Here is a 57,671-nt window from a genome sequence, read left to right as displayed (position 1 = left end):
ATTTTTATACAGTCTTTATCCTAATGGGGATTGGTGGGTTGATCCATAGTTTAGTCGATTACAATATTGCTTATTTTGTAGCCGGAACATTGAGCAAATACTTTGATATTCCAGTTTTCACTAAAGCTAAGCAAGTAAGTCAGAAGACACCTTCAACGAAATCAATCAAGAAAATGGCTTGAAAAAAGTACCATTATCAATCAGTTTTTCCTCTTTAACTAGAGATAACTCCTTTAAAATGAATAAGCCGAAAGTGCTGTGTATGAACACAGCACTTTCGGCTTATTTGTTATAGTTCTAGCTTTTGGCATAGTTTCTGCTAAAATTTACATCAAAAGCTGATTTTTTAATTTTTATGGCAATCCGATCACTTCTTCAGTTGATTTGTCAAAGAAATGTCCTTTGCTGATATTGAATGCTAAGTCGACCATTTCCCCTGGTTTATGGAAGTCACGTGCATCGACTTTTGAAATAAATTCAGTTGTACCTGTTCGGGTATAAAGCATGGTTTCTGCACCTAACAATTCTGATACAACAACTTCTGAATGAACAACTGCTTCGGGTTGTGCTTCTAACACCACTTGTTCACTGTGGATATCTTCAGGGCGAATACCAAAAACAACTTCTTTCCCTTCATAGCCTTTTTCAACTAAGACTTTGTTTTTTCCTTCAGGGATTTTTAATTTTAAGCCATGACCGTCACTGATTACTCCATTGTTTAAAGTAACGTTGAAGAAGTTCATTGCGGGTGAACCGATAAAGCCTGCGACGAACATATTGACTGGTGTGTCATACACTTCTTTTGGCGTACCGATCTGTTGGATAAAGCCATCTTTCATGATAACGATACGATCTGCCATCGTCATTGCTTCTGTTTGGTCGTGGGTTACATAGATGGTTGTTGTTTCTAAACGTTGATGGAGTTTGGCGATCTCAGCACGCATCGCTACCCGTAATTTTGCATCTAAGTTTGATAATGGTTCATCCATCAAGAAAACTTTTGCATCACGAACGATGGCACGTCCTAAAGCAACCCGTTGACGTTGGCCACCTGAGAGAGCAGCAGGTTTACGTTTCAAATATTCAGTAAGCCCTAAAATCTCAGCAGCATTTTCTACCCGTTTTTTGATGTCTGCTTTGTCATACTTTCTCAACTTCAACCCAAAAGCCATATTGTCAAATACAGTCATGTGTGGGTATAACGCATAGTTCTGGAATACCATAGCGATATCACGATCTTTTGGTGCTACATCATTCATCACTTTACCGCCGATGCTTAATTCTCCTTCCGAGATATCTTCTAGCCCAGCAATCATTCTTAATGTAGTTGATTTTCCACAACCAGAAGGTCCAACAAAGACAATAAATTCACGATCATCGATTGCTAAGTTAAAATCCGTTACGGAATAATTTTCTGCGTTGTCATATTGTTTGTATACATGTTTCAGTGCCATTTCTACCATGATTCATTCCACGCTTTCTGTTTAGTTTTAATGTTGAATTAAGTATAGATGAAAGCGTTATCTACGCTCAATGGCAACTTGAACAAGAATTGATTGTCTTTTTGGGCAATATGCTACACCTTGAGGTAAAATAGAGAGTAGGAATAAGATGTTGAGAGAGGAAAGGATGATCAATATGAAAATTGCTTTAATAGCTCATGACCGCAAAAAGCCCTTGATGATCAAGTTGACAACCGCCTATAAGGCAATCCTGGAAAAACATGAATTATTCGCAACTGGGACAACAGGTGGTAAAATCACCGAAGCAACTGGCTTAAAAGTCCATCGCTTTAAATCCGGTCCTTTAGGTGGTGACCAACAAATTGGTGCAATGATCTCAGAAGATCAATTAGACCTCGTGATTTTTCTGCGAGATCCGTTGGCTGCACAGCCTCATGAACCGGATGTGACTGCACTGATCCGCTTATCGGATGTTTACGAAATTCCTTTAGCAACTAATATTGGAACAGCAGAAGTACTGTTGCGAGGACTAGAAGCTGGCTTTCTGGATTTCCGTACTGTAGTTCATGAGTTAGAAAATCGACCGTTGTCTCTGGAATAAAATTCGTTATTTGCTATTGATCGTCCATTTATGTTCGTTGAATGTGTGATTTTTCACGAACATGAATTACTTTTTATTCGGGAATGTATGTTTTTTTATTTACAGTCGTGTGTGATCTATGCTATAGTTTTGCTGGGAATGACTTCCCAAAAATAAACAGAGTAGAAAATAAAGCGTTAAGTGCTGAGAGGATGGGATGTTGCCTCTTTGACGAAGGACAAGTTGTTCGCGGTTTTATTTTCGCATTCGCTGCATGTAGGATGTAGCAGCTCTTAAAGGAGATGCTAAGAAATGAAGAAAAATCGGTTAGACGCACGCATGATCGCTATCATGGGATTGTTGATTGCTTTGATGGTCACTTTATCCCGTTTGGTATCGATCGAAACCCCTTTTGTGAAGATCAGTGTCACATTTATTCCACAAATGATCATGGGGATTTTATTTGGCCCGTTTTGGTCTGGAATTGGGGGTGTATTAGCTGACTTAGTAGGAATGGCGTTATTTTCAAAAACAGCTTTCTTCATTGGTTTTACTTTGAATGCCTTTATTGAAGGAGCAATTTATGGTTTCTTTTTTTATCGAAAAGAGATTACTTGGAAAAATTCGCTATTAGCTACACTTTCGGTCACGCTGATCATTAATTTGCTATTGACTCCTTTGTGGCTAGCGATGATGTATCATGTTCCATTATTTAGTTGGATCGTCTGGGCACCAAGGTTATTAAAAACAGTCGTTTGGATTCCTATTCAAACCATTGCGATGTATTACGTCGGACGTAGTATTCCATACAAAAAGATTTTAAGAAGTATGACTCTTCACGCAAAATAGTCAACTCAGAAAACAAAGAAGCAACCTTCCCATCCCAGAAGGTTGCTTCTTTTGCTTATTTATTGTAAGAAAGGAGACGTTTATTTCTATAAAATAGTGAACAACGATTGAAAGAGATGATATATGGCCATACCACCTAGAATACTACTGATGATGGTCAAAAGGATTGTGACACTTTTAGAGGGCTTTGTTAATGAAAGATAGTAATAGGCAAGCCCAATTTGAAGATTGAAGTAGAAAATAGCACTTCCAGATCTAAAATTAGGGAAAAGTGTCATAATAATATTTATACACAGTGATATCTTTAACAATTCTTTGTACCAATTCTTTTTAGCCATTTAGGATAAACTCCTTGATTGCTTTTTCATTTTTTAGGCCAATTATTCGATCAATAACTTTCCCATCCACAATTTTTATTATGGCCGGGACAGAATTAATTTCTAAGCTGTCAGCCATTATTTCCAACTTATCCTCATTCTCTTTACGAGCGTTATCTGTATTATAATATCCCATAGATTGGTGCTGGTTGTTTAGTACTTTTCGCAAAATAGGCTCAAATTCTTTACATTGGGGGCATGTAGGTCTCCCTACATAAACAAATAAAGTATCCTTTCCATTCATTATTTTTTCTAAAGAAATACTATCCACTTCATATAAACCTTCTTTAGATGTTGCCATTTGAGTATAGACATATAAAATAGTAGGTAAACTAAAAATAATTAAAATGAAACACATCAATTTTTTTGGATTAATATTTATCATAAACACAACCAGTTTATAATTTAAAACATGCGACTACTCCACCGATGGCACCACCAGCAAGAGCGACAAAACCTGTTATACAAGCAGCACATACTAATGGAACTGCAAGACAAGCAGCAGCACATGTAGGGGCAATGATGTTAGCAACTGCACGGCTTATTCCTAAAACAATTGCTAGACAGGCTGCTTTTTCAGCCATTCCACGGGCTTGCTTCAAATGAAGAAACTCACTTTGAACTTCTTGTAACTGTTTTTTCAATTCATTATTTGGTATAAATTTATCTTCAAGAATTTGGTGAGTCATTTCTTCGCCATTGGAAAATGTTCTAATCTCGAAAGTATCTTCTTCTGATTGAGTGATCAAAGATTCTTGGACTCCCTTAATGTTGTACATCATATCAAAGATTACCGTAACACTGCTGAATAGATTATAGTGTTCATTTGTGATTGGTACAGTCAATGAATAATAATCTTTATTTTCTCCATTTTCACTTATAATTTGTAACGCTGTAGCATTGTCCAATGTTAAATATTTTTCTGAAACATGTAATTGAATAGTAGAGTCAAGTTTAGATGAAAATACATCCATTAGTTTGTTTTTTTCTTTCGAGCTAATTTCTTTTGCTGTTTCAGACAAAATGACCATATTTTTAACGATTGATGTAGCTTCTTTCGAATTTATACCAGGGACCGTCACTGGATTACTTTCAAAATAGGTACTAATCGTTTGTGTCACTGGCACATAGTCAGTCTCTTGAATCATCTCTGCATTGACAATCATAGAAAAGTTAGGAATGATAAAGGAAGCTAGAGTTATAACAGCAATAAGACTTATAATGAATTTGTTTTTTAACATATTTTTTTAATTCCTTTCGATGATCCAGTTTAAGTAAAAAATAGTTACTCTTAGTCGTGTGAATTCTTACATAACATTTCTTTTTTGTACTTTGCAGTAAAAATAAGCACTTTATAACAATTTAGTGAATAAAACATAATCACCAAATAACTATATTCACAAATCTCCTGATATTTTCTCCTTTACTATTATTTAAAGCGCTTTTATTGCTTCTATCCATAGTATAGAATGAAAACGAGTAAATTATTTTATATGGTATCAATAGTCACATTGAATTTAAAAAAGGAAGTGAACGACGAATGGAAATTCATGAATTACTACGTAAATTTCGAAAGGAAAGGGGGTTATCTCAAAAAGAGTTAGCACATAAAATAACTTCTAGAGAATCTTTAGTAAAATACGAAAGTGGTAAAAATCAGATTCCATTGATTCCTTTATTAGCTTTTTTAAAAAAGATGAACATTGAGTTAGACGAATGTTTATTTTATTTAAATAAAATAAACGGAAATCATCCAAGACAAAAGTTAAATCAGCTACTTAGTCAATTGGAAGATGTCAAGTTACCAATTGACGACCGATTAAGAAATTTAGAATTAGATATCAAAAAAACAAAAAGCATTGTTGATAAGCGGAATTATCTAATAGCTAAAGGCTATCAATGGCATTTACTACCGAATGATGAAAGAAAGTTTACCCTACATGATAAGGTTTATATCAAAGCGATCATGAACCATCTAGAAAAAGTAGCAGAATATGGTCGTTTTGAAATAGTCACATTTACTTCACTGGCTTTTCTTTTTACAACAGAATTTATTCAAATGCAAGCTTCGAAAGTAGAAAGAATGGGTGATAACGAAAATTTTCTCTCTTCACTTTGCACGTTGTATCATGTTCTCTTTCTTTTAATGCTAGAAAGAAAAGAAAGCGGCTATTCAAAAGAATATCTAGAAAAATTAAAGATGGTTCGAGGTAGACTAGTGACACCACAAAAAACAGAGGTACACGAAAGGTTTGACGATTTGCTACTGAATAGCTTGGTCGAGCGTACAGCTAATCCTAAGCAATTAACAGATTTTTTTATGGGGATAAGGTTAATTGGTGCAACTCAACTTGAAGAGGAGTTTCTTTTAGCTTTAAAAAAATATGAGAGACTTTATGGTCTTTCTCTTTTACCTTCAATTATAGAATAAAAACCGTTGGTAGTAAGGAAGTTTTGGGCAGCTAAGCTATTTAAAGATGAGCTAGGGATGAAATGTTTTGCTTTTGTTTTTTTATGAAGAAGTATAGTTTTGATAACCATTTACATATAAAGTGAGTCATGTCGCAAAGACGTTGTTCATGTTTTAGGAGTGAATGAATAGGTTCTTTTAATGCTTTTCTCTAATAAAATAATAACTGTCCCACAAAAGTTAGTGAAAAACTAGCTCTTGAGGGACAGTTACACTGATTTATTACAACTACTTTTTGATTCAGTTAACTATTTTTAGTAAACTGCGCTTGATATAGTTGATGGTAGTACCCGTCTTTTTGTAGTAATTCATCGTGGGTACCCATCTCAACGATGGCGCCTTGCTCCATGACTAAGATTTGATCGGCATTTTTGATTGTCGATAAACGGTGGGCAATCACAAAGCTCGTTTTGCCTTCCATCATTGTTAAAAAGGCATCTTGAATTTTCTTTTCCGTCAAAGTATCGACTGAACTAGTTGCTTCATCTAGGATCAACATAGGAGGATTGCTGATCATTGTACGGGCGATCGTTAACAATTGTCTTTGTCCGTCAGAGATTTTCAGTCCTTGTCCGCCGATTTTTGTTGCTAACTTTTCAGGCAAGCGTTCCACAAATTCATACATATACGAAGCTTTGAGTGCTTGATTGATTTCTTCATCACTAGCATCTGGATTGCCATACTGTAGATTTTCTTTTAACGTACTGTCAAAGAGCCAAGTATCTTGTAAAACCATTCCAAAGCTTTTTCGCAAGCTATCTCTTTGGATATCTCGAATATCATACCCGTCGATCGTAATAGTTCCACCTGTCGCATCATAAAAACGCATCAACAGGTTAACTAACGTGGATTTACCAGCACCAGTCTTACCTACAATCGCAATCGTTTGCCCTGGTTTAGCAACGAAACTGAAATTTTCGATCAATCGTTGACTTGGTTCATAAGAAAAGGATACATGATTGAACGCTACTTCACCTTTGATTGTTGCTGGATTCAACGCATAAGCATTAGGTTCATCTGGCGTTTCTTCGGGTTGATCGATGAGTTCAAAGGCACGTTCTAATCCAGAAAAAGCGGTTTGGATCTGTGTCGTGATTCCAGAAAGTTCAATAAACGGTTTAGAAAACTGACTAGAATAGATCGTAAAACTAGAGATCACACCGACTGTAATGGCTGAGCCACTTCTTAATGCTAGTAAACCACCAACTAATCCAATCGAAAGATAAGCTAAGTGATCCACAAAACGAGAAGACGGATTCGTCAAAGAAGAAGAAAATTGGGCACGTTGTCCTTTTTGATAAAGATCAGTGTTCAATGCTTGGAATTGTCGTTGATTCATTTCTTCTTGTTGAAAGGCTTTGACGATTTTTTGATTCCCAATCCGTTCGGTAACAAAGCCAGAGATATTCCCGATAATCTTTTGTTGATTGTCAAAGTCGTTTTGTGATGCACGGGCAACGATCCAACTCACAAGAAAAATGATCGGTGTGGAGCAAATCACGACGAGTGTCAATAAAGGACTAAGGCGTAACATAAATATAAAAGACAAGACGATGATAGCCACGCCGGCAAACATTTGGTTAAACGCCGCAGAGATCGCAATGGAAATATTATCCATATCGTTGGTAAAACGACTAACGATATTCCCGTGTGAATTTTGATCATAGTAACGAAGCGGTAATTTATTCAAACGTGCAAAGGCATCTTTTCTTAATTTTGCTACGGAAAGATAAGCCAAGCGATTACTTAAGACTTGGATCAGCCATTGACTGATCACGTTGATCAATACGATCCCGCCAAATAATAATAAGAGGTGGAACAATTGAGCAAATCGAACTTGACCTGCGCCGATCATTTGGTCAATACTTTGACCAATCTGTAAAGTCATTACCACAGTAGCGATCCCGTTGATGATCCCTAAAAGGATCGCAAACCAGATATCTTTTGAATAGGCTGTAAGGTAAGGAACGAATCGTTTGAGGGTTTTCCAGGATAATTTTTTTGTTTTCATCTTATTCTTCCTCCTGTGATGCGACGATTTCGCGATACTCAACGGAATCCTTCAATAAATCTTCATGTTTCCCTTGCGCAACGATCTTTCCTTGATCCATCACGAGGATCTTATGTGCTTCTTGAATCGAGCGGATTCGTTGAGAAATAATAATGACTGTCGTATCTAGTGAGGTTTGTAATGCTTTTCTTAAGTTAAGATCGGTTTGATAATCTAACGCGCTTAAAGAATCATCTAAAATCAATAATTCAGGTTTGGCAATTAACGCACGTGCAATCGTTAGCCGTTGTTTTTGACCGCCAGAAAAGTTTTTTCCGTTTTCCATTACCTTTGTTTCTAATCCTTTAGGAAGTTGTCGAACAAAATCTTCTGCTTGAGCAATTCTAAGAGCTTCCCAACATTCTTCATCTGTGGCATCTTCTTTTCCCCATTGAAGGTTTTCACGGATAGTTCCAGTGAATAAAACAGCGGTTTGAGGAACTTGTGAGATTTGGCTTCTTAAAGGATCAAGTTTCCATGAGCGAACATCCACGTCATCAAAAGCAACGGAACCTGCGTTGACGTCATAGAAACGTGGAATCAATTGAGTTAAAGTTGTTTTTCCGCTACCGGTTGGTCCAATGATCCCCAAAACCGTGTTTCGTTTCAAAGCAAAAGTAATGTCTTGTAAAGATAATCCTGACTTTTCAGTATAACGAAAGTCGACATGTTCAAATTGAACGATGTTTTCGGATTGGAAATTCGGTGTCAAGGCATCTTCTGCATCTGTCAGTGTAATGTCAGTTTCTAGGACTTCTTTGACCCGATTACCTGAAGCTTCGGCCCGGGTAAAGATAACGACCAGGTTAGATACGACGATCAATGCCAGTAACATTTGATTCATGTAATTGATCAACGCAAGGACTTGACCTTGTTGCAAATGTCCGATATTGACTTTGATCCCACCAACAGTCAACAAACAAATAATACCGATATTCATGATCAATGTGGTAGCCGGTGATAAGAGAGCTGAGATGTTTGAAACACGTAAATAGTTTTTAGCTAATTCATCGGTGTCCTCATCAAAAGTATCAATTTCTGTTTTTGTGCGGAAGAATGCCCGAATTACACGAACACCGCTTAGATTTTGACTAACCGTTTCATTTAAACGATCCAGTTTTTCTTGGACTTTTTGGTACAGTGGAATTGTTTTTTTGATGATAAAGTATAAAATGATTGAAAAAATCGGTAGGATAGCTAAGAAAAACAAGCCGATTTCCCAGTCAATCACAAAGGCCATGACGACTGAACCGATACTTAGAAATGGCGCACGGATCAATAAACGGATTACCATGGCTAATGCTAATTGGAGTTGGTTGATGTCGTTCGTCATTCGAGTGATCAATGTATCTGTACCAAAATGATTTAATTCACTATGTGAAAAGGAATTGATTTTCTTGATTAGTTGATTTCTAAGCTCAGTACCAAATCCTTGTGAAGCTATTGAAGCATAATATTGACAAATGATCGCACAAATCAATCCAACAACTGACATCACGACCATCCAGATCCCCATTTGGATGATCACACCACGATCATTCATCTTTAGACCGTTATCAATCAATGAGGCCATCAATAATGGCAAAATCAATTCAAAGACAGCTTCTAAGAATTTAAAAACGGGACCCAGAATGATTTGTTTACGGTAATCTCTTGCATAACGCAATAACTGAATCATATGATTCCTCCTAAAATATATTTACCATTAGCTAAGAAAAAGCCAAATAAATTTTCTCGAATTTCTTTCTTAGCTACTTAAACGGTAGGCACGGATTTAAGAGAAAGGGGAGTCAGTTGCAAGAAATTTCTGTCTATTTTACATTGATGACCCTTTGTCTTAAACGAGTACTTTCCTATGTATAAGTAGGTACTCTCACATTGTATCTTATGAAATTTAGAATGAAAAGTGAATAAGCCTTTTCATAAATGAAACTTTGAAGTGAATTAGCAAAAAAAGTCATTGACGAATCTCGTTTGTTTCTCCTTCTTTTTAGATAAAAATAGCTATTGACAAAATGAATGCGTTTCCTATGATGGAGAAGAGGTGAGAGAATGTTAAAAGAAGAAATCCAAGATTATTTAGAAAATCAAACGGCATTTATCGATTTAGCACAATTAAGTGATGTTTTTACAGCGAAATATTTAGCAGCATACTTTAAAGTGAAACGTAATACGGTCAGTCATTATCTTAATCAATTAAATGAAGCTGGCATTTTGGTTAAGATCAATTCTCGTCCGGTCTATTACTTTCATAAAATGGCTTTTGAACAGCAATTTTTTGCTTTAAGTAAAACGTATTATGCCTCAACTGAAGAAATTAGGGCTGAACAGCCTATTTTTTCAAGAAGTAAAGATCTTTTTTCTTTAGTGATCGGTCACGAAGCAAGCCTGAAAGAAAGCATTGAACAAATCAAAACAGCTCTTTTTTATCCAGATGGTGGGCTACCTGTGTTATTAACTGGAGAAAGTGGTACAGGGAAAAGCTTCTTAGTCAATATCGTTTATCAATACTGTTTAGAACATGATCTCTTACCAGAAAATGCGCCTTTCGTGACGTTGAATTGTGCTCAATATGCCGACAATCCAGAATTGTTGACGAGTAATTTATTTGGACATGTCAGTGGAGCATACACCGGTGCGACACAAGATAAGATTGGCGCTTTTGAGGCAGCCGATGGGGGATTATTATTTTTAGATGAAGTTCATCGACTTAGCCCTGAAGGACAAGAAAAATTGTTTACGTATCTGGATCAAGGGATTATTTATCGAATGGGAGAAACGAATCAGGGGAAAAAAGTCGATGTTCGGCTCTTCTTTGCTACGACTGAAGAAGTCACCAAACATTTTCTGCCCACTTTTATGCGTCGGATTCCTTTTAAGATTGATCTGCCTTCTTTACGTGCTCGTGGAAAAGAAGAACGATTGGAGCTGATTTATTCTTTTTTCTTAAATGAACAAAGAAAAATCGAGCGACCAATGAAAGTGAGTGGTCAAGTGCTGTCATTATTGACGAACCAAAGTTTTTCGGGAAACATCGGCGAATTGAAAAATAGCGTAAAAGTAGCTGTAGCCAAAGCATTCGCTGAACAAAAAGAGGAAGAGAGCCTATCGATCAAACTCCAACATTTACAAAGATATCTTTTGAAGGTTCCCCATCAAGACAGCCCAGCCCAATCAGCTGTGTGGATCACTGAGAAAAAAGAATTAGCTCATTTGGTTGAAAAAAGACAACCAGAACAGGAGCGAATGATCCGCTGCTTTGAACAACTATTATTGACCTTTAAGAAAAATGGCGCAACAGTAAGTAACTGTGAGGAAAAATTAAAAGAAGAAGTCGTTTATTTATTTGATTTTTTACTCTTTGAAACGAGTCGCCAAGAAAAACATGAACTACTAGTCTACTGGTTGCACTCCATTCGAGAAACGCTAAAACAAATGGAAAGTGCCTATCAGATCAAGTTTGATGGTAACAGCGTCTATGCTCTAAGTTATTATCTCTATCAAAGAAGCACAGTAAAGTGGTTACCAGAAGATGGGGAAATCGAACAATTGATCAAGGAACTAGACCGCCAGTTAGAACTAATGTATCCAGCAAACTATCACTACGCCCATCGGATCTTGGAATTGACACAAGCTAAGTTAGATTTAGAAGTTACTTTATTAGATCATATTTTATTAACGATCTATTTGAGACGGACGAAATGGACAAAAGAACAAAGTGTGCCTAAAGCAATCATTGCTGCTCATGGTTATGCTACCGCTAGTAGTATGGCAAACGTCGCTAATCGACTGTTGGGAAATGATCTGTTTGAATCCTTTGATATGCCCTTAGATGTGACACCCCAACAAATTGCGGATGAAATGATTGATTACAGTAATCGTCATGATATCTCTAATGGACTGATCATTTTAGTTGATATGGGCTCGCTAAAAGAAATCCATCAACTATTCAAAGATCAGGTCTTTGCCCCAATCGTTATTTTGAATAATGTGACAACACCATTAGTTATCAGTATTGGAGAAAAAATGCAAAAAATGACTGATCTGGAAGAAATCGTCAAGGAAGCGGTGGCCTCCTTGGAAGCAGAGTGGACGATCATTTACCCTCAAAAAAATAAACAAAAAGCATTACTGATCACTTGCATGACGGGGATCGGAACGGCTGTCCATATGAGTGAACTACTTGAAAAAAGTTTACCAGCAAACAGCGCACTTAAAATCATCCCTTATGAATACCAAGTATTAACCCAAAGAAAATTAACGGAATCGGTTTTTTCGATGTACGATGTGATTGGCATCATTGGGACAACGAATCCTCAAATCGACACGATGCCATATCTTTCGTTAGAGTCATTGATTTCAGGAGAGAAAATGGATGAACTTGTTCAATGGCTGGCTCCTATTTTTTCATTGAAAGAACAAGCTAACTTTGATCAGCAATTTGTCCGAAATTTTTCATTAGAAAAAGTACTGGAGTCGGTGACGATCCTTGATACAGAAAAAGTGATGACAGAAATCGAGCTGTTTATGCGTGAATTGGAGATGCGTTTTGATAAGAACATCACGACGCCACAAAAGATCGCCCTTTTTGTCCATGTCAGTTGTTTGATCGAGCGATTGATCCGGCAGATCCCGATTGAAAGTTACCATGGTCAAGAACAGTTGTTACAGTGTCAAAAAGAAACCTTGGATCGAATCAAAGAAGCATTTAGTGTCATCGAAGAACATTATAGTGTCACGATCCCACCATCAGAAGTCGCTTATATTTATGATATTCTCGAAAATGTAGAGGATAAAATAGGCTCAGAAGAAGAATTTTAATCGTAAGCAAGATACCGCCACTATGTTGGCACGTATCTTGCTTTATTTGTAGTGAGAGTAAGAAAGAGGTGGAAACATGGAAAGAACAATTATTCTAGCCTCCCATGGACGTTTTGCTTCAGGGATTTTAGATTCTTTGGAACTTATTTTTGGTAAAACGCATTCGATCCTAGCGTTAGATTGCTATGGAACTGAAACGTTTGATTTAGCAAAATCAGTGCAGCAATTGATCAACGATCATCAAGGGCAGGAGTTGATCATCATCACTGACTTATTTGGTGGCAGTGTAAACAATGAATTTTTGCAGTACATTAACCGACCGAATATCTACTTGATTGCTGGTTTGAATCTGCCATTGTTGATCGAGATTGCCACAAAAATTGAGACAGCTGATTCAATCGTTGAATTGATCCATCAGGTTTTGAATGATTCAAAAGAAATGATCCAATTTTGTAATGAAAGTATCGAAAAAAAAATGGAAGAAGAAGAATTTTAGGAGGGATTGGAAATGATTATTTTAACAAGAGTCGATCATCGTTTATTGCATGGTCAAGTCGCTTTTTCTTGGACACAATCAATTGGGGCAGATTGTATTTTGATCGCAAATGATGATGTGCCAAACAATGAAATACGCAAAACAACCATTAAGCTGGCAAAGCCACAAGGAGTGAAACTAGTGATCAAATCGATTGAAGATTCGATCGCTGCATTACAAAGTGGCGTAACGGATAAATATAAACTATTTATCGTAGTAGAGTCTGTGAAAGATGCGTATCAATTAGCAAAAGCTTGTCCACAGATCAAGCAAATCAATTTAGGTGGGATTAAAGCAAAGGAAGGAACGCGGAGTCTAGGTAAAGCGGTCAACGTATTACCTGAAGAAGAAAAATTGTTGGAACAAATGATCGCTGATGGGATAGAAGTAGAAATTCGTCAAGTACCAGCAGATAAAAAAATAGCAGCAAAGGAAGTCTTATGAGAAAGGAAGAATAAAAGATGATCCTACAAGCAATTCTTTTAGGTCTGGTTGCCTTTATTGCGCAATCAGAGTATGCGTTAGGAACTTCCCTGCTTTCTCGTCCGATCGTAACGGGATTATTTACAGGGATTGTTTTGGGAGATGTAAAAACAGGTATTATTATGGGAGCAACTTTGGAATTAGCTTTTATTGGTTCATTTTCAGTTGGAGCATCGATTCCACCAGACGTTGTGACCGGTGGAATCTTAGGAACTGCATTTGCCATTACTGCAGGAGCAGGAACAGAAACAGCATTACTATTAGGTTTACCAATTGCGACACTTACCCTTATTTTAAAAAATGTTTATTTAGGACTCTTGATTCCGATCATGAACCACAGAGCAGATCGTTATGCGGAGGATGGGAATTATAAAGGGGTCGAACACATGCACTTATTAGCTGGTTTCGGCTTGTCATTGATGCTTGGTCTGGTAGTCATGATTTCTTATTTAGTCGGAAGTCAAACGATCGGGAATCTCTTAGCGAAAATACCAGATTTTGTGCAAAACGGCTTGACCGTTGCAACTGGGTTGATTCCAGCACTTGGATTTGCCATGCTGGCACGTTTATTGATCAATAAAAAAGTAGCACCTTATTTCTTTTTAGGCTTTGCTGTAGCAGCTTACTTAGAGATTCCAGTAACAGGTATTGCCATCTTTGGGGCGATCTTAGCCGTCATTGTCGTCAATATCATGAACGTACGTCAAGTATCCGTTCAAACTTCAGCAGGGGAGGTAGAAGAGGATGAAGACTTCTAATCAAGAAGAACACAAAGTGACCAAAAAAGAATTGAATCAGGTCTTTTGGCGCTCATTTCAAATGGAATTTTCATGGAACTATGAAAGACAGATGAATATGGCCTATGTCTTTGCCATCATTCCCATCTTGAAAAAGCTCTATCATACTAAAGAAGAAATGTCAGCAGCGCTTAAACGACACTTGGAATTTTTTAACACGACACCACATATCGTGACCCTGATCTTAGGGATCAATGCAGCAATGGAAGAAGAAAATAAAAATGACCCAGAGTTTGATGTAACAGCTATCGATAGTATCAAGACCTCACTAATGGGTCCTTTAGCAGGGTTAGGCGATTCATTCTTTTGGGGAACGTTGCGTTTGATTGCGACGGGTGTTGGGACTTCGCTAGCACTACAAGGAAATATTTTAGGACCAATTTTATTCCTTTTGATTTTCAATATCCCTCATGTTTTGTTTCGTTACTTGGCAACAAGTTGGGGCTATCGACTAGGTACTGGATTTTTAAAGAAAATCCAAGCAAACGGAATGATGGAAAGTTTAACGTTAGGTGCTTCAATCATTGGATTGATGGTAGTTGGCGGAATGACTGCGACGATGATCGATATCAATATTCCTTTGAAAATCGGAACAGGTGAAAATGCCGTCACGATCCAAAGTATTTTTGATGATATCGTTCCTCATATTTTAAGTTTAGGTGCCTTTGGAGCAGTCTTTTATTTATTGAAAAAAGAAGTCAAACCATTGATGATTTTGATTGGATTAGCTATTTTTGGGATCGCTGGTTCATGGATTGGTATCTTTTAGAAAAGGAGAGAACAAGATGGTCACAATGCTTGATTATATTCATGAAGAAAAAACAGCTTTATCAGCGATTCTTGAAAAGAATGATTCGTCACTTCATGTGTCTTATCAAAACATGCAACACGTTCTGATTCTGGCGACAGGTTCTTCGTATAATGCTTGTCTTGCTGCAAAGCCGGCACTAGAAAGCTATGGAGACATCACTGTGGATATCCAAGAACCTTATCATTTTAATCATTATGGGAAATTGTCAGAAGAAGTTGATACAGTCATCGCTGTTTCTCAAAGTGGGAAAAGTGCTTCGACAGTCGATGCCATTCGAAAGATCCGATCATCAAAACGACGGACGATCGCTTTAACTGGAGATGATCAAAGTCCGATCACCAAAGAAGTGGATCAAGTGATTGACTTGAATATGGGCGTGGAAAAAGTGGGGTTTGTTACCAAGGGCTATTCAGCAACCGTTCTTCAGTTGATTCTCTTAGGTCTAGCGATTGGAACCAGTAAAGACAGAATAACAGCAGCGCAAAAAGAAGAAAAACTAGTTCAACTAAGAGAAATCGTGATGAAAATTCCTCAGATCATTGCGCAAACAGAACAATTTTTTGAAAAAAATGAAGCACTCTTTCGTGTAGCAAAACGATTTATTGCGATCGGGTATGGACCGAATTGGGGAACAGCGAAAGAGTTTGAAACCAAGTTTACGGAAACTGTTCGGGAACCTTCCCAAGGCTTTGAATTAGAGGCATACATGCACGGTCCGTATTTAGAAGCCAATCCTGGTCACATCCTATTCTTCCTGGAAACCGATAGTGATAGTCAAAAACGTTCCCAGCGATTAGCACAATACATGAAACAATATGTTGGACAGGTCATTGTTGTAACGACTGAAGGAGAAACGACTGAGAATCAGCTTAGTCTGGGAATCACTAGCGAAGAAGATCTTTCTGTTTTAGCTTTAGTTGTACCGATCCAAGTTTTGGCTTATAAAATTGCGACTGCCAAAGGGATCGATTTAGGTCAAAGAATTTTTGATGATTTTGATGAAGTATTAAAAAGTAAAATTTAAGAGGTGGAGACTATGTTAAAATTCAATGAACAAAAACAAATCGAGGATATCAATGGGGCGCTAGCTTTACGTCCGCAAGTGGAACACATCATTGACGGATTGGGAGAGGGATTCGATGCAATTTATTATTTAGGAATCGGCGGAACCTACGCGTCAGCGATGCAAGCTGTGACTTATATGAACGGTAAAAGTAACCTACCTGTTTATGTCCAACATGCAGCAGAATATTACACAACTGGCAACAAACGCCTAACAGAAAAATCAATTGTTGTCTTGTCTTCAGTTACTGGTACCACGCAAGAAGTCGTGCGAGCGGTCAAAGAAATCAAAACAGTGGGTGCGACACTGATCGGGTTTATTGATACAAAAGAGAGTATTCTCGCTGAACTTTGTGACCATACGATCACTTATCCTGCACCTGGAACCGAACAAATCAAATTCTTTATGGTCGCAGATCGTTTGATGTATAATCATGGCGAATTTGAAGACTACGTAACCTATTATCAACAATTAGAAGAGCACTTAGCAGTTGGCTTAGTCGAAGCCGAAAAACAAGCAGATGCTTTTGGATTAGCGTTTGCTGAAAAACATCGTCATGATTCGATGCACTATTTTATCGGTGCTGGGAACCAATGGGGCGCTGTCTATTCTTATGCGATGTGTTATTGGGAAGAGCAAAGTTGGTTGCCTTCTAAATCGATCCATGCTGCTGAATTTTTACATGGTACGCTAGAAGTGATTGAAGAAACGACACCAGTGACGTTGTTCTTAGGAGAAGATGAACAACGTGTACTTGCAGAAAGAGTCGCAAACCTATTACCAAAAATCTGTGCAAATTATACATTGATTGATACAAAAGACTATCCAATTGAAGGAATTGACGAAAGTTATCGTGGACGTGTCCTTTCTTATTTGCTGATGCATGCGGTGACGCAACGAATCGATGCGCATATCGAGCAATTAAATTGTCACCCCTTAGAAATCAGAAGATATTACCGTCAATTTGAGTATTAAGCGACACATTCAGTTCTAAGAGGAACGATTTCGTAAAATAATTAAATAAAACATACCAATATGAATCGTCTGTCAGTGAAATAAACGGTTCATGCTGGTATGTTTTTTGGTTATGACATGGACCAAGTGAGCGATTTGATCCGTGTATTGATATGTTGATAGAAGAATTTTTATGAATTGTTTGATAAGTCAGTTAAGAGATTACGAGGTTGGATATTCGCATCAATCACATTGTAAAAGGCATTTGAAGTATCATTCACATCCCAAACGGCTAAGATGACATGATAACCGAGATGATCACCTGGAATAGTGATCGTGTGTGTTAGATTTGTGTCGGCATCTTTCCCGTGACCGTCTACCTCACCTATAAATTGAAATTCATCGCGGGATAATGGTTTGTTTGGATTCCAATTATTTTTCGTGATATAGTAATGCCATTTAGCTGTTTTATGCGCGGCAGTATAAGACCAAGTGAATTTCGTTGGACCAGTTGAAAGGTTTTGTTTTGTCCAAATAGTAGCAGTTTGTTTGTCTAATTCAAATCCTTTGACACCATTTGCGGAAGCAATTTTTCCATCTGCAGGTCCACCATTTGGGAATCCTTTAGGTGCTTCTAGTGATTGTGGCTCAGTAATTATTTCACCGTATTTTTCAAGAGCTGCATACCAATTCTTCTTACTGTCTAATTCTCCTTGATAGGCACGACTGATAGGTTTCTCCACATAACCGTGAGCATCCACATTAACTGTCGATAAGGCAGTTAAACCAGTTGTTGCTAAAACGAGACCTAATCCTACGACTAAACTTTTTTTCATCTTGATTCCCTCCATCAATTGCTTATTATGTGAAATAAATTTTTTCACAAAAATAGTATAAAACGATAGGAGAAGAGGGTTAAATATTGTTTGTTATTGCAACAAAAAAAGTATGGTTCCTAAAAAAGTACACTCAGTTCGCTATCATGAAAAAGCATTCGATAAAAGATAACTTCTTTCTGATACGCTCTTATTATTGATGAGTGGCAAAAGTGAAACGAAAAAGATCCCACGATGTTGAGCCTAGCGATACTAGAACTACCCATCGTGGGAAAGATTGAGCAAATGTTTTCAATAAACAGTAAAGAAAATGAAGAATGATTGATTGTTCAGTTAAAGAGAATCACATGGATTCATTTAAATCATTTAAGATACTACGAGGTTGGATATTCGCATCAATGACATTGTAGAAGGCATTTGATGTATCACTTACATCCCAAACTGCTAAAATCACATGATAACCTATCCGGTCATTTGGGATCGTAATGGTGTGAGTTGGACTCGTGCTAGCTTGCGCACCTTTTCCTTGGACTTCGCCGATCAATTGAAGTTCATTGCGAGAAAGTGGTTTATTCTGGTTCCAACCTGGTTTAGTGATATAGTAATGCCATTTACTAGTTGGGTGTGATTGCGTATACTTCCAAGTGAATTTTGTCGCTCCCCCTGTTAAATTTTGTTTCGTCCATAGACTTGAAGTTTGCTTATCTAATTCAAATCCTCTTGCACCATTTGCAGAAGCGATTTTTCCATCTGCTGGTCCACCTTTAGGGAATCCCTGAGGAGCTTCTAGTGATTGTGGTTCATTAATGATCGGACCATATTTTTGAACTGCGAAATCATAGCCAATGTTTTCTTTATCCAATTGACCTTGATAGGCACGGCTAATTGGCGAGATAACATAACCATGTGCTGAAACATTGACGGAAGATAATGTTGTCAATCCTGTCGTTGCTAAAACCAAACCTAACCCTAATAAAGAACTTTTTTTCATATTATAACTTTCCTCCAAATAATTTTTATGAAAAGGTTTTCTTTTCATGAATTTAGTATAACGAGGAGAACAGTAAGCTTAGATTGTTTGTCTAGCATTACAACAAAAATAACATCTTCCGGTTCGTAATTGTTAATTGGCTTTGTTTTGTAAACTGCTTTCAATCAATGAATTTTTGAGATTACTAAAATATTCTTTAGCATTAGTCAAATCTAACCACTCAAAAAAACGAAGACCCTTTTCGATTTCCGGGATGGCTGAATGATCGCCATCTGCTAATCGATCCAAAGCCGCAAATAATTTATACTGGGCAAGATCAATTGACTGTTTGTGATTTTGCGTTAATCTTTTCAGTTCGCATAGAAAAAGTTTTCTAAGAATCGCAGAATGACGGTTAAATGAGAGGCGTAAACCATTTAGAATAAAATTAGAGAAAAGTTCTGAATAGTAGGTAGCGTCTATGTACGTTTTCATTTTTGATACACTGGTTTGAAAGAGATGGATGATGTATTGATCATCAAAAATAAACAAACAGTTTGAAAAAATCGTTAGTTCAAAATGTCCCCAGGTTTCAATTTTTTCAAGATAATTTTTGATCACAAAAATTTCTTCTTCTATTTTCAAAGTGGTATCAGTATGGTTGTAGAGGTAGTTCATAATCAATTTTCGTTGGGCATAAATCAAACGATAGTAGATGCTGCCTGTTTTTTCGTATTCGTTTAGTAGTTCTAATTCTTGTTCGTGAGTGATTTTTTTTGATGAGATGAGATAGTTGGTCAATTTTTGTTTATTCGTAAGTGAATTGCTATTAAGAAGAAATTGATACTCTTCTAAAGTAATGTTCATTCGTTCAAGGTAGTTAACTAATAGTTCAAAACTGATCTTTGTTCCTCTTGATTCAAACGCTGCAAGGGTTCCTCGTTGTGAGATACCTCGTGTCAACTGTTCTTGTGTTAAGCCACGTTCTTTTCTTAACTTACGAATCAGAGACGAATGGTTAGTCATGTTTTTATCCTCCTAGTGTTTTTTTATATATATTGTAGATGTTTTTTTAAATATATCACAAATGTAATAAAATTTAAATAAAGCGTCATTTTTGCGCGCTTTTAAAGAAAAAGTGCGTAATCGATTATTTGGGTGTTGCAATACTATGCAAATAATTGTAATCGTTTTAATTGATGGTGTAATATGTTATGTAATAAAGAATAATGGAGGCGGTTTGATGAAGAAAAAACTAGTATTATTTTCTGTAGGCGTGTTTAGTGCAATAGTAAGTGGAGGTACGACGGTTTTTGCAGCTGATGCAGCAGACACGATGCCTGACCTCGCGAATAAACAAATTGCAGTCGGATACTACCATAACTGGCAAGCGGAACAAGGCGCAGGCTATCAAGGAGGTCGTCCAGCCGACATTGATTTGGCCAAAATAAATCCTTTTTACAATGTAGTGACGGTTTCGTTTATGAAAGGAGAAGGGATTCCTACTTTTAAACCTTATAATATGACGGATCAGGCCTTTCGTGAAAAAGTAGCAACATTGAATGCGCAAGGGCGAGCAGTCATTATTTCTCTAGGAGGAGCAGATTCACATATTGAATTACATCGTGGCCAGGAACAAGCTTTTGCGAATGAAATCATTCGGTTAGTAGAAGTATATGGCTTTGATGGATTAGATATTGATTTGGAACAAACTGCGGTGGCTGCTGGGGATAATCAAACAGTCATTCCGGCGGCATTAAAAATCGTTCGTGAGCATTACAAGAAAGAAAACAAACATTTTATTATCTCAATGGCGCCTGAATTTCCATACTTAAGAACAAATGGGGCATATGTACCATACATTACAGCTTTACAAAATGAATATGACTTTATTGCCCCTCAATTGTATAATCAAGCAGGCGATGGGATCAGTGTTGGGACGGAATGGATTGCCCAAAACAATGACAATAAAAAGTATGAATTTTTGTACGGGATTTCAAAATCATTTAATGAAGGAAGCGGTGGCTTTATCCAAATTCCTGCAAGTAAACTAGCATTAGGGATCCCAGCTAACGAAGATGCCGCAGCGAATGGCTATGTCAAAGATCCTTCAAAGGTCTACCAAGTGTTTGAACAAATGACAAAAGATCAAACGCCATTAAAAGGAATCATGACATGGAGTGTCAATTGGGACGAGGGCAGAAATAAAGCTGGGATTGCCTATAATCAGTCGTTTGCGAATGCTTATCAAGGATTGTTCAAAGAGCAAGTACCAGATACTGAGAAACCTTCTAAACCAGAAAATTTAAAAGGAACTGCAACGCAATCAAGCATTTCATTAAGCTGGTCAGCTTCTACTGATAATGTGCGTGTTTCTCATTATAATATTTATCAAAACAAACAACTCATTGGCACTAGTAACACAACCAATTATACGGTGAGCAATTTATCCCCTGACACAACCTATTCATTTACGGTTGAAGCAGTCGATACATCAGGAAATCGCTCAACATCGTCTGACGTATTAACGATCAGAACACAAGCTGGTTCACAATTGCCAGCCCCTTCGATGCCAACTGGTTTAGTAGTAAAAGGTGTATCGCAAAACTCTGTGACACTCGGTTGGTCTGCAAATGATCCGAAAGAAGAGGTCATCGGCTATGAAATCTATCGAAATGGCGTTCTATTAACAACCACGATGACACCAGATTTTATAGACAAGGGATTAATGTCTGATACGACATACACTTATCAAATCGCAGCAGTCAATTCTTCTGGTATTTCTAAGAAAAGTCAACAAGTGACAGCGAAAACGACAGCAGATAATCAAGCAGAAGAATGGAAAATTGGGAAATTATATAATATTGGTGATATTGTGACCTATAAAGGAAATCTTTACCGTTGTCGTAACATCCACATGGGACAAATCGGTTGGGAACCTGATGTGGCTTTAGCATTATGGCTGAAGATCAGTTAATAAAGTTAACAAAATAAAAAAAGAGTCAGAGTGCAGTATGTCAGGGCTATTACAATGAGGATGTAATGAGGACATACACATATAAAGCGCACTCTGATTTTTTTACATAAAATTGTCAGAATCAAAATATAAGATAAGCCACGCAACCATTTTACATGCTCTGATCTAAATAGTTATTTTCAGTTGTTCAGGATGAGAGAATAAACAAAAGAAGAAAACACACAGTTCAATCTGAATTCTGGTGTTTTCTTCTTTTATCATTTAGTAACGATCGTACAAAAGTGATGGGACAAACGATGCAACCCATATCGCTGGAATAAAAATAACTGAAACATTAATTAAAATGGCGGTGTAACAGACCACATATTCTAGCCCCCCTTTCTAGTTGATTCAATGATTATTTATATGATAATTATAACGCTTTGAATGACATAAAATTAAAATGTATCTTAATACAACAATGTCAAGTGTTAAACAAACTGTTAAAACGGGAAAAATAGTTTTCAACATTTAGAGTATCTATACTATAATAGTTACTATCAACTATTTGGAGGAATATCAATGAAACAAAAAATTGCAGTTTTAGGCCCAGGCTCTTGGGGGACTGCTTTAGCGCAAACCTTAGCAGAAAACGGACATGATGTTCGTATTTGGGGAAATGTTCCTGAACAAATCGATGAAATGAATCAGTATCATACAAATAAACAATTTTTACCTAACCTAAAAATTTCCGAAACGATTATCGGTTATAAAGAATTAGCAGAAGCAGTGAAGGATGTCGATGCGGTTTTATTCGTTGTACCAACGAAAGCCATTCGTTCAGTTGCTCAAGAATTGATTGAGAAAATGAATACTAAACCAATCATCATTCATGCAAGTAAAGGGTTAGAGCAAGGAACACATAAACGCATTTCTGAAGTTATTGCTGAAGAGATTCCAGAGGAAAAAAGAAAGGCAATCGTCGTGCTTTCTGGACCAAGCCACGCGGAAGAAGTTGCTGTTCATGATATTACGACCATTACTGCTGCAAGCATTGATCAGCAAGCGGCAATCTATGTGCAAGATCTGTTCATGAATGATTATTTTAGAATTTATACGAATAATGATGTCATCGGAGTTGAAACGGGTGCGGCTTTAAAAAATATCATTGCTATCGGTGCTGGTGCCATCCATGGATTAGGTTTTGGTGATGATGCAAAAGCGGCGATCATGACTCGAGGATTAGCGGAGATTAGTCGTCTAGGAGTGGCAATGGGTGCCAATCCATTGACATTTATTGGCTTGAGTGGTGTAGGTGACTTAATCGTGACTTGTACAAGTGTTCATTCTCGTAACTGGCGAGCAGGAAATTTGCTTGGTCAAGGACATAAATTAGAAGAAGTACTTGAGAATATGGGAATGGTGGTTGAAGGAGTCTCTACTACTAAAGCTGCGGTTGAATTAGCGGAACAACTAGGGGTAGAGATGCCGATCACACAGACAATCTACAATGTATTATATAATGGAGAAGACATCAAACAAGCAGCCAAAGAAATCATGTTGCGAGATGGTAAAATAGAGAATGAATTTTCATTAAGCTAAGGGCTTATATTGAAATGAAAGGACGGGGTGTATGAAAGTTAAGAAAGCAATCATACCGGCAGGTGGTTTAGGTACGCGTTTTTTACCTGCGACAAAAGCAATGGCTAAAGAAATGCTTCCTATTGTTGACAAACCAACGATCCAATTCATTGTTGAAGAAGCGTTAAAATCTGGGATTGAAGATATTTTAATTGTTACTGGGAAAGAAAAACGTCCTATCGAAGATCATTTTGATGCTAACCTTGAATTGGAATTAAATCTGCGTGAGAAGGGAAAACTCGATTTATTAAGTACCATCAAGGAAACGGAAGCTGTTAATCTTCATTTTATCCGACAATCTTACCCTAAAGGATTAGGGCATGCAGTTCTTCAGGCCAAAGCATTTGTAGGAGATGAACCATTTGTTGTCATGTTAGGGGACGACTTGATGGTGGATCAAGTCCCTTTGACAAAACAGCTAATGATGGACTTCGAGGAAACTCATTCATCAACGATTGCAGTGATGGAAGTTTTGCCAGAAGATACAGGAAAATATGGAATCATTGATCCTGGAGAGGAAGAAAAAACTGGGTTATATCGAGTAAGAAAAATGGTAGAAAAACCTACTCCTCAAGAGGCGCCTAGTAACCTTGCCATTATTGGACGCTATTTATTAACACCAGACATTTTTCCAATACTCGAAACGCAAACACCAGGTGCGGGCAATGAAATCCAATTAACGGATGCGATTGATACATTAAATCGCCATCAAAAAGTCTATGCAAGAAATTTTAAAGGGAGACGATATGATGTTGGTGATAAATATGGTTACATGCGAACCAATATTGATTATGGGTTACAACATCCAGAAATCGGCGCTGCCCTTAAAGAGTATCTGATACAACTTAGTAAAGAGTTATAATTTCTAAACTAAGGTACTTTTACTTGGTCTTATCTAGTTCGTTGCTTAAATTTTAGTAAAATACTTTTTGTTAGCTATTAAAATAAACGTCATTTTTCTTATTATGTAGTAATATAAAAGAGTTATGGCAAAATTGACTTTTAAATACAGAAAAGGTGTGTAGCTTTGTATGGGAAAATTGATTACAATCGGTCAAACACTTCTTGATGGATTGAAATGGCTGATGGAAGGAAATAACTGGTTGTTTTTGACTCCATTGGTGCTAATTTGTGGATATGTTTTCATTCAAATGGCTAGAAAAAAAGAGAAATTATTGATTTTTATCTGGTATTTAGCAACAATTTCTATTTTAAGTGTTATGCTTGAACTTGCTTTAGGTGCGTGGGAAGCTATGATTTTTGCTTTGATATTTATCATAGGTTATTTCATCATCTTTATCCCTTATTTCTTTAGAGGCATTCATATCGGCAAAAAAGGCAGACACACGGCTTCTCATCGCAGAACAAAACGATCAGATAAACGCTAAAAGCAGTGAGTTAAGAAAGTTGATCCATGTAGCTTGCAACTACGGTTATTGCTCGCTTGAGTTTTTCGTTAGAACAAAGCAATCGCTGGTTAAATCCATTTTATTTGGATGAGCGGTTGCTTTTTTGTCTGGTTTTAGGGTCTGAGTATACCATTTAAGGAATGGGAGTTAGCAAAAAGCAGTAGGGGAGAGTCATCCTGGTAGGCTAAACAAAAAATGATCATGACATGTCTAATTGTGGACGGCAAATTTATTTATTTAAGTAGATATTGGCTGTTATCATTGTTAAAAAATAAATCTAAAAACAAGAATCCTATCGTGATAGGATTCTTGTTCAGTTAAAAAAGTTGATTTATATGTCAAGAAAACAGACCATGGTTTTTTTATTTTTTCGGACTTGCACTTGTCTGATAGATTACTTAAAATGATTGAAGATAGAAACAGCAGAATAAAAAAAGGCTCCCTAATAGTTAGCGGCAACTAACTATCAGGGAATGACCAGTCACACGTATACACCCTGACCGATCATTTGCCATAGTCAATGCAAGGCATCGACCGTATTTATTGTACCTAATTTCTGGGGAGATTTCTACCCTTGTGTCGGTTTTTCGATGGTCGGTAGCTCGTTTATTTACTATGTCAAGGTATTGGGCAGTATGCTCAATGCCTTTTTTTATCTTTCATTTTCAAGTAAAAGGTTGATACGTCTTAACTGATTTCTTTTTTTATGCTTTAGCGCACTTGCTGTTTTTGTTGTGAAATTAAAGGTGGAGAAATAAATGAGTTTACGCTATTTTGATTATTATCAGCAACTAGAAAAGAAATTAAGAATCGAAGAACCCTTGATGGTTCAAGCTGCTTCTTTAATTGCTCGTCAAGTTTCATTAGGTGGACGTTTACAAATCTTTGCTAGTCGTACACTAAGCGGGATAGCATTTGAGTTTTGGGAGCATTTACCTGAAATGATACCGGGCAAGTTAATTGAAAATCCGGCAAATGGGATATATGAAACTTTGGAAGGAACAGGAAAAGCGATCATTGATCAGCTCTCTGTCAAACAAGCAGATATTTTTCTACTTCTTTCCAATGAAGGCAGGGATCCAAGTATTGTGGAGTTAGCTCAATGGATCAAGTCAAATGGTCATTTACTGATTATTGTTACTGGATTTGATCTCTCGCGAAGTATCAAATCACAACACAGTAATGGGTTGCGACTGTTTGAATTTGCTGACCTAGTATTGGATAACCATGCACAAATGAATGATACCGCTTTATCATTGTCAGAAGTTGAGCTTGCTCTTTGTGATAGTTCCTCTATCGCTACCATATTACTATTGCAGCAAACCCTATATTTTACAGTCTGCCAGCTGATTCGTTAGGGAACGTAAAAATAGAATGAATGGAAACATTGCCTTGAAGTAGATGAAAAAGGGACACCTTTGAATAAAACTAGGAACATTCGGCGATTTCTAAGTGTTAGTGTAAAAAGTAGAGCAAGGTAACATCTTTTTTCAATAGTTAAAACAAGCAAAATATCACAAAGAAGAGACAAAAAAGAATTCACTTGAATTCTTTTTTGTCTCTTAATACACGTTGATGAAAGAGTCTTCCCCAAAACTCTTTACATTGCAATTATAGTACATTAGTTATGATTATTGCAATGAAGATTGTTTATAGATTAAAAAAAGTCTGAAGCAGCTATTTTTTCTAATACACTATCTGTTTTTTTATTCGTTTTTTTTCGGATAAATAATGAATAAAAAATTCTATTTATATCGAATGTTGAAAAAATATACATATTTTAAAAATGATAAAATACAATTGGCTTTTCTTCATAAATAATAAAACAAGTAAAGATATCATATGAAACTAATTGATTATATCCTTGCATCACAAAATACAAGAGAATTATTTAACTTTTTTTGGTTGCTTTTAACAAAAATAAAAAAGATTGCTTTAATAGATAATTAATGTGTTTAGCGTTTTTTTGCTGTATAATCTAATCTGATATTGATTGTTTTATTCATAAAAATTTAAAGATAGAAAGGAAGACTTCATAGTGAAGAAGCAAGTGTCTTCGGGGAAATCCAAACGGGATCTCACAAAAATGACGACACCCCATACTTATGTCATCATTTTTGGAGTGGTTATCCTTGCTTGGTTGCTGACATTTATTGTACCAGCAGGAAAATTTAGTACACAAGATATCGAATACCAAGATGCAAATGGAGAAACAAGTACGCGAACTGTATTACGCCAAGATTCATTTCGTTATGCTTATGCCTTGGATCGCTCCTATGTATTTGATCAATTAGAGAAGTTACAAAATGATCCGACGGAAAGAGAGAAATTAAAAGTTCCTGAAAAAGGGTTAGAAGAAGTGATTTCTGAAGGTGAAAAGAAATTAACGCAAGAAAAGTTAGATGAAATCTCTTTAACAGATGATGTACTTTATGACCAATTTGGCGAACGCATTTATGATACTTCAAAAAAACTCCATAAAACGGCTCGAGTATGGGGGACCGATGATTTTGGTGGTTTCGGATTTTTGAATTTTGTCTTTGAAGGGTTAGTTTCAGGAGACAAGTATGGATCGGCTGTCGGAATCGCTGCACTTATTTTAGTTGTTGGTGGTGCTTTTGGAATTATCATGCGCACCGGGGCAATTGATGCAGGGATCTATGCTTTCATCAGTAAGACAAGGGGACTGGAGCGTTTAGCCTTACCGCTATTATTTTTTGCTTTTTCATTCGGTGGCGCGACATTCGGCATGGCAGAGGAAGTCATTCCTTTTTCTATGGTGATGGTCCCATTTGTGATAGCTCTTGGTTATGACTCGATCGTTGCAGTAACAGTCACGTATGTCGCCTCTCAAGTCGGAAATGCGACTTCCTGGATGAGTCCGTTTAGTGTAGCAGTTGCTCAAGGGATCGCTGGCATTCCAGTGTTATCGGGTGCGACGTTCCGATTGATCATGTGGGTCGTTATCACAGCGTTATCTGCTGGCTATTTGATGATTTATGGGGAGAAAATCCGTAAAAACCCTGAAAGCTCATTGACGTATAAATCAGATGATTATTTCAGAAGTCATTTGAAAAAAACAACCGACGAGAAAAAAGCGTTTATGTTGGGACACAAATTGATTTTACTTGAAATGCTCATCGTATTGGTTTGGATCGTTTGGGGTGTTACGCAAGAAGGGTATTATATCCCAGAAATTGCTTCACAATTTTTTGTTATGGGATTAGTCGCAGGGATCATTGCAGTAATCTTCAAATTGGATGGCATGCGGATCAATGATATTGCCTCTTCTTTCCAATCGGGTGCTGCTGATCTAGCTGGAACAGCAATCGTTGTAGGGATGGCAAAAGGGATCTTATTAGTATTAGGTGGCTCAGATGCTTCTGTTCCTTCTGCTTTAAACACCATTCTACATGGTATCGGTACAGCTTTAGCAGGAGTACCAGCGGCTATCGGAGCGTGGGCAATGTATATTTTCCAAAGCCTGTTTAATTTAGTCGTGACATCCAATTCTGGTCAAGCGGCGTTAACGATGCCAATCATGGCACCACTTGCTGACTTAGTAGGGGTCTCTCGTCAAGTAGCTGTATTAGCTTATCAATTAGGCGCTGGATTTATGGATGCCTTTACCCCTGTATCAGCTAGTTTGATTGGTGTCTTAGGTGTTGCACGTATCGAGTGGGCAAAATGGGCAAGATTCCAAATCAAAATGCAAGGATTCTTTTTTGTCCTAGGTACTATCTTTATCATGATTGCGATAGCAATCGGCTTACAATAGCGAAGCAATAAAGTTAAGGCTAGTGAAGAATCCACGAATCGTGTTTTTTCTGATGACAGAGGAACTCGATGCTTTTTCAAACTTACTAGCCAAAAAGTTGACTTATAGAAAGCAAGCCGAAGAGACTGAAAATAGTTTGTCTTATTTTCATTATTCTTCGGCTTTTTTATACTAAAAATAGTTACTTTTGAAACAAAGAAAACCAAAATATCGGTATCAGAAAGGATGAAGTCAAATGAAAATCATTCGTCAAATTGAGGTCTATGCACCAGATTATTTAGGGGTCATGGATGTATTGATTGCCGGGGATAAAATTATTGCGCTTGAAGAAGCGTTGACCGGTGGCTATGCTGAGTTAGAAGTGGAAGAAATTTCCGGTAGTGGGAAAGTGTTGACACCGGGCTTTATTGATTGCCATTTTCACCTTTTAGGTGGAGGTGGAGAGGGCGGTTTTCAAAATCGTACGCCAGAAGTAACTTTAAGCCAATTGACGACAGCGGGTGTAACAACAGTTGTTGGGTGTTTGGGAACAGATGGTGAAGGTCGTGACATGACTGCGCTTATCAGTAAGGCAAAAGGCTTAGAAGCAGAAGGAATTTCAACTTACGTCTATGAAGGTTCTTATCGGTTACCACTCAAAACGGTTACGGACTCAATCATCAAAGATTTTTTGACAATTGATAAAATCATCGGAATTGGCGAAATTGCTGTTTCTGACCATCGATCATCTCAGCCTACATTTGAAGAATTTTCTCGAGCAACTGCTGATGCCCGAGTAGGAGGTATGTTGTCTGGTAAAGCTGGTATCGTCAATGTCCATTTAGGTGGAGGAAAACGTAAACTAGAGTTATTAACAAGGGTAGTTGAGGAAACCGAGATTCCGATTACGCAATTTTTACCTACCCATGCCAACCGCACGCCAGAACTTTTAACAGCTTGTATCGAGTTTGCGAAAAAAGGTGGGACAATTGACTTCACAGCGAGCGAAGATCCTGATTTTTGGGAACGAACAGATGGGGAAGTCCGCTTTAGTAAAGCTTTAAAACAGTTGATCGAAGCTGGCGTTTCCCTTGATCATTTTACAATGTCATCTGATGGACAAGGAAGTTTACCTTACTTTGATGAAAAAAATCACTTTCTTGGTATGGGTGTCGGAAGCGCAAAATCACTACTGGTAGGTATCAAAGAAGCGGTAGAAAAAGAAGAGATTCCACTTGAAGTAGCCTTGCGAGCAATCACAGTCAATCCCGCTCGTGTGTTAAAGCTGAAGCGAAAAGGAACAATCAAAGTAGGGAACGATGCTGATCTATGTATACTTGACAAAGAAACCTTAGCCATCGAAACAGTGATCGCCAAAGGACAAGTAATGGTTGAAAACAAAGAAGTTAAAGTGTGGGGAACCTTTGAAAAAACGATCTAAGAGCATACTGTTTGTCTGTTTTTCAAGTTGATGATACCCTGATAATAGTTAGATAGTTAGAAATGAGAAATTTAAGGGAGGAATTAAGATGGCAGATTTAAAAGGACGTTCTGAAGATGCAAAAGACAAAGTAGTTGGTAAAGGAAAAGAAGCTTACGGTAAAGCAACAGATGATAAAAGCAAAGAAGCTGAAGGAAAAGCACAATCACTTGGTGCTGATATCAAAGAAAAAGCTCGTAATTTAGGCGATGATATCAAAGAAGGCTTTGAAGATGTCAAAGAAAAATTCTCCAAAAAAGATGATAAAAAATAGTTTCTCCAAAAGAGAAGTTTGGTTAAAACTTTGAGAATGATCCTCTGGTTTTGTCCAAAGCGAGTTCTTAAGGAAGATTGATTGTAAAAGACGATAGATTTGGTTTATTGTGTTTTGCACCTCTTATAGTTAGTAAACGAACTTTTGAGGTGCGCCACGATACCAATTCTACCGTTTTTTTTTAGTATGCGTTCCAGCAAATCTATCGATGTACTCTCTCGAATTATGATAAGTATAATTATAAGTCAATGAACTTAATAGAGCTTTGAAGTGATTGGTAGTAAGAAAGCTTTTATTGAGATCGAAAATCCTACTATAGTTATTTCTAAAAATATGGTAAAATAGACGGAGTATGTTTGTAACAGAAGAACGGATAAAAGTAGACAGTTTGTTAAATTGAGACTGTTTTAATCAACGACTTGAGGCAAGATTGGTTGTGCGTTATAAAACCAGGCTTTTTTTCTTGAAAATAGCAGATGCTAGCGATTTATCTAATTTGTTGTATAATGATGGGGAGTAGTCGAATCCATTGTTTTCGACTTTTGTGTTAAAAATAATCGATTCATCGCTTTAATGAAACTTATTCAAAAATGGCAGAAGATAAACAAGAGGACTGTCAATCAGCTGCTTTTTCTTGCTAAGCAATAGAAGAAGCCAGCTAAAATTTTGTGAGTTGCTCATTGAGATGAATCATCTATTTAGTTAAAGAAGAGAATCGATGTCTTTAAACTTGGACATCATAAGAAGAGGTGAAATTTGTGAGTACCATTAAAATTATCCCTTTAGGCGGCGTACGTGAAAATGGAAAAAATATGTACATCGCTGAAGTGGGAGAAGATATTTTTGTTTTAGACTGTGGTTTAAAATATCCTGAAAACGAATTGTTAGGTATTGATGTGGTCATTCCTGACTTTACGTATCTGGAAGAAAACATTGATCGGGTAGCGGGAGTCTTTTTGACACATGGACATGCAGATGCGATCGGAGCGTTACCTTATTTACTTTCTAAGCTCTCTGTACCAGTGTTTGGAACCGAGTTAACGATCGAGCTTGCTAAATTGAGTGTGGGACGAAATGATGCAGCAAAAGGTTTCAAAGATTTCCATGTAGTCGATGAACACACGGAGATTGATTTTGGCGAGACGATCGTCAGCTTTTTCCGAACCACCCACACGATTCCAGACTCAGTCGGGATCAACTTGAAAACCAAAGAGGGCAGTATCGTTTACACAGGCGATTTTAAATTCGATCAGACAGCTATTCCAATGTATCAAACTGATTATGCTCGTTTGGCAGAAATCGGTAAAGAAGGCGTATTGGCATTACTTAGTGAATCAGCGAACGCTGAAAACTCAGTTCCTGTAGCATCAGAGCTGCAGATTGCGGATGAAGTCTTCGATACGATCAAGTATTGGGAAGGTAGAATCATCGTTGCTTGTGTGGCAAGTAATCTACAGCGGGTTCAACAAGTCTTGGATGCAGCCGAAAAGGCACAAAGAAAAGTAGTATTGACAGGGCAAGATTTTGAACGGATCATCCGAACAGCAATGCGTCTGGAAAAACTACAACTTCCGAGTGAAGATTTGCTTGTGACCTTGAAGGACATGAAGAAATACAAACCAGAAGAAATCATCATTTTAGAAACTGGACGGATGGGTGAACCAATTAAGTCATTGCAAAAAATGGCCAATAAAACCCACCGTAATATCAAAATCGAAGAAGGCGACTTAGTCTATATCACAACTACTCCAAGTATTGCGATGGAAACGATGGTAGCTAAAACAGAAGATATCATTTATCGTGCAGGTGGTACGGTCAAATTGATCTCTGAGAACATGCGAGTGTCTGGACATGCGAACCCTAACGATCTTCAGTTGATGCTTAATTTGATGAGACCAACTTATTTTATTCCTGTTCAAGGTGAATATCGTGAATTAGCTGCTCATGCTGATTTAGCTCATGCCGTCGGGATCCCTTACAAAAACATTTACATCACAGGACGTGGTGATGTGTTGGAATATAAAAATAAACGGATGAGTGTCGCTGGAACGATCAGTGCTGAAAATGTGATGATCGATGGTTTAGGAATTGGTGATATTGGTAATATTGTGTTACGTGACCGTAAAATCTTGTCAGAAGATGGTATTTTTGTAGCTGTAGTTACTATTAGTCGCCGTGAAAAGAAAATTGTCTCAAAACCACAAATCACATCTCGCGGTTTCGTTTATGTCAAAGCTAGTCGTGATTTGATGAAAGAAAGTGGGACGATGATCGAAGAAATCGTGGAAAAACACTTGGAAAGTAACGACTTTGAGTGGAGTAAATTAAAACAAGACATTCGAGATCAATTAGGACGCTACCTATTTGAACAAACAAAACGTCGTCCAGTGATTTTACCAGTGATCATGGAAGCAACACAACGTAGAGGCAAAAAATAATTGAAACAATAATGGTGTGGAAAAGGTCGTAATCTTTTAAAGAGGTGACTTTTCCATACCATTTTTTGTATCAGTTGAACCAAAGTTCTTGCTCGTTCTTTTTTTTCTATTTTTTTGTAAAATAAAAGAGAAGGAAATGGAAGGAAGATAGTAGATGAAAACAAAAGTAGAAGAATATTTAGAAAAAGAAAGAATTTCTTACGAAGCTCTGACATTTAATCAGACAGAATTGAATGATTTTCAAAAAATACTCAAGCAAAAACAGATTGATCAAAACAGTGTTTGTAAAACATTAGTTTTGAAAGGGGATAAAACAGGTGTAATCATTGCCGTTGTTCCATTGTCGGAACATTTAGATTACAAAAAAACCAGGAAAATTTCTGGTGATCACAAAGTCGGTTTTCCCGGAATGGATTTTGTGATGGCATCTACTGGTTATCCACATGGTGCAAATACACCGATCGGCATTTATCGTAAACACCCAGATTATCTTTTTTTAGTTGATGCATCTTTCAAAGAAAAGCAAATGTTGGTCATGTCAAGTGGCGAAATTGGCAGAAGCATTAAGATCGCTAGAACAGACTTCGAAAAAATAGTTCCTTTTACGTATGCAGAGTTAGTGGAGTAGCGTACTTAGAGTGGTTTGAGCTGATTTGCCACTTGGTACAAACTGTATTATCTGTTACAATGATTACGTATGTACTGTACTATTATTTAGGATTATTCTCTAAATGAAATCGGTTTATTTAATGTATGAAAGAAAGTAAAAGGAGTGAGAAAAGTGAAAATTACTTATCACGGACATTCATGTGTGTCGATCGAAATGAAAAATGGTGAACGCTTGATTATCGACCCGTTTATTACAGGCAATCCGTTAACAGATTTAACAGCTGATAAGGTAGAAGTAGACTGGGTTTTAGTTACTCATGGGCACAACGATCATGTAGGAGACATGGTGCCGATTGCTAAACAAAATGATGCAACGATTATCAGCATTGTTGAGATTACAAATTATGCGGAACAGTTAGGTGCTAAAGGACATGGGATGAATATTGGTGGAAAATATGAATTTCCATTTGGTACCGTAAAATTTGTTCCTGCCCAGCACAGCTCAAGTTATGAGGTAGCTGGCACACCGCTTTATATGGGCGAACCTAGTGGGATTGTGATCAAAGCAGAAGGAAAAACGATCTATCACGCAGGAGATACCGCTGATTTTAGTGATTTGGCTTTACTTGCCGAACAATTTACCATTGATGTTGCCTTTTTACCAATTGGTGATAATTTTACAATGGGACCAGAAGATGCAGCGAGAGCAGCAAAACGGATTGGCGCTAAGCTAGTCGTTCCTATCCATTACAATACATTTCCTGTTATCCAACAAGATCCTCAACTATTTATTGAGAAGTTGGCAGGGAACGAAGGAAAAATAATGAGCGTTTCTGAAACGCTGGAAGTGTAGGTTAAAGATATGGCGACGAAACATGACTTGATTTTAGAATATATCGAAAGCTTACCGGTTGGAAATCGTATTTCAGTCAGAAGTATAGCAAAAGAATTAAACGTAAGTGAAGGAACGGCCTATCGTGCCATCAAGGATGCTGAAAATATCGGATTAGTTTCAACGATCCAACGTGTCGGAACAATCCGGATTGAGCGGAAATTGAAAAAACATATTGAACGACTGACGTTTGGGGAAGTCGTCAGGATCATTGAAGGAGATGTATTGGGAGGCGCAACAGGATTAGACAAAGTATTGAATAAATTTGTGATCGGTGCGATGACGAAACATGCGATGGAACGCTATATCACACCAGGATCACTGATGATCGTCGGTAACCGTTCGGAAGTTCAAAAATTAGCTTTAGAAGATGGAGCCGCCGTGCTGATTACTGGTGGATTTGACACTACCCCCGAGATTGCTCGCTTAGCAGACGAATTAGCGATGCCGATTCTTCGTACGACTTATGATACCTTTACCGTAGCAACGATGATCAACCGTGCTTTGAGTGATCAATTGATTAAAAAAGACATTATGCTTGTCAGTGATATCTATATGTCAGCAGAAAAGACACACTACCTGCTACAAACAGATACGATCGCCGATTATCAAAAACTATCAGAGGAAACGCACCATTCACGATTTCCAGTAGTGAACCGTCACATGCGCTTGATGGGAATTATTACTGCTAAAGATGTACTTGGTAAAGCAGATACACAAGTAATTGAGCGGGTCATGACAAAAGACCCGATCAGTGTGAAAAAAACCATGAGTGTTGCTTCTGTCAGCCATCAAATGATCTGGGATGGTTTAGAAGTCATGCCAGTCGTTTCGGATGATTTGACACTTGAAGGGCTGATTACTCGGCAAGATGTGATGAAAGCCATGCAGTTAGTTCAGCGACAACCGCAAATTGCAGATACGATCTCTGACCAAATCTCAGGAGGAATCCAAACGATCGATCGAGACCGAGACGGGAATCTTTTGGCAAATCCAAAGTTTAAATTTATGGTTACCCCTCAAATGGTCAATGGGGTCGGTACGATTTCATTTGGTGTATTAAGTGAGATCCTTTCTGATGTTGCACAAAAAACCATGGTATTAAATCAACGCAGAAATATCATGATCGAACAGATGAGTCTCCATTATCTACGTTTAATCCAACTTGAAAGCGAATTGGATATTCGTCCGAGAGTGCTTGAAATTGGTCGGAGATCAGCCAAACTAGACATTGAAGTATATATCGAAAATACGATCGTTTCCAAGGCAATCGTTGTTTGCCAAGTAATGGAACGTTCATAGAAAGCAGGGAAATAATGACTGTCCAATCTGAAATTTTAGCAGAAATAAAAACATATGATCGAATCATCATCCATCGACATCAACGTCCTGACCCAGATGCTTTAGGTTCTCAAGTAGGTTTAGCAGAGATTTTAAGAGCAACGTTTCCTCAAAAAGAAATTTACCAAGTCGGGGAAACTGTGGAGGGCTTGCGCTTTTTAGCAGAAATGCAAATAGTTGATGATCAAGTGTATGAAGGAGCTTTGGTCATCGTCACTGATACAGCAAATGCACCTAGAATCAGTGATGATCGTTTTAAGTTAGGTGAGAAATTGATAAAAATTGATCATCATCCAAACGATGAACCTTATGGTGATCTAGTTTGGGTCGATACGAAAGCCAGCAGTTGTAGTGAGATGATTACGGAGTTTGCTCTCATGTTTAAAGATGTGTTAACGATGAATGCAAGTGCGGCGCGTTTGCTTTATGCAGGGATCGTAGGAGATACGGGACGTTTCTTATATCCAGCTACAACCGCCAGAACGTTGGAGATTGCAGCAGATTTAAGACGTTATCCTTTTGATGCCAGTGCATTGAATCGTGAAATTGAACAAATGCCGATGAAAGTTGCTAAACTTTCAGGTTATTTATACCAAAATATCCAGGTTGATGAAAATGGCGCAGGAAAAGTGATTTTATCACAAGAACTCCTTTCGCAATACGGAATTGATGATTCTGAAACAGCAGCTGTTGTTTCCTTGCCTGGTGTCATTGATGAGGTATTAGCTTGGGGAATCTTTGTGCAACAACCTGAAGGATATTACCGTGTACGGTTACGTTCGAAAGGCCCGATCATTAATGAATTAGCGAAAAAGCATCATGGTGGTGGCCACCCGCTCGCAAGTGGCGCAAGTGCGAAAGATTTAGCGGAAGTGGCAGAAATTTATGACGAAATCAAAGAGATTTGTCATGCGTATCAAAGATAGTAACTATTTTAGAAGAGAGAGTTGTTCGTTGTAAAAATGATTTTTACTAAACTTTGTTTTAAAAATCACAAATCTCTCTTTTCAAAAGACACGTTATCCGTTACAATAATGCTCAACGCTATTTTTAAAGGAGAAAGAAGATGACATTACCAAACTGCCCACAATGTGGCTCTGAATACACTTACGAAGATCGAGGATTATTTATTTGTCCTGAATGTGCAAATGAATGGACAAATGAAGAACAGGACCAAGTAGATGGCTTGATCGTTCTTGATGCTAATGGTAATCCTTTGGCAGAAGGCGATAGTGTGACAGTGATCAAAGATTTAAAAGTGAAAGGTGCATCTGGTGCCATCAAACAAGGAACAAAAGTGAAAAATATTCGTCTAGTGGAAGGCGACCATAACATTGATTGTAAAGTCGATGGATTTGGACCGATGAAATTAAAATCAGAATTTGTTAAAAAACTCTAATACACTCAAGGTATTTTCACCTTCTTTTTAGATCACTCATGGTAAAATAAGTTAAAATAAAAAGGAGTGGATTTATCATGTATGGATATGGCATGTATGGCTTTTTTGATCCTACATTTTTGTTAGTGATCATCGGATTAGTTATTTCCGGTATTGCCTCAGCTTATGTGAACAGTACTTTTCGTAAATATGACAAAATCAGAAGTAAGAATAACGTGACGGGTACTCAAGCAGCGCAATACATTTTACAAAGTCAACAAATTAATGATGTCGGTGTCCAACAAATTGCAGGAGATTTGACCGATAATTATAATTCAGGAAATAAAATGTTGAGCTTATCACAAGCAACGGCACAGTCTACTTCGGTAGCTGCAATTGGTGTTGCTGCTCATGAATGTGGGCATGCGGTACAAGATGCTGTTGGTTATGCGCCACTAAAGATTCGTGCTGCACTGGTTCCAGTGGCTAATTTTGGTTCGATGATTTCATTTCCATTGATTTTGATTGGTGTTTTACTGAGCTGGAATGATACATTGATCAACATCGGTATTTTTGCTTTTTCACTTGCGCTTTTGTTTCAGCTAGTTACATTACCAGTCGAATTTAATGCATCCAGACGAGCCATTCAAATTCTAAGCGAAGGTGGTCTTCTGACAGCAGAAGAAGTACCAATGGCTAGACACGTACTCTTTGCCGCAGCATTGACATACGTAGCTGCAGCACTTGCCACTTTCTTACAATTGCTTCGTTTGATCTTATTATTCGGTGGTAATCGTAGAGACTAGTACATGGGACATTATTAAGGTCCTTACTAGCAATGAAAAATCGTAAGTAATTATCGTTAAACCGCTTTGACCTGGTTCAAACGCGAAGAGTTGAATAAGATAGGGCTGTCTATCAAGATAATAGTTAAGTATAGGACAACAGGTTGTCCTATACTTTTTTGGCTTGTTTCAGCTATTTTCCAGCTTAAGGAAACAAAAGGATTATTTTTGGTGGAGTCTTTGTATCAGATGGAATAAATGGAGCCAAAGTTCATCTTCACGTTCAGGGTCAAGATAAAAGATATCTGCCGTTTGTTGTTGGGTATCGAACCAATCAGTGACGATTAAATCAGCTTCTTCAGGATTTTCGGTGATTTGTAAAAACTGATGATTAAAAATATTTTTTAATAATTTTTCGATGTGGTAGTTTCCCGAAAAGACCTTGCTTATCTGTAGATGTATCGCTAATTTTTTATTTTCTTCCGATTTTAAAAGTGTATAGATCAGGCGACTAAGATGTTCGTGCAGTAAATTTTGGCTTGGTTGAGAAGTAAACGTGTCAGCGATGATCATTTGTATTTTTTTTAATCGTTGATCCGAGGCATCGATTTTCATATTTTCAGAAGGATAATAAAGTGCATGGAAGTAATCGATTTTTTCTTGGAATAAAAATATAAACGTCGTCAGCATCATAATCAAATAATGGTAATAATATTTCTTTTCACCAGCAGATATCGAAGGGAATGACTCAGCTATTTTTTTGATCAGAAAAGAAACTTGTCGACAAAGCGAATGATTACTTTTAGAAAACTCATAGCCAAAGAGTGTTTTTTGTTGTTCGGGAATGAGGTTAGGAAAAAAATAGCAAAGTAAAAAATTAAAGTATAGTACTTCATTTTGGACAAGACTTTCAGGCAAGGATTGGGACAATTGTTTTTTCAATTCGCTGCTAAAATCTTTTGTAGAAGTTAAAATTTTCATTGTTTCATAGCTTTCTAAGAGGCTAGCATCTGGTAATTGATGATGAGCAGATCGCATTAAAAAGATTGCCACTAATAAGTAAACTTTTTCTTGTATCTTTGATGTTTTCTTGGTCATCAAAAGCTCATTGGATAAATGAGTATGCTTTACTTGGGAAAGTTTCATATTTGTCAAAGGCCAATCAATCCCCTGAAAAGCATCAGAAAAAAAGAAATACATATAAATTCTAATCGATAATTCATCGCCTTTCAAAATGTAACAATTTTGGCGAGAGATGATTTGCAGATGGAACTTTTTAAGTGATTTGTTTAATTGATTAGTTAGTTTTTCTAAATAAGAAGGAGATATGTACAACTTTTCCAGTAATATTTTTTTTGAAACACGGCTGTGTGGCGAATCAAAAAGTAACAATAAAAAATTAAACCGATTTGATTCGCGTAGGAAAAACAATTTTATATAATGAAAGATCGCCATTTTTTCATCTTTATGTTGTGAATCTAACTTCAATTCGCCTTTGGCAGTTGAGTAAATGAATCTAGGGATACTTAGTTGTTGAAAAATAGTCCCGTTTAATTTGCGGATGATTTCTTTGATCGTTCTCTTAGGGATTGATAGAACCTGAGATAATTCACGTAAGGAACATTTATTGGTTTGAACAATGGTATAGAATACTAACAATTCTTTCTTTTTTGCGTCCGTTAACATAAGTTGCTCCTTTTCCTTTTATTTTTTGTCCATGGGAGGACATAAACTGTGAGTGGAAAGAGTTTTTAATGTATGTTATTCTCACATAGTAGTAGTTGTTGTATGTACATGTTGTTATTTAAATGGTATATAACAATCGTTTATTCTATTGTTGTTTTTTTCGCTCATTTTGTCAAGTTATAACAGATTAAATAATCAATTTATATAACAAAAACATTGTTATTTAGCTGATTTTGTTATGTTGGGTTTTGAGTATTGAAGAAAGTTATTAATAAAATAAGCTTCTTGTTGAAATTGTACCTAAATATATTTTTTTGATGTTATGTTGTTATTTTTAATGGGGGATTAGTACTGTCCTCTAAATAATAATGCCTTTAATTTAGAGATGACTAAAAATAATGTCTTTTTAAAAAAATGATCAAAAGTGAGAAAGGAAGAATTGTATGAGTAGAGTAACAAATTTTAGCAAAGAGTATTTACTCTTTAAAAGTATGGTATATGCTGAAGAAAATGGCTTATCAAAGATAACAGCTAGGAGTTTAGCTTCTTTTTGTGGCTGTTCCACTTATCCGATTTATGCCCACTTTAAATCAATACGTATATTAAAAGAAAAAATACTTGAAGAAATAACGATCTGTTTTGATCGCTATTTATCAGAATATGTCATTGATGATTTCTTCAGTATCGTCCATCTACTAAAAGAGTTCTTTTCAATCCATGAAAGCATTCGTGGAGTAGTGATTAAGTCTGAGTTAGATATGGCTTCCTTATTTAAACGTGCGTTTTCAGAATATGTTAAAGAACATACTGGGATCAAAGAGCCTTATTTATTAGAATTACTTTGGCTCAATGCATTAGGCAGTTTGAACTCAGATCGATCTTCTCATGAATTTTTTGAAACAATGACATTGATTTGGAATAAATTGGCTGAGTTGGAAGAAAACTTGCCTGAAGTATTAACAAATATTGAATATTCCCCTAAGTAAATGGATGAAACGATGCTGAAGCGTCCTTTCATATAGATGATCAGAAAAATTGGTGGTAGCGTTTTATCTTTCGGCGATTTTGAAAGTAAAAAAGGGTAAATAGTTCGTTTATCTTTTTATCTATGCTATGATTAATATAGATAAAAGGAGCTGATAATGATGAAAACATCAACAAAAGTAACAATTGGATTAGGTGTCGCAACAGCAGCAAGCGTAGCGACAGCAGTAGTTGTTTCGGGAAAAGTCATTGAAAAAATCCATCATTTGACGAACCGGGCAAAAGTAAAAAAGTTCGTTAATGAGACATTTGATGGAAACGAAAAGCTACTAGATATCGTTGAACATTTATCGGATAGTGACTTAGATTCTTTGATGGGAATCCTGGCGAAGATCAAGTCAGGCAAAAAGAAAATTTCTGTCTACGGAGATTCTCTAAAAGGATCAACGGAAGATGTGAAAGACCGTTTACTCCATTACGTTGATAAAATCATGTGATGCAACAAAAAAAGTAAAGTTAAAAGTACAAAAAGAGCGAAAGTATTAGAAAATGGGACAAACATTATTGGTTTGTCTCATGAACGAATACTTTCGCTTTTTGTGTTCAATGTGTTTGTTCTTGCAGTAAGAGCAAATGACAAAACAGTAAATCATTTGCTTCTTTTAAGTTGAACCCAGTTTGTTCTTGGAATTTTTCGATTTTGTATTTCAATGTATTTCGATGAAGAAAGAGTGATTTAGCTGTCGAACTAATATTACCTAAATTTTTCCATAACACTGAAATGATCTCTTCCATTTCTGTCCGTTTGACCATCTCCTGATAACTTGCAATTAACTGATTGTTGTTCATTGTTCCTTTTGTATAATGATGTAAAGCCACCTCCGATAATGAGATTGCGCCACCATGTAAAGCAAAGTGCTTTTTTTCTTCAAAAAATATTTTCCGCTCTTCAAAAAACAGTTCTGAAAAATTGGGAGAAGGCAAATGAAATGAGCCAATAAATACTTGGGTAGTAATTTCAAAGTCTGCATCTAATGAAAGAAAAATACCTCTTAGCTCAGAAATTTCTAGATAACTAGGACATTTTTTTTCAATCAGTACAGCATCGGTTTCTGTATAAAAGAAAAAATCTTCTAAGTGGAAAAACATTTCACCGATTGTTTCTTGCCATTGGCGCTTAAGAAATTCTCCTCTTGGATCAATGTGAAATTGAATCATGCGAAAGCTTTCTTCTGCTACTAGCGGTTTATTTTCAAATAGATAATGATACCACGGATGATTATCTTCGACAGTAGCTACAGGGAATAACGCTTTCAAAATATTTGTTTCTTGTGTCGAAATCGTCGATTGATCGATCCATAAAAAATAATCATCAATTGCTAAAGAGAGAATTCCTTTATCGGAAGCAGGGGAATTTTTTTTCTGTGCATTAGGATAAAGTGTTATCAGTTTTGTCAAGTCCATCAAAGTCACCTCATGTTTTATTTTACCATAAGACAAAAAGCTAGTTACAACCTTTTTGACTTATGCTAAAGTTAAGCAAGAAAATGAAAAGTAGGGGATCGATTGGAAATGAAGGAAATCGATAATGAAAAACATGAAAAATGGATGCGTTTAGCCATTGAAGAAGCTCAGAAAGCCCAACAATTAGCGGAAGTACCAATTGGGGCTATTGTTGTTTTAAATGATGAAATCATTGGAAGAGGCTATAATTTAAGAGAAACCACGCAAGACGCAACCACGCATGCGGAAATGATTGCGATCCGTGAAGCTTGTCAAAATGTTGGAAGTTGGCGTTTAGAAGAAGCCCAATTATATGTGACGCTCGAGCCTTGTCCTATGTGTAGCGGTGCGATGATTTTATCTCGAGTCAAAGAAGTATACTTCGGTGCGTATGATCCAAAGGGCGGAACAGCGGGAACATTAATGAATTTGTTGACAGATGAACGGTTTAACCACCAAGCCCATGTAGTAGGAGGTGTTTTGGAAACGGAATGTGGCCAACTTTTAACGGATTTTTTTAGAGAGTTGCGCTTAAGAAAAAAGAAATTAAAAAAAGGCTAGCCAAATAAAAAAAAATCAGGTATACTATTATTTGCCGAAAGGCTAGGACAATGGCGGGCTTGTGAAGCGTGTCAGATCTGGAAGGAAGCAGCACTAAGCAGGATCCGCCATGTGTCTGATTAAAACGAATCTTAAAAGCGTGATAGGTAGTACTTTACTACTTGTTACGTTTTTTTTGTCTAATGAACCAGAGCCTCTTTAGTTTTTTAGGTACTTTATTTGTATTTTATAGAGAAGTAAATAGCTATAGAGAGTATAATTGTTATTGGTAGAAAGATTCAGTTTCATACCAATGATCTAAAAATAAATAATCGAAAGAGGTACATATTGATGGTATTAACGTATCCAGCTGTTTTTTATTTAATGACCGATGATAAAGAACCATACTATTTTATACATTTTCCTGATATTGATGGAAACGGAACACAAGCAAATGATATAAACGACGGTATGCAGATGGCTAGTGACTATCTTGGGCTACAATTGTCTTATTATATTGAGGAAGAAAATAAATTGCCGTCTAGCTCAAGTGTAAACAATATTAATGTAGAAAACTATTTCCCTTTTGAGCAGACGAATACATACAATAAAGAGGATTCATTTGTCACGCTTGTTTCAGTTAATATAAAAGAGTATCTGGACATGGAAAAGAGAGAACGTAAAAATGTGTCTATTCCTAAGTGGGCAGATAAATTAGGCAAAGAATTGAAGATCAATTTTTCTGAAACATTGACACATGCGATTTTAAAGAAAGCAGAAGAAGTAAAAAATAATTAAAATAAATGACAAGAAAAAAGCCTGGAATAAAATTTAACTTTAGTCCAAAATATGGATTTTACAAATATTCACAACGAATATTTTGTAAAATTCTTTTTTTGTCACAAATTTTATTATTTTCCAACATATCTAAATGGAAACAAAAATCTTTAGCAAAGTAGTGAAAGGAAGGTCTGACAATGTAAAAAGAAGAATAGTGTATCAAACAAATGATGAAAGCTAAAAGCAAGGGACTCAAAACTGCAAACTAATGTCTGTTATGGAGGGCATTTCTTTCGCAGTCATTACGTTTAAAAGGAGGTGTTAGTATGACGGCATTAACGAAAGTCTTTGCTAGTGATCAAGCATTAATTCACAGTTTTTTTCTAGTGGTTCTATTAGATCTCATAACAGGTTGGCTTAAAGCAAAAGTCAATCATGTTTGGTATTCAACGCTAAGTTGGCGAGGACTTTGGAAAAAACTCAGTCATTTTGTGTTATTGATCCTGACGGGAGTCGTTGATTTTGTGTTGATCCAAAACGGCGTTCATTTTGAATTTACGTTAGTAAAGGTTTTTACGACTTGCCTGATTTTCACTGAGATTGGGAGCATTTTGACTAATATTGCTGAGTCAGAAGTAACGACTTATTTTGAGGGGATTTTAAAATCAATTCAAGACAAAATGAAACCAAAACAATAATGAAACAGAGAACGATTAGGAAGGATCAAAGTGAATTTACTGAGATACTACGTGATAATGACTTTTTTATTTACTAACAAAGCAACCTAGGCACAGCTTTTTAGAAAAAAGTGAAAGATTTTATTTTTTCTGTCACAAATCACTAAAATAGCTCACATATCTATGTGATTCGAATCAAATGATCAAAATAATTTTTTAGGAGGATGAAAGATAACAGTAAGTAATAAGCTGTGTACATTTAAAGGCGCAACTAATATGAAAAAATGATTGAAAGTAAGGAGCGAACAACTATTATGGGACAATTTGAAACAGCAAAAACAATTTGGGATTACTTGGTCAGTCAAGGTTGGTCAAAAACCGCAGTTGCTGGATTATTAGGGAACATGCAATCAGAAAGTGGCATTATTGCCGACCGATGGGAGAGCGACATTGTCGGAAATATGTCTGGTGGATACGGACTAGTGCAATGGACACCAGCATCTAAATATATCAATTGGGCAAATGCGAATGGATTAAATTACAAAGACGTCATTTCTCAATGCAAACGTATTGAGTGGGAGGTAGCAAACAATCAACAATTTTATAATATATCTATGACGTTTCAACAATTTAAGACAAGTAACAAATCTCCAGAAGAACTGGCGAATATTTTCATTCAATATTATGAAAGACCGGCAAATGCAAACCAACCAGCAAGAGCGCAACAAGCTAGATACTGGTACCAACAATTAAACCGAACAAAAGTCGTGGATTGGTTCAATAAACATCGTGGACAGATAACCTATTCCATGACTGGCTCAAGAAACGGTACAGATGGAACGGCAGATTGTTCTGGAAGTATTACTCAAGCAGTCAAAGACAGCTCTGGAATTCCTTATAGCTATTTATATAATACGGTTACCCTTGGTGGTTATCTCCAAAGATGTGGTTATGTATTAGTTTTAGTCGGAAATTCAAACGCTTCCAATCTCTCTCAGCTGAAAGATGAGGATATTGTTTTACTTTCTGGTGGGTCCTCGATGGCTGATTCAGGTGGTGCGATTGGACATACAGGTGTGATTACTGGTGGTGGTAAAAACATCACTTCAACTTGTTACTATACGCAAGGAGAAAAAAATACTGCGATTCAAGAATTACGTTTTGATAAAAATTATATCGTTGCAAATGGGTTTCATTATTATGAAGTTTGGCGTTTTTCTGGCGGTTTTAATCAATCAAGTTCAACAGGAATGACTAATGACCCAACGCCACCTTCATTTTCGACAAATGTTCATTATAGTTTACGAGTGTTGGGGGGAGCTTGGTTAGGAGAAATCACTAACTTTAACAATTCAGATTCTAATGGTTTTTCAGGATTACCGAATCATCAACACGATATGCTATACATCAAGGTTGATAAAGGAACATTACGTTATCGAGTACACACGATGACAAGCGGTTGGTTAGATTGGGTTAGTAAAGGTGATCCAAATGACATGGTCAATGGATGTGCAGGGAATCCTGGAGAAGCTATTGATGGTGTACAAATTTATTACACAACACCTGCTGGAGAAACTTATTCACAAGCATATTACCGTTCACAAACGACCGCTCGTGCTGACTGGTTACAAACTTGTTGCGATGATGGAACATCGATCGTCGGTTATGATGGTTGGGCGGGGATGTTTGGCGAACCGCTAGACCGTCTGCAAATCGGGATTGCGAAATCCAATCCTTTATTTACTTATTCACCAGGGGTAAATAATGGGGGAAGTTTTTCTACCAATGTTCACTATGGGTTACGTGTTTTGGGCGGAAGTTGGTTAGGAGAAATTACCAATTTCAATGATGTAGATTCCAATGGTTTTTCAGGATTGCCAAATAATCAACATGACATGCTTTATATCAAAGTAGATGCGGGAACGATTCGTTATCGAGTCCATACAGTAAAAAGTGGTTGGTTAGATTGGGTCAGCAAAGGTGATCCAAATGATATGGTCAATGGATGTGCAGGAAATCCTGGTGAAGCCATCGATGGTGTGCAACTTTACTATACAACACCTGCAGGTAAGACATTATCGCAAGCCTACTACCGTTCTCAAACGACCGCCCGAGCTGGTTGGCTAGGAGTATGTTGTGATGATGGCACCTCTATCGCTGGCTATGATGGCTGGGCAGGGATGTTTGGCGAACCATTGGATCGTCTACAAATCAGCATAGCTGCATCTAATCAATTTTTTGATTAAAAAAACTTCAATTAGTTGGCTGAAAAGAGAAAAATGAGAAACTGATTGCTACTTGATTACTACTTGATTACTACTTGATTATTACTGAAGAAGTAGTGATAGAAGAGTTAGTTTTAAGAAATAAGCCGAAGAATTCCGACATTCGTCCTGCGTATATTGGAAATTCTACGGCTTATTTCTGTCGATTTGATTGAAAGTTAGCTGACGAATAAATGGGCAATGCCGATAGAATTATATCTATTGATCATGTTTTGCTGTAACGTATTTTTTCATCACTTTTCTACCCCGAATCGCTAGCTAGAGAGATACTGATTATTACTTTGATCCGATATTATCCACAAGGCTAACGTTTAGAATGGAGTCTATTCACAGCGGAGGAATTTGATTTTCTTTAAAATCTTTCAAAGTGAACAAAGAAAAAGCCTATGGTATGATAAAGAAAAGTGAGGCGAAAGAATAAGATGGAAAAAATAGTTCTATTACATACGAATGATTTACACTCGCATCTAGAAAACTGGCCTAAAATCAGAAGGTTTATTGAGCAAAAAAAGCGTGAAAACGAAAAAAAAGAAAATACCACGACCATCACTGTTGATTTAGGTGACTTTGTTGATCGCTGGCACCCGCTATCAGAAGCAACCGATGGACAAGCAAATGTTGAACTAATGAATAACGTAGGCTATGATGCTGTGACGATAGGTAATAATGAAGGCGTGGGAAATGCCAAGGATCAATTGAATCATCTTTATGATCAGGCAAACTTTGATATTTTATTGGATAATTTGTTTGATAAACATCTGTTGCAACCGCCGAAATGGGCAAAAAAGTACAAGATCATTGAAACTCCTCAACAGACTAAAATCGGCTTACTGGCTTTGACGGCTCCTTTTCCCTTAACATATAGTCCAAATGGTTGGGATATCAGAAACCCTTATGATATTTTGCCTGAATTAGTGGAAGAACTAAGACCAAAAGTAGACATCTTGGTATTGATGAGCCATCTAGGTATCCAAGACGATCGTCAGATTGCCCAAGAACTTCCGTCAATCGATGTAATCTTAGGCTCACATACGCATCATTTGCTGATTGATGGTCAAATCGTTAATGGTGTTCAGCTTGCAGCAGCGGGAAAATATGGACAATACGTTGGAGAGGTTCATCTCACCGTTGATGAGCATAAAAACATCATCCAAAAATCAGCTCGGGCTATCCCAACAGAAACGATGACGACGTTTATTGAAGATGAGCAGGAAAGCCAAGATTATTTAACTAAAGGGCACGAACTATTAGCGGCAAAAAAAGTAGCCAAGTTACCTTATGATTTATCAGTAGATATTTTTTCGGAACATTCTTTTATCTATGAGGCGTTAGAAGCAGTCAAGTATCGTGGGCAAACACAAGGGGCAATGCTAAATAGTGGGTTGTTTTTAACTGGATTACCAGCAGGGCTGATCAATCAGGATCAACTGCATACGGCATTGCCTCATCCAATGCATTTACTGAATGTCACACTTAAAGGAAGTGATTTGATTCGATTGGTATTAGAAATCGAAAAAAATCGTGCCTTTTTACGCAATTACCCAATCAGAGGTATGGGATTTCGGGGAAAAATTTTTGGACAAGTGATTTATAGTGGAATCTCTTATGATGCAGTGAATCATCAAGTTCACTGGCTGAATCAGCCGATAGATAACGAGCGTCGATATACATTTACAACAGTGGATCATTTTATGTTTGTACCTTTCTTTCCAACGATTGAGATTGCTGGTGAAAATGAATTTTTATTTCCGGAATTTATTCGTAGCGTAGTAGGGGAATACTTAAATGCTCACTATCCAATAAAATAAAAACAAGGTATAATAGGAACGATAGGTGGTGAAAGCATGTCGGCAAAACAAAAAGAGCAACACGCCGTTGAAGCTAAAACAAAAGAAAAACAGACAGCGAAAAATGTCGAGGATCATACGGTGACAGAAGAAATCACCGCCGTGTTAGAAGAAATTATCGAAGAACCCAAACCGGAGAAAGTAAAGGGAGAAATCATTACTTTCATCGATGAGAAGAATTTTTTGATTGGCGAACAGCACTATCGCCTAGTAAAGGATCATCGAGAGGGGTTCAATCCAGAAAAACTTGGCGAAAGATATAGTGAAGTCTTGTCGCGTTATGACTATATCGTTGGTGATTGGGGCTATGAACAACTAAGATTAAAAGGATTTTTCCGTGTAGATAACAGACGTGCTCATCCCGACCAACGAATTGATGCTTTGGAAGATTATTTGTATGAGTATTGTAATTTTGGTTGCGCTTATTTTGTGATTGAACAAATCGGAGGTAAGAAGGAAAAAAATACTCCTCGCCGAAGAAAAAAGAAAAATCAAAACCAACATCGTGCGTACATTGATGAGAAAAAAGGACCCGTTTCTTCAAATCACAAAAAACCGGTCATCAAAAAAAGAAAAACAGAACAAAAAAAGACTGAAAAAACATCAACTAAACCAAAAGCCAACACTAATTTTACGATAAGACAAAGGGAAGAGTAAAGATGGATTATAAAGGATATTTGATTGATTTAGATGGAACGATTTATCGGGGGACTGAACCTATACCTGCTGGGAAACGTTTTGTGGAGGCTCTTCAGGCAAAAAAACAGCCTTTTCTGTTTGTTACGAATAACACCACAAAAAGTCCGCAGGCAGTAGCCAATCGCTTGGCAGATGAATTTGATATACACGTTAGCCCAGAAACTGTTTATACAGCTTCTTTAGCAACGATCGATTTTATGCACGCTGCCGGGAAAGGAAACACGTTTTATGCCATAGGTGAAGCTGGTTTGATCGATTTGATTTTAGAAGCAGGATTTGTCTGGGATGAAGAAAATCCCGATTATGTAGTGGTCGGTCTAGATAATTATCTGACGTATGAAAAAGTAGTCAAAGCGACTCTTGCGATCCAAAAAGGGGCAACATTTATTGGAACAAATCCAGATAAAAATATTCCAACTGAGCGTGGGTTGCTGCCAGGTGCAGGATCGGTTATTTCGTTTGTGGAGACAGCTACACAGACGCCGCCGATTTATATTGGCAAACCAGAAGCGATCATTATGGATAAGGCGGTAGAAAAATTAGGTTTAACGAAAGCAGATGTCATCATGGTTGGAGACAACTATGAAACAGACATCCAAGCAGGGATTCGAAATGGGATTGATACGTTGTTGGTGCTCTCAGGATTTACGAAAGCTGAGGATGTACCTTTATTACCGGTACCTGCTACACACGTTCTCCGTTCGTTAGATGAGTGGAGTTTCTAGAATGAGAAAAACAAAATGGGTGTGGGGAGAATATGCTGGTTTGGTTTGTCTATTCTTCATGCTGATCAGTCTGGCGATCGCGATAACAATCAATTTTCGCTTTCTCTATGAACTAGACATCAAATATCTGAATATATTGGATCATACTACGCTTGATCAGGAAACTTTATTGAAAAATTTTGATCAATTAATGGCTTATTTAAATAATCCTTTTCAGAAGGAATTAAGCCTGCAAAATTTTCCTATTTCTGCAAGTGGGGCACATCATTTTTATGAAGTCAAAAAACTTTTTTTACTTAACTATTTTGTGCTGCTGCTGACGTTGATACCTAGTATCTACTATCTTTTTTATCTGAAACGTCATAAGCGTTTTTGGCGTTTAGTTCAACCGTTTAAGATTGGAATGCTCGTACCGATTGTTTTTGGCTTTTTTATGTTGGTAGGATTTGATCGCTTTTTTATCTTGTTCCATGAAACATTTTTTAACAACGACGATTGGCTGTTTGATCCGACAACCGATCCAATCATTAACGTCTTACCAGAACAATTTTTTATGCATAGTTTTATTTTATTTTTTATTTTAATTGAACTCTTTTTTGCTTTTTTTGTGATCATTGGAAAAAGAGAGCTAAAAAGAAGTTAAAATCAAACATAGAATAGAACAAATCATAATGCCTATTTTGTTTCAACAGAATAAAAAAAGCCCGAGACAAGGAGATTGTCTCGGGTTTTTGCTTTAAACGGTGTTCAAACATCAGCTCCTTGAAATAAGCCTGAATTTTTCAAAATATGAGAAGCTATTTTAAAAAATTCTTTCTTATTGTCATCGGAGCTATGCGATGTTTTCACAACCTCTGATTCACGGTGTTCAAAGAGCTGTCCTTCGGTATTAAGTCAAAAAATCTCAAAACATGAAAAGCTGTTTCGAGATTTTCATCCTTAATACTCAGGACAAAACGCTCTTTTCACAACCTCTTTCTCTAAACGGTGTTCAAACATCAGCTCCTTGAAATAAGCCTGAATTTTTCAAAATATGAGAAGCTGTTTTAAAAAATCCTCTCTTATTCGCTCGGAGCTGATCGCTTCTTTCACAACCTCTGATTCACGGTGTTCAAAGAGCTGTCCTTCGGTATTAAGTCAAAAAATCTCAAAACATGAAAAGCTGTTTCGAGATTTTCATCCTTAATACTCAGGACAAGTCGCTCTTTTCACAACCTCTTATTGAGTCAAACGACTGCGTTTTTCTGGCTCTTGGTGAGCAAGACGACTGGCAGCAGAGGCAGCGATTGCACCCACGATGTCATCCAAGAAAGTATGCACATTTTTTCCGTCATGGCTATTTAATTTTTGTAAAATACCAGGCTTTACTTTATCGATATAGCCATAATTAGTGAAACCGATTGTCCCATAGACATTTACAATTGATAAGGCTAGTATTTCATCGATCCCATACAGTCCTTCATCATCTTCAATGATATGTTGGAGCGGTGACATCAATTTATTTTCTTCTGCTAAAATATCTAATTGAACCCCAGTTATGATCGCGTTATGGACTTCACGTTTGGTTAAGACAGCGTGAACACTTTGGATACAATCTGCTAAAGTAAGATCAGTAATGTAATCTTTTTGTAAAAACATCACTAGCTCAGCAATGTCTTCAAGGGTTACTCCACGCTCATTAAGCAATTCACGTGCTTTTTCTTCTAGCGTTTCAGTTTTGATAACCATTTTCTTCCTCCTTTTGCTTCTGTGAATCAACTATATTGTTAGCCTACCAAATAAAAAAGCAAGAAACAAATGTTGTCTCCTCTGCTTTGGACAAAATGGTCAAAAATCATACAAGCTATCCTATTTCGGAGGAACTTTTTTATCGTATAAACTGGTACTATGTCCAGGTTGTGTGCGTTCTTTAGGGTTAATAAAGTGTAACGCATTATTGACAGCTGTAGGTGCTTCGCCAAATCCAGTAGCGATCAATTTTACTTTTCCTTTGTAAGAACAGATATCGCCAGCAGCATAAACGCCTGGTATCGAGGTTGACATATCTGAGTTTACTGAAATTGCATTTCTGGTACTTTCAAGTCCCCATGTTGAAAGATGTTCTAGATTTGAGGTGAATCCATAATTAACAATCAATGAATCAATCAGTAACTCAATTGTTTCCTCGCTTTTTACCCGTTTTAAGCGAACAGCGGTCAATTCCCCATTTTCTCCAGATAATTCATCAATGAGATAGGGAGTTAAAAGATTGACTGATGAAGCTTTCAATAAGTTTACACTATGCTCATGAGCTCTAAATTCTGGCCGGCGATGGATAAGATAAACTTCACTCGCAATCGGTTCTAGCATCAACGCCCAATCAATTGCTGAATCACCACCACCTGCAATTGCTACTTTTTTACCAGCATATTTCATTAAATCGTTCACAAAATAATCGAGTCCGTGATGCTCATAAGTTGTTGCTTCTGGTACATTTAATTTTCTAGGTTGAAAAGAACCGCTTCCTAAAGTCAAAATGACTGCTTTTGAATAGTGGATTCCTTTAGTAGTGGTGATCTCAATTATTTCATCTTCTTTAGTAATAGAAAGAACTTCCTCATTCAAATGAAAAGAGTGATTGAATGTGGTTAACTGTTTTTCCAGATTTGCTACTAAGTCACTGGCTTTCACGGCGGGATAGCCGGGAATATCATAAATATATTTTTCTGGGTAAAGCGTTGATAATTGCCCACCTAGTTGAGGTAAACTGTCAATGATCTTAGTTTTTGCTTGACGCATACCTGCGTAAAACGCTGCAAACATCCCTACTGGTCCTGCACCGATAATTGTAATATCATAGATTTCCATAGAAAACTTCCTCCTCATACCCACACTATAGCAGAATTTAATTGAGAATACTTCTCAAACAAATGATTTATTTCTAATTCTTAAGGAGGTTGGGGCAGAAGCGAAAACGATCTCTCGTGAAATCTACTGGTTCACATATTTAAAAATACTCGTGGATTATTTTTTAAGTCAGAGAAACGCAGAAAAGTATCTATCATTTGATAAAAAGTATATAATCATTTTTACATAAGGATGAGTCTTTTTGTTTTCTTAAGTTTCATGTAACAGCGAATAGAGAGAATATGTTATTATTACCAATGAAGGAATAATTTTTAGGAGGAAAAAGATATGGTATTCCCACAATTAAGCTTAGAAAATGAAAAAGGACCAAAGGCAGTAATAAAAACAAACCGTGGCGACATTACGGTCCAATTATTCCCAGAATTAGCGCCTAAAACAGTTAAAAATTTTATTGAACTTGCTAAAAAAGGATATTACGACGGAGTAATTTTCCACCGTGTCATCCCTGATTTTATGATTCAAGGTGGCGATCCAACTGGTACAGGTATGGGTGGCGAAAGCATCTATGGTGAAAGTTTTGAAGATGAATTTAGTCGTGAGTTGTTCAACTTACGTGGGGCGTTATCGATGGCTAACTCTGGACCAAATACAAACGGTAGCCAGTTCTTTATCGTGAATAATGAAAATGTACCAGCGAATATGCTAGATCAATTAGAAGGTGCAGGCTTCCCGGCTGAAATCATCGAAGCATACAAAGGTGGTGGGACACCTTGGCTAGATTTCCGTCATACTGTATTTGGTCATGTGATTGATGGCATGACTACCGTAGATGAAATTGCTAACGTACAACGTGGTCCACAAGATCGTCCAGTACATGATGTAGTGATCGAGAAAGTTGAAGTATCAGAATAATCACTCGCAATAGTAAGACATTTTAATTATTAACTAATCACAAAATAAACCAACTGGTTTCAATCATTGACCCAGTTGGTTTATTTTATTTCTAATTAGAATAGAACCTCGTTTAAAAGTCGTCAAAAGTGCTTTTGTTTTTTATGTGAAGGCTTTTTTTATCCGCATCAATCCATCTAGTAGTGTTTCTTCCGGACAAGCTAAATTCAATCGCATATGAGCATGACCGGCAGGACCAAATGAGATGCCAGGATTTAAAACAACTTTTCCTTTGGTAATCAATGTTTGTTCTAGCAACTCGTCATTCGCTTCATAAGCAGAAAAATCTAACCACATCAAATACGTTCCTTCAATCGTCATCACACCTAGTTGAGGTAAATGTTTTTCAAAAAAAGAAGTGGCAGTGGCCGCGTTTTTTTCTATATAAGAAAGCAGTTGACTAAGCCATTCTCTACCCGTTTCGTAAGCAGCTTGTGTACCGATTAGACCAAAAGTATTTATATCTTGTTGCTGATTCATTAGTAACCGCTGTTCAAATTGTTCTTTTAATTTAGGATTTTTTATAAACACCATTGAGTTTTTAATCGCTGCTAAATTAAAGGTCTTGGTTGCCGAAGTAAACGTGATTAAAGACTGACTTAGTGTTTCATCAATCGTTAACATCGAGTTAAAATGGTTCGTTGAAAAAACTAAGTCTTGATGAATTTCATCACTAAAAAGCAGCACTTTGTGTTTCAAACATAGTTCGCTTAGTTGTGATAATTCTTCTTTAGTCCAAACACGCCCCCCTGGATTGTGGGGATTACAAAGGATTACCACTTTTACTTGTTGTTCAACGATCTTTTTTTCCATATCTTGAAAGTCCATCATGAATTTATTGTTTTGTTCAATTAATTGACTCCGTATAAGCTGACGATGATTACTCTCGACGATTGCAGAAAAAGGTGGGTAAACGGGGTCATGGATCAGCACACTGTCACCTGGTTCAGTAAAAGTTTGAATTGCAACAGCTAAACTAGATAAAACACCGCTAGTAAAGACAATGTGTTCTTTTGTTAAAGATACCTGATGCTGTTGTTTTTCCCAATTGATGACTGCGTGATATAATTTTTCTGAAACGGTAGAGTAACCAAAAAGACCTTGAGAAACATAATTTTCAAAAGCTTTTTTTACTCCAACAGGTGATAAAAAATCCATGTCTGCAACCCATAAAGGCAATAAGTCGTCTCTTTGATAGGTTTCTTTAATTGAATCCCATTTTACGCTATCGGTATGTCTTCTTGAAACTTTCTTGTCAAATTCACTCATCTAAAGGACCCCTTTTTCTATTGAGTATTTTCAAAACTTCTTTTTTTAAATCATTTACAGTATAATGATAAATGCAAAGAGAGGGAAGTACATGACATATAAAATTGGACAAATAATTAAAGGAAAAATAACTGGAATACAGCCTTATGGTGCATTTGTGTCTTTAGACGAGGAAACACAAGGCTTGATTCACGTATCAGAAGTACAATCAGGTTACACGAAAAGTATTCACACATTGTTAAAAGTTGGTCAACCAGTAACTGTTCAAATCATTGACATTGATGAATATTCAAAAAAAATTAGTTTGTCGTTACGTACGTTGGAGAAGAAGAGCCCTGTTATTCCTTATCGAAGGAAAAGATACTTTACGAATAAAAATAAAAAGATCGGGTTTGCCACGATTGCGGAACAACTACCAAAATGGGTGGACGAAGCACTAGAAGAACTAGAACAGAAAGAAAATAAGAAATAAAAAGTGTATTTTTTCTGAAAATGTGCTAGAATTTTTATGTAAACCACAGAACAAGTTGATCGAGGTGGAAATTTTGGCAAGCAAAAAAGTAGCTGGTACAATCATGTTGCATTTGGAGGATGGATCAAAAAAATTTTTAGTCCATTCAATTGATGACAAGCTGGAGTTTGCATTAGCAGAGCTTTCAGAAGAAAAGACGGGGTTAGCAAACATACTTAGCTTTTTAAAAGAAATCGTTCATATTGATGTTAGCAAAATTAATTTGATGGAGTTGACCAATACACATATTAATCACGAAAATGTTCCATTGTTTGTTTTTGAAACTGAGCAAAAAAGTCAAAGTGAAGACTTAGGTAAAGGCTATCTTTGGGAAGACCCAGATCAAATGCGCTCTGTCCTTGGCACTTACGAAGTGGAAGGAGTTCCTTTCTTTTAATGTAGAATTAGACACCAAAAGAAACTTGAAAAAAAATTCAAGTTTCTTTTTTTATGGTAACCGACCCTCCTTAAAGGATGAAACGTTCAGTTTATCATGGATTATATTCGATAATGCAAACTTTTTTATGCTTCTTTTGAAGTAAAAGCGAATGATGATCTTTTGCTTGAATATTTTTTTGAAAAATTAAGTGAAAATGCTTGTTGACGTACCTTGGTTTACGTGATAAATTTATTAACGTTGATTTAAGAAACAGCGTAATGAAACTTTCTAAAAAAATAGCAGAAAAGTTCTTGACGTTTCTAAAAACACATGATAAGATAACTAAGTCGTTAAAAAACGACAGCTTACGAAGCTTGATTCTATCGAAAAAAACTTCAAAAAAGTTGTTGACAAATAACAAACGACGAGTTATGATAAATGAGTTGCTGAAACACTTCTAAAAAATGAAGTCGAAAAAAACTTTTAAAAAAGAGTTGACAAACAAACGTCACTCTGATATGATATAAAAGTTGCTACGGCAATCTCAACTGATTAGCTTTTAATCAAGTAGACCTTTGAAAACTGAACAAAGCAAAGACAAACCAAATGTGTAGGGCGTCTTGATTGATTCAAGACAACAAACATTTTTAACAAGCAAGCAATATGCTAGCAAACAATTGAGCTTAACAATCGCAAGATTGTTCGAACTTTTTATGAGAGTTTGATCCTGGCTCAGGACGAACGCTGGCGGCGTGCCTAATACATGCAAGTCGAACGCTTCTTTTTCCACCGGAGCTTGCTCCACCGGAAAAAGAGGAGTGGCGAACGGGTGAGTAACACGTGGGTAACCTGCCCATCAGAAGGGGATAACACTTGGAAACAGGTGCTAATACCGTATAACAATCGAAACCGCATGGTTTTGATTTGAAAGGCGCTTTCGGGTGTCGCTGATGGATGGACCCGCGGTGCATTAGCTAGTTGGTGAGGTAACGGCTCACCAAGGCGACGATGCATAGCCGACCTGAGAGGGTGATCGGCCACATTGGGACTGAGACACGGCCCAAACTCCTACGGGAGGCAGCAGTAGGGAATCTTCGGCAATGGACGAAAGTCTGACCGAGCAACGCCGCGTGAGTGAAGAAGGTTTTCGGATCGTAAAACTCTGTTGTTAGAGAAGAACAAGGATGAGAGTAACTGTTCATCCCTTGACGGTATCTAACCAGAAAGCCACGGCTAACTACGTGCCAGCAGCCGCGGTAATACGTAGGTGGCAAGCGTTGTCCGGATTTATTGGGCGTAAAGCGAGCGCAGGCGGTTTCTTAAGTCTGATGTGAAAGCCCCCGGCTCAACCGGGGAGGGTCATTGGAAACTGGGAGACTTGAGTGCAGAAGAGGAGAGTGGAATTCCATGTGTAGCGGTGAAATGCGTAGATATATGGAGGAACACCAGTGGCGAAGGCGGCTCTCTGGTCTGTAACTGACGCTGAGGCTCGAAAGCGTGGGGAGCAAACAGGATTAGATACCCTGGTAGTCCACGCCGTAAACGATGAGTGCTAAGTGTTGGAGGGTTTCCGCCCTTCAGTGCTGCAGCTAACGCATTAAGCACTCCGCCTGGGGAGTACGACCGCAAGGTTGAAACTCAAAGGAATTGACGGGGGCCCGCACAAGCGGTGGAGCATGTGGTTTAATTCGAAGCAACGCGAAGAACCTTACCAGGTCTTGACATCCTTTGACCACTCTAGAGATAGAGCTTCCCCTTCGGGGGCAAAGTGACAGGTGGTGCATGGTTGTCGTCAGCTCGTGTCGTGAGATGTTGGGTTAAGTCCCGCAACGAGCGCAACCCTTATTGTTAGTTGCCATCATTTAGTTGGGCACTCTAGCAAGACTGCCGGTGACAAACCGGAGGAAGGTGGGGATGACGTCAAATCATCATGCCCCTTATGACCTGGGCTACACACGTGCTACAATGG

Annotated in this window: 51 protein-coding genes, 1 rRNA gene, 1 other RNA gene, 2 pseudogenes and 1 riboswitch (2 of these 56 only partly in view); of the genes and pseudogenes, 42 read left to right on the top strand and 13 right to left on the bottom strand. The window is 37.2% G+C overall.

Annotation, left to right across the window (positions count from 1 at the left end; genetic code table 11):
• Positions 1 to 182 carry the 3' portion of a hypothetical protein gene (locus tag IGL28_RS10855; RefSeq protein ID WP_010720766.1) on the top strand. Its footprint begins 445 nt before the window's first position, so 182 of the gene's 627 nt are visible here — the last part of the coding sequence; its start codon lies beyond the left edge, outside the window; the stop codon is at positions 180 to 182.
• Between the two features lie 171 nt (positions 183 to 353).
• On the opposite strand, the gene IGL28_RS10850 is transcribed toward IGL28_RS10855, so the two are convergent.
• Positions 354 to 1,463 carry an ABC transporter ATP-binding protein gene (locus IGL28_RS10850; RefSeq protein WP_010720765.1) on the bottom strand — a complete coding sequence of 370 codons (1,110 nt, stop codon included), beginning with the start codon at positions 1,461 to 1,463 and terminating at the stop codon, positions 354 to 356.
• Positions 1,464 to 1,638: 175 nt separating this feature from the next.
• Here IGL28_RS10850 and mgsA point away from each other — a divergent pair, with 175 nt between their 5' ends.
• Together mgsA and IGL28_RS10840 are read left to right on the top strand one after the other, a co-directional pair.
• Complete coding sequence (mgsA, locus tag IGL28_RS10845; protein WP_014834468.1) at positions 1,639 to 2,064, top strand: methylglyoxal synthase; 426 nt, start codon at positions 1,639 to 1,641, stop codon at positions 2,062 to 2,064.
• A gap of 155 nt (positions 2,065 to 2,219) precedes the next feature.
• A riboswitch (THF riboswitch) is annotated at positions 2,220 to 2,318 on the top strand.
• Positions 2,319 to 2,355: 37 nt separating this feature from the next.
• Positions 2,356 to 2,892 carry a folate family ECF transporter S component gene (locus IGL28_RS10840; protein WP_010720763.1) on the top strand — a complete coding sequence of 179 codons (537 nt, stop codon included), beginning with the start codon at positions 2,356 to 2,358 and terminating at the stop codon, positions 2,890 to 2,892.
• Positions 2,893 to 3,222: 330 nt separating this feature from the next.
• On the opposite strand, the gene IGL28_RS10835 is transcribed toward IGL28_RS10840, so the two are convergent.
• Positions 3,223 to 3,654, bottom strand: coding sequence for a thioredoxin family protein (locus IGL28_RS10835; RefSeq protein WP_438843956.1), 432 nt, complete (start codon positions 3,652 to 3,654; stop codon positions 3,223 to 3,225).
• A 13-nt stretch (positions 3,655 to 3,667) separates the two neighbouring features.
• The gene (locus IGL28_RS10830; RefSeq protein ID WP_081128520.1) at positions 3,668 to 4,510 is read right to left on the bottom strand and encodes a hypothetical protein; all 843 of its coding nucleotides are present in this window, start codon (positions 4,508 to 4,510) and stop codon (positions 3,668 to 3,670) included.
• A gap of 299 nt (positions 4,511 to 4,809) precedes the next feature.
• On the opposite strand from IGL28_RS10830, the gene IGL28_RS10825 reads away from it, so the two are divergent.
• Positions 4,810 to 5,700 carry a helix-turn-helix domain-containing protein gene (locus IGL28_RS10825; protein ID WP_081128522.1) on the top strand — a complete coding sequence of 297 codons (891 nt, stop codon included), beginning with the start codon at positions 4,810 to 4,812 and terminating at the stop codon, positions 5,698 to 5,700.
• A gap of 283 nt (positions 5,701 to 5,983) precedes the next feature.
• Here IGL28_RS10825 and IGL28_RS10820 read toward each other — a convergent pair whose 3' ends face one another.
• Both IGL28_RS10820 and IGL28_RS10815 read right to left on the bottom strand, forming a co-directional pair.
• The gene (locus tag IGL28_RS10820) at positions 5,984 to 7,750 is read right to left on the bottom strand and encodes an ABC transporter ATP-binding protein (RefSeq protein WP_010737174.1); all 1,767 of its coding nucleotides are present in this window, start codon (positions 7,748 to 7,750) and stop codon (positions 5,984 to 5,986) included.
• A gap of 1 nt (position 7,751) precedes the next feature.
• Positions 7,752 to 9,467 (bottom strand): ABC transporter ATP-binding protein, encoded by a 1,716-nt coding sequence (locus tag IGL28_RS10815; RefSeq protein ID WP_438843955.1) that lies wholly within the window; start codon positions 9,465 to 9,467, stop codon positions 7,752 to 7,754.
• 374 nt (positions 9,468 to 9,841) lie between these two features.
• Here IGL28_RS10815 and IGL28_RS10810 point away from each other — a divergent pair, with 374 nt between their 5' ends.
• The 7 genes from IGL28_RS10810 to IGL28_RS10780 all read left to right on the top strand — a co-directional run bounded on the left by IGL28_RS10810 (position 9,842) and on the right by IGL28_RS10780 (position 17,274).
• A complete protein-coding gene (locus IGL28_RS10810) occupies positions 9,842 to 12,610 on the top strand; it encodes a sigma 54-interacting transcriptional regulator (RefSeq protein WP_081128524.1) in 2,769 nt (922 codons plus the stop codon).
• 76 nt (positions 12,611 to 12,686) lie between these two features.
• Complete coding sequence (locus IGL28_RS10805) at positions 12,687 to 13,106, top strand: PTS sugar transporter subunit IIA (protein WP_010720759.1); 420 nt, start codon at positions 12,687 to 12,689, stop codon at positions 13,104 to 13,106.
• Positions 13,107 to 13,118: 12 nt separating this feature from the next.
• Complete coding sequence (locus IGL28_RS10800) at positions 13,119 to 13,589, top strand: PTS sugar transporter subunit IIB (protein WP_010720758.1); 471 nt, start codon at positions 13,119 to 13,121, stop codon at positions 13,587 to 13,589.
• 17 nt (positions 13,590 to 13,606) lie between these two features.
• On the top strand, positions 13,607 to 14,386 hold the full coding sequence (locus IGL28_RS10795; protein WP_010720757.1) for a PTS mannose/fructose/sorbose/N-acetylgalactosamine transporter subunit IIC: 780 nt from the start codon (positions 13,607 to 13,609) through the stop codon (positions 14,384 to 14,386).
• A complete protein-coding gene (locus IGL28_RS10790; RefSeq protein WP_010720756.1) occupies positions 14,373 to 15,194 on the top strand; it encodes a PTS system mannose/fructose/sorbose family transporter subunit IID in 822 nt (273 codons plus the stop codon). The genes IGL28_RS10795 and IGL28_RS10790 overlap by 14 nt, the downstream gene beginning before the upstream one ends.
• Positions 15,195 to 15,210: 16 nt before the next feature.
• Positions 15,211 to 16,260: an SIS domain-containing protein gene (locus IGL28_RS10785; protein WP_010737179.1), complete on the top strand. Its 1,050-nt coding sequence runs from the start codon at positions 15,211 to 15,213 to the stop codon at positions 16,258 to 16,260.
• Positions 16,261 to 16,272: 12 nt separating this feature from the next.
• Positions 16,273 to 17,274, top strand: a complete 1,002-nt coding sequence (locus tag IGL28_RS10780; RefSeq protein ID WP_053766332.1) for an SIS domain-containing protein — start codon at positions 16,273 to 16,275, stop codon at positions 17,272 to 17,274.
• Positions 17,275 to 17,444: 170 nt separating this feature from the next.
• Here the strand turns inward: IGL28_RS10780 and IGL28_RS10775 are convergent, their stop codons facing one another.
• The 3 genes from IGL28_RS10775 to IGL28_RS10765 all read right to left on the bottom strand — a co-directional run bounded on the left by IGL28_RS10775 (position 17,445) and on the right by IGL28_RS10765 (position 20,085).
• Positions 17,445 to 18,089: a lytic polysaccharide monooxygenase auxiliary activity family 9 protein gene (locus tag IGL28_RS10775; protein ID WP_053766333.1), complete on the bottom strand. Its 645-nt coding sequence runs from the start codon at positions 18,087 to 18,089 to the stop codon at positions 17,445 to 17,447.
• 343 nt (positions 18,090 to 18,432) lie between these two features.
• Positions 18,433 to 19,080 carry a lytic polysaccharide monooxygenase auxiliary activity family 9 protein gene (locus tag IGL28_RS10770; protein WP_010737182.1) on the bottom strand — a complete coding sequence of 216 codons (648 nt, stop codon included), beginning with the start codon at positions 19,078 to 19,080 and terminating at the stop codon, positions 18,433 to 18,435.
• 132 nt (positions 19,081 to 19,212) lie between these two features.
• Positions 19,213 to 20,085 carry a helix-turn-helix domain-containing protein gene (locus IGL28_RS10765; protein ID WP_053766334.1) on the bottom strand — a complete coding sequence of 291 codons (873 nt, stop codon included), beginning with the start codon at positions 20,083 to 20,085 and terminating at the stop codon, positions 19,213 to 19,215.
• Positions 20,086 to 20,302: 217 nt separating this feature from the next.
• On the opposite strand from IGL28_RS10765, the gene IGL28_RS10760 reads away from it, so the two are divergent.
• The 15 genes from IGL28_RS10760 to IGL28_RS10690 all read left to right on the top strand — a co-directional run bounded on the left by IGL28_RS10760 (position 20,303) and on the right by IGL28_RS10690 (position 38,040).
• Entirely contained in the window at positions 20,303 to 22,036 is a 1,734-nt protein-coding gene (locus IGL28_RS10760; RefSeq protein ID WP_081204202.1) for a fibronectin type III domain-containing protein, read from the top strand.
• Between the two features lie 561 nt (positions 22,037 to 22,597).
• Entirely contained in the window at positions 22,598 to 23,617 is a 1,020-nt protein-coding gene (locus tag IGL28_RS10755; RefSeq protein WP_010737185.1) for an NAD(P)H-dependent glycerol-3-phosphate dehydrogenase, read from the top strand.
• A 31-nt stretch (positions 23,618 to 23,648) separates the two neighbouring features.
• On the top strand, positions 23,649 to 24,518 hold the full coding sequence (gene galU / locus IGL28_RS10750; RefSeq protein ID WP_034700586.1) for a UTP--glucose-1-phosphate uridylyltransferase GalU: 870 nt from the start codon (positions 23,649 to 23,651) through the stop codon (positions 24,516 to 24,518).
• Between the two features lie 169 nt (positions 24,519 to 24,687).
• Positions 24,688 to 25,044, top strand: coding sequence for a hypothetical protein (locus IGL28_RS10745; RefSeq protein ID WP_081128528.1), 357 nt, complete (start codon positions 24,688 to 24,690; stop codon positions 25,042 to 25,044).
• 779 nt (positions 25,045 to 25,823) lie between these two features.
• A complete protein-coding gene (locus IGL28_RS10740; RefSeq protein ID WP_010737187.1) occupies positions 25,824 to 26,423 on the top strand; it encodes an SIS domain-containing protein in 600 nt (199 codons plus the stop codon).
• A 680-nt stretch (positions 26,424 to 27,103) separates the two neighbouring features.
• Positions 27,104 to 28,843, top strand: coding sequence for a putative basic amino acid antiporter YfcC (gene yfcC / locus IGL28_RS10735; RefSeq protein WP_010720745.1), 1,740 nt, complete (start codon positions 27,104 to 27,106; stop codon positions 28,841 to 28,843).
• Between the two features lie 235 nt (positions 28,844 to 29,078).
• Positions 29,079 to 30,263 (top strand): beta-aspartyl-peptidase, encoded by a 1,185-nt coding sequence (gene iadA, locus IGL28_RS10730; protein WP_081128534.1) that lies wholly within the window; start codon positions 29,079 to 29,081, stop codon positions 30,261 to 30,263.
• A gap of 88 nt (positions 30,264 to 30,351) precedes the next feature.
• Positions 30,352 to 30,576, top strand: a complete 225-nt coding sequence (locus tag IGL28_RS10725; protein WP_010720743.1) for a CsbD family protein — start codon at positions 30,352 to 30,354, stop codon at positions 30,574 to 30,576.
• Positions 30,577 to 31,334: 758 nt separating this feature from the next.
• Positions 31,335 to 33,014, top strand: a complete 1,680-nt coding sequence (locus tag IGL28_RS10720) for a ribonuclease J (RefSeq protein WP_010720742.1) — start codon at positions 31,335 to 31,337, stop codon at positions 33,012 to 33,014.
• A 154-nt stretch (positions 33,015 to 33,168) separates the two neighbouring features.
• On the top strand, positions 33,169 to 33,642 hold the full coding sequence (locus IGL28_RS10715) for a YbaK/EbsC family protein (RefSeq protein WP_010720741.1): 474 nt from the start codon (positions 33,169 to 33,171) through the stop codon (positions 33,640 to 33,642).
• A gap of 153 nt (positions 33,643 to 33,795) precedes the next feature.
• Positions 33,796 to 34,476 (top strand): metal-dependent hydrolase, encoded by a 681-nt coding sequence (locus IGL28_RS10710; protein ID WP_081128536.1) that lies wholly within the window; start codon positions 33,796 to 33,798, stop codon positions 34,474 to 34,476.
• Positions 34,477 to 34,485: 9 nt separating this feature from the next.
• A complete protein-coding gene (locus IGL28_RS10705) occupies positions 34,486 to 35,817 on the top strand; it encodes a DRTGG domain-containing protein (RefSeq protein WP_010737191.1) in 1,332 nt (443 codons plus the stop codon).
• A 14-nt stretch (positions 35,818 to 35,831) separates the two neighbouring features.
• Positions 35,832 to 36,782: a DHH family phosphoesterase gene (locus tag IGL28_RS10700; RefSeq protein WP_081128538.1), complete on the top strand. Its 951-nt coding sequence runs from the start codon at positions 35,832 to 35,834 to the stop codon at positions 36,780 to 36,782.
• Positions 36,783 to 36,922: 140 nt separating this feature from the next.
• A complete protein-coding gene (locus IGL28_RS10695; RefSeq protein ID WP_010720737.1) occupies positions 36,923 to 37,255 on the top strand; it encodes a zinc ribbon domain-containing protein YjdM in 333 nt (110 codons plus the stop codon).
• Between the two features lie 77 nt (positions 37,256 to 37,332).
• Complete coding sequence (locus IGL28_RS10690; protein WP_010720736.1) at positions 37,333 to 38,040, top strand: zinc metallopeptidase; 708 nt, start codon at positions 37,333 to 37,335, stop codon at positions 38,038 to 38,040.
• Between the two features lie 201 nt (positions 38,041 to 38,241).
• Here the strand turns inward: IGL28_RS10690 and IGL28_RS10685 are convergent, their stop codons facing one another.
• Positions 38,242 to 39,705 (bottom strand): helix-turn-helix domain-containing protein, encoded by a 1,464-nt coding sequence (locus tag IGL28_RS10685; protein ID WP_081128540.1) that lies wholly within the window; start codon positions 39,703 to 39,705, stop codon positions 38,242 to 38,244.
• A 443-nt stretch (positions 39,706 to 40,148) separates the two neighbouring features.
• Here IGL28_RS10685 and IGL28_RS10680 point away from each other — a divergent pair, with 443 nt between their 5' ends.
• Both IGL28_RS10680 and IGL28_RS10675 read left to right on the top strand, forming a co-directional pair.
• Positions 40,149 to 40,691: a hypothetical protein gene (locus tag IGL28_RS10680; RefSeq protein ID WP_010720734.1), complete on the top strand. Its 543-nt coding sequence runs from the start codon at positions 40,149 to 40,151 to the stop codon at positions 40,689 to 40,691.
• A gap of 159 nt (positions 40,692 to 40,850) precedes the next feature.
• Positions 40,851 to 41,186: a hypothetical protein gene (locus IGL28_RS10675; protein WP_081128544.1), complete on the top strand. Its 336-nt coding sequence runs from the start codon at positions 40,851 to 40,853 to the stop codon at positions 41,184 to 41,186.
• A 106-nt stretch (positions 41,187 to 41,292) separates the two neighbouring features.
• Here IGL28_RS10675 and IGL28_RS10670 read toward each other — a convergent pair whose 3' ends face one another.
• Complete coding sequence (locus IGL28_RS10670; protein WP_010720732.1) at positions 41,293 to 42,153, bottom strand: helix-turn-helix domain-containing protein; 861 nt, start codon at positions 42,151 to 42,153, stop codon at positions 41,293 to 41,295.
• Between the two features lie 108 nt (positions 42,154 to 42,261).
• On the opposite strand from IGL28_RS10670, the gene tadA reads away from it, so the two are divergent.
• The 10 genes and pseudogenes from tadA to IGL28_RS10620 all read left to right on the top strand — a co-directional run bounded on the left by tadA (position 42,262) and on the right by IGL28_RS10620 (position 50,388).
• Positions 42,262 to 42,753 (top strand): tRNA adenosine(34) deaminase TadA, encoded by a 492-nt coding sequence (gene tadA, locus IGL28_RS10665; protein ID WP_010720731.1) that lies wholly within the window; start codon positions 42,262 to 42,264, stop codon positions 42,751 to 42,753.
• A gap of 40 nt (positions 42,754 to 42,793) precedes the next feature.
• Positions 42,794 to 42,878, top strand: an RNA gene (ffs, locus tag IGL28_RS10660) — signal recognition particle sRNA small type.
• A 205-nt stretch (positions 42,879 to 43,083) separates the two neighbouring features.
• Positions 43,084 to 43,530 carry a type II toxin-antitoxin system HicB family antitoxin gene (locus IGL28_RS10655; protein WP_010720730.1) on the top strand — a complete coding sequence of 149 codons (447 nt, stop codon included), beginning with the start codon at positions 43,084 to 43,086 and terminating at the stop codon, positions 43,528 to 43,530.
• A 308-nt stretch (positions 43,531 to 43,838) separates the two neighbouring features.
• Complete coding sequence (locus tag IGL28_RS10650; protein WP_053766345.1) at positions 43,839 to 44,210, top strand: phage holin family protein; 372 nt, start codon at positions 43,839 to 43,841, stop codon at positions 44,208 to 44,210.
• A gap of 263 nt (positions 44,211 to 44,473) precedes the next feature.
• Positions 44,474 to 44,881 (top strand): annotated as a pseudogene (locus IGL28_RS10645) (phage tail tip lysozyme); the annotation flags it as partial.
• A gap of 75 nt (positions 44,882 to 44,956) precedes the next feature.
• Positions 44,957 to 45,925, top strand: a pseudogene (locus IGL28_RS10640) (peptidoglycan amidohydrolase family protein); the annotation flags it as partial.
• 971 nt (positions 45,926 to 46,896) lie between these two features.
• Positions 46,897 to 48,282 (top strand): bifunctional metallophosphatase/5'-nucleotidase, encoded by a 1,386-nt coding sequence (locus tag IGL28_RS10635; RefSeq protein WP_081128547.1) that lies wholly within the window; start codon positions 46,897 to 46,899, stop codon positions 48,280 to 48,282.
• A gap of 36 nt (positions 48,283 to 48,318) precedes the next feature.
• Positions 48,319 to 48,978 carry a YutD family protein gene (locus IGL28_RS10630; RefSeq protein ID WP_010720726.1) on the top strand — a complete coding sequence of 220 codons (660 nt, stop codon included), beginning with the start codon at positions 48,319 to 48,321 and terminating at the stop codon, positions 48,976 to 48,978.
• 2 nt (positions 48,979 to 48,980) lie between these two features.
• Complete coding sequence (locus IGL28_RS10625) at positions 48,981 to 49,745, top strand: TIGR01457 family HAD-type hydrolase (protein ID WP_010720725.1); 765 nt, start codon at positions 48,981 to 48,983, stop codon at positions 49,743 to 49,745.
• Between the two features lies 1 nt (position 49,746).
• Positions 49,747 to 50,388 carry a TIGR01906 family membrane protein gene (locus IGL28_RS10620; RefSeq protein WP_034700571.1) on the top strand — a complete coding sequence of 214 codons (642 nt, stop codon included), beginning with the start codon at positions 49,747 to 49,749 and terminating at the stop codon, positions 50,386 to 50,388.
• 575 nt (positions 50,389 to 50,963) lie between these two features.
• Here the strand turns inward: IGL28_RS10620 and IGL28_RS10615 are convergent.
• Together IGL28_RS10615 and IGL28_RS10610 are read right to left on the bottom strand one after the other, a co-directional pair.
• A complete protein-coding gene (locus tag IGL28_RS10615) occupies positions 50,964 to 51,473 on the bottom strand; it encodes a phosphatidylglycerophosphatase A family protein (protein WP_010720723.1) in 510 nt (169 codons plus the stop codon).
• 120 nt (positions 51,474 to 51,593) lie between these two features.
• On the bottom strand, positions 51,594 to 52,592 hold the full coding sequence (locus tag IGL28_RS10610) for an NAD(P)/FAD-dependent oxidoreductase (RefSeq protein ID WP_081128548.1): 999 nt from the start codon (positions 52,590 to 52,592) through the stop codon (positions 51,594 to 51,596).
• Positions 52,593 to 52,919: 327 nt separating this feature from the next.
• Between IGL28_RS10610 and IGL28_RS10605 the strand changes: the two genes are divergently transcribed.
• Positions 52,920 to 53,504 carry a peptidylprolyl isomerase gene (locus tag IGL28_RS10605; RefSeq protein ID WP_010720721.1) on the top strand — a complete coding sequence of 195 codons (585 nt, stop codon included), beginning with the start codon at positions 52,920 to 52,922 and terminating at the stop codon, positions 53,502 to 53,504.
• Positions 53,505 to 53,645: 141 nt separating this feature from the next.
• Here the strand turns inward: IGL28_RS10605 and IGL28_RS10600 are convergent, their stop codons facing one another.
• Positions 53,646 to 54,812, bottom strand: coding sequence for a MalY/PatB family protein (locus IGL28_RS10600; RefSeq protein ID WP_081128551.1), 1,167 nt, complete (start codon positions 54,810 to 54,812; stop codon positions 53,646 to 53,648).
• Positions 54,813 to 54,903: 91 nt separating this feature from the next.
• Here IGL28_RS10600 and IGL28_RS10595 point away from each other — a divergent pair, with 91 nt between their 5' ends.
• From IGL28_RS10595 to IGL28_RS10585, 3 genes are all read left to right on the top strand, one after another.
• Positions 54,904 to 55,284, top strand: a complete 381-nt coding sequence (locus IGL28_RS10595; protein WP_010720719.1) for a CvfD/Ygs/GSP13 family RNA-binding post-transcriptional regulator — start codon at positions 54,904 to 54,906, stop codon at positions 55,282 to 55,284.
• A gap of 73 nt (positions 55,285 to 55,357) precedes the next feature.
• Positions 55,358 to 55,720, top strand: coding sequence for a hypothetical protein (locus tag IGL28_RS10590; RefSeq protein WP_010720718.1), 363 nt, complete (start codon positions 55,358 to 55,360; stop codon positions 55,718 to 55,720).
• A gap of 691 nt (positions 55,721 to 56,411) precedes the next feature.
• Positions 56,412 to 57,671, top strand: a 16S ribosomal RNA gene (locus tag IGL28_RS10585) (it continues 300 nt past the right edge of the window).

The organism is Enterococcus sp. AZ077 (assembly GCF_051714965.1).
Classification (GTDB): domain Bacteria; phylum Bacillota; class Bacilli; order Lactobacillales; family Enterococcaceae; genus Enterococcus_B; species Enterococcus_B hirae.
This window is presented reverse-complemented; position numbering and strand designations above follow the sequence as displayed.

What these genes read in the sequence shown, in the direction of transcription:
- IGL28_RS10850 (WP_010720765.1), bottom strand. Translation starts at nt 1,463, where the DNA reads ATGGTAGAAATGGCACTGAAACATGTATACAAACAATATGACAACGCA.
- mgsA (WP_014834468.1), top strand. Translation starts at nt 1,639, where the DNA reads ATGAAAATTGCTTTAATAGCTCATGACCGCAAAAAGCCCTTGATGATC.
- IGL28_RS10840 (WP_010720763.1), top strand. Translation starts at nt 2,356, where the DNA reads ATGAAGAAAAATCGGTTAGACGCACGCATGATCGCTATCATGGGATTG.
- IGL28_RS10835 (WP_438843956.1), bottom strand. Translation starts at nt 3,654, where the DNA reads ATGATAAATATTAATCCAAAAAAATTGATGTGTTTCATTTTAATTATT.
- IGL28_RS10830 (WP_081128520.1), bottom strand. Translation starts at nt 4,510, where the DNA reads ATGTTAAAAAACAAATTCATTATAAGTCTTATTGCTGTTATAACTCTA.
- IGL28_RS10825 (WP_081128522.1), top strand. Translation starts at nt 4,810, where the DNA reads ATGGAAATTCATGAATTACTACGTAAATTTCGAAAGGAAAGGGGGTTA.
- IGL28_RS10820 (WP_010737174.1), bottom strand. Translation starts at nt 7,750, where the DNA reads ATGAAAACAAAAAAATTATCCTGGAAAACCCTCAAACGATTCGTTCCT.
- IGL28_RS10815 (WP_438843955.1), bottom strand. Translation starts at nt 9,467, where the DNA reads ATGATTCAGTTATTGCGTTATGCAAGAGATTACCGTAAACAAATCATT.
- IGL28_RS10810 (WP_081128524.1), top strand. Translation starts at nt 9,842, where the DNA reads ATGTTAAAAGAAGAAATCCAAGATTATTTAGAAAATCAAACGGCATTT.
- IGL28_RS10805 (WP_010720759.1), top strand. Translation starts at nt 12,687, where the DNA reads ATGGAAAGAACAATTATTCTAGCCTCCCATGGACGTTTTGCTTCAGGG.
- IGL28_RS10800 (WP_010720758.1), top strand. Translation starts at nt 13,119, where the DNA reads ATGATTATTTTAACAAGAGTCGATCATCGTTTATTGCATGGTCAAGTC.
- IGL28_RS10795 (WP_010720757.1), top strand. Translation starts at nt 13,607, where the DNA reads ATGATCCTACAAGCAATTCTTTTAGGTCTGGTTGCCTTTATTGCGCAA.
- IGL28_RS10790 (WP_010720756.1), top strand. Translation starts at nt 14,373, where the DNA reads ATGAAGACTTCTAATCAAGAAGAACACAAAGTGACCAAAAAAGAATTG.
- IGL28_RS10785 (WP_010737179.1), top strand. Translation starts at nt 15,211, where the DNA reads ATGGTCACAATGCTTGATTATATTCATGAAGAAAAAACAGCTTTATCA.
- IGL28_RS10780 (WP_053766332.1), top strand. Translation starts at nt 16,273, where the DNA reads ATGTTAAAATTCAATGAACAAAAACAAATCGAGGATATCAATGGGGCG.
- IGL28_RS10775 (WP_053766333.1), bottom strand. Translation starts at nt 18,089, where the DNA reads ATGAAAAAAAGTTTAGTCGTAGGATTAGGTCTCGTTTTAGCAACAACT.
- IGL28_RS10770 (WP_010737182.1), bottom strand. Translation starts at nt 19,080, where the DNA reads ATGAAAAAAAGTTCTTTATTAGGGTTAGGTTTGGTTTTAGCAACGACA.
- IGL28_RS10765 (WP_053766334.1), bottom strand. Translation starts at nt 20,085, where the DNA reads ATGACTAACCATTCGTCTCTGATTCGTAAGTTAAGAAAAGAACGTGGC.
- IGL28_RS10760 (WP_081204202.1), top strand. Translation starts at nt 20,303, where the DNA reads ATGAAGAAAAAACTAGTATTATTTTCTGTAGGCGTGTTTAGTGCAATA.
- IGL28_RS10755 (WP_010737185.1), top strand. Translation starts at nt 22,598, where the DNA reads ATGAAACAAAAAATTGCAGTTTTAGGCCCAGGCTCTTGGGGGACTGCT.
- galU (WP_034700586.1), top strand. Translation starts at nt 23,649, where the DNA reads ATGAAAGTTAAGAAAGCAATCATACCGGCAGGTGGTTTAGGTACGCGT.
- IGL28_RS10745 (WP_081128528.1), top strand. Translation starts at nt 24,688, where the DNA reads ATGGGAAAATTGATTACAATCGGTCAAACACTTCTTGATGGATTGAAA.
- IGL28_RS10740 (WP_010737187.1), top strand. Translation starts at nt 25,824, where the DNA reads ATGAGTTTACGCTATTTTGATTATTATCAGCAACTAGAAAAGAAATTA.
- iadA (WP_081128534.1), top strand. Translation starts at nt 29,079, where the DNA reads ATGAAAATCATTCGTCAAATTGAGGTCTATGCACCAGATTATTTAGGG.
- IGL28_RS10725 (WP_010720743.1), top strand. Translation starts at nt 30,352, where the DNA reads ATGGCAGATTTAAAAGGACGTTCTGAAGATGCAAAAGACAAAGTAGTT.
- IGL28_RS10715 (WP_010720741.1), top strand. Translation starts at nt 33,169, where the DNA reads ATGAAAACAAAAGTAGAAGAATATTTAGAAAAAGAAAGAATTTCTTAC.
- IGL28_RS10705 (WP_010737191.1), top strand. Translation starts at nt 34,486, where the DNA reads ATGGCGACGAAACATGACTTGATTTTAGAATATATCGAAAGCTTACCG.
- IGL28_RS10700 (WP_081128538.1), top strand. Translation starts at nt 35,832, where the DNA reads ATGACTGTCCAATCTGAAATTTTAGCAGAAATAAAAACATATGATCGA.
- IGL28_RS10695 (WP_010720737.1), top strand. Translation starts at nt 36,923, where the DNA reads ATGACATTACCAAACTGCCCACAATGTGGCTCTGAATACACTTACGAA.
- IGL28_RS10690 (WP_010720736.1), top strand. Translation starts at nt 37,333, where the DNA reads ATGTATGGATATGGCATGTATGGCTTTTTTGATCCTACATTTTTGTTA.
- IGL28_RS10685 (WP_081128540.1), bottom strand. Translation starts at nt 39,705, where the DNA reads ATGTTAACGGACGCAAAAAAGAAAGAATTGTTAGTATTCTATACCATT.
- IGL28_RS10680 (WP_010720734.1), top strand. Translation starts at nt 40,149, where the DNA reads ATGAGTAGAGTAACAAATTTTAGCAAAGAGTATTTACTCTTTAAAAGT.
- IGL28_RS10675 (WP_081128544.1), top strand. Translation starts at nt 40,851, where the DNA reads ATGAAAACATCAACAAAAGTAACAATTGGATTAGGTGTCGCAACAGCA.
- IGL28_RS10670 (WP_010720732.1), bottom strand. Translation starts at nt 42,153, where the DNA reads ATGGACTTGACAAAACTGATAACACTTTATCCTAATGCACAGAAAAAA.
- tadA (WP_010720731.1), top strand. Translation starts at nt 42,262, where the DNA reads ATGAAGGAAATCGATAATGAAAAACATGAAAAATGGATGCGTTTAGCC.
- IGL28_RS10655 (WP_010720730.1), top strand. Translation starts at nt 43,084, where the DNA reads ATGGTATTAACGTATCCAGCTGTTTTTTATTTAATGACCGATGATAAA.
- IGL28_RS10650 (WP_053766345.1), top strand. Translation starts at nt 43,839, where the DNA reads ATGACGGCATTAACGAAAGTCTTTGCTAGTGATCAAGCATTAATTCAC.
- IGL28_RS10635 (WP_081128547.1), top strand. Translation starts at nt 46,897, where the DNA reads ATGGAAAAAATAGTTCTATTACATACGAATGATTTACACTCGCATCTA.
- IGL28_RS10630 (WP_010720726.1), top strand. Translation starts at nt 48,319, where the DNA reads ATGTCGGCAAAACAAAAAGAGCAACACGCCGTTGAAGCTAAAACAAAA.
- IGL28_RS10625 (WP_010720725.1), top strand. Translation starts at nt 48,981, where the DNA reads ATGGATTATAAAGGATATTTGATTGATTTAGATGGAACGATTTATCGG.
- IGL28_RS10620 (WP_034700571.1), top strand. Translation starts at nt 49,747, where the DNA reads ATGAGAAAAACAAAATGGGTGTGGGGAGAATATGCTGGTTTGGTTTGT.
- IGL28_RS10615 (WP_010720723.1), bottom strand. Translation starts at nt 51,473, where the DNA reads ATGGTTATCAAAACTGAAACGCTAGAAGAAAAAGCACGTGAATTGCTT.
- IGL28_RS10610 (WP_081128548.1), bottom strand. Translation starts at nt 52,592, where the DNA reads ATGGAAATCTATGATATTACAATTATCGGTGCAGGACCAGTAGGGATG.
- IGL28_RS10605 (WP_010720721.1), top strand. Translation starts at nt 52,920, where the DNA reads ATGGTATTCCCACAATTAAGCTTAGAAAATGAAAAAGGACCAAAGGCA.
- IGL28_RS10600 (WP_081128551.1), bottom strand. Translation starts at nt 54,812, where the DNA reads ATGAGTGAATTTGACAAGAAAGTTTCAAGAAGACATACCGATAGCGTA.
- IGL28_RS10595 (WP_010720719.1), top strand. Translation starts at nt 54,904, where the DNA reads ATGACATATAAAATTGGACAAATAATTAAAGGAAAAATAACTGGAATA.